Genomic DNA, 57,671 nt, shown 5'->3' with positions numbered 1-57,671 from the left:
ATGATGGAACTGATTAACAACATCGCTAAAGCCCACTCGGGTCTTTCTGTATTCGCCGGTGTAGGTGAGCGTACTCGTGAAGGTAACGACTTCTACTACGAGATGAAAGATTCTGGCGTTCTCGACAAAGTGGCCATGGTTTATGGTCAGATGAACGAGCCTCCAGGTAACCGTTTGCGTGTTGCACTGTCTGGTCTGACTATGGCAGAGAAGTTCCGTGACGAAGGTCGTGACGTACTGTTGTTCGTTGACAACATCTACCGTTATACCTTAGCCGGTACTGAAGTATCTGCACTGTTAGGTCGTATGCCTTCTGCGGTAGGTTATCAACCAACATTGGCTGAAGAGATGGGCGTTCTGCAAGAGCGTATCACTTCAACTAAGACGGGTTCTATTACTTCTGTACAAGCGGTATACGTACCTGCGGATGACTTGACCGATCCGTCACCAGCAACAACCTTCGCTCACTTAGATGCGACTGTTGTACTGTCACGTCAAATTGCTTCTCTGGGTATTTACCCAGCGGTTGACCCATTGGATTCGACTTCACGTCAATTAGATCCATTGGTTGTTGGCCAAGAGCATTATGACGTTGCTAACGGCGTGCAAACTGTACTGCAACGTTACAAAGAGCTGAAAGACATTATTGCGATTCTGGGTATGGATGAATTGTCTGATGAAGACAAGACTGTCGTATTCCGTGCTCGTAAGATTGAGCGTTTCTTATCTCAGCCTTTCTTCGTAGCAGAAGTCTTTACTGGATCTCCTGGTAAGTACGTTTCTCTGAAAGACACTATCCGTGGCTTTAAGGGTATTTTGAACGGTGAGTTTGATCACCTGCCAGAACAAGCGTTCTACATGGTTGGCTCAATCGATGAAGTCATCGAGAAAGCGAACAAAAAGAAATAACTAAGTATTCATACTTAGTTTTTTAAGGAGAACGGGATGGCAGCCATGACAGTACATCTTGATATTGTAAGCGCAGAGAGCAAAATCTTCTCTGGTCGTGTAGCTTCGCTGCAAGTGACTGGTTCTGAAGGTGAGTTGGGCATAATGCATGGTCACGCTCCTTTGCTTAGTTATATCAAACCTGGCATGGCGCGCATCGTCAAGCAAGACGGCAGTGAAGAAGTGTTTTACCTTTCAGGTGGTATTCTGGAAGTGCAGCCTTCTTCTGTCTCCGTATTGGCTGATGTGGTTATGCGTGCCAAAGATATTGATGAGCAAGCGGCATTAGAAGCTAAGCGTCGTGCAGAAGCCCATATGGCAACTGCTGGCGCTGACTTCAATTATGACGCGGCTATGGTTGAGTTAGCTAAGGCTATGGCTCAATTACGTGTTGTTGAAACCATCAAGAAAAACATTGCCAGATAAGGTTATTGTTTGTGAAAAAAGGCGACCCTATGGTCGCCTTTTTTGTGTCTAAAAATGGGATAGATTGGCATTCTTGCATGTCTTTGATTGACTAGCATCGCTATCTACTTCGCTTTTCGATGTGCTTTCCGTTAAAATTGCGCCACTAATACCAATCGTATTAAATATCTGTTCATTCAGCGGGAGTTCAACGCGCTTTAGACAAGGCGAAGGCTTGAAGGCATAGTGGTGCTCTGTCGAAAGCCTTGAACGCAGTATGAAGCGCGTTGAAACCCGCCCTTTGGGAGCCTCACAGGCATCCCACTCCCGTGTTGCATTGACTTAAAAGGGAATAACCATTTCTGCGTCAATGCGCCTTGGATTGAGATGCCTGTGAGGCTCTGAACTGATTAGATATTTAATGTGATTGGTATACGACCGTAATTTTTCACCCTCTTGGGTATTTGTTCAAGGATATGGTAATGGCATTAAATGTAGTGATCTTAGCGGCTGGCAAGGGAACACGGATGCGCTCTGATCTTCCTAAGGTATTACATCCCATCGCCCATAAGAGCATGGTGCAACATGTCATCGATACCGCTAATAAAGTTGGCAGTGACTCTATTCAGTTAGTCTATGGTTATGGCGCCGACAAGCTACAAGCCTGTTTGGGTGAGCAGCAACTTAACTGGGTATTGCAAGCCGAGCAATTAGGCACAGGCCATGCGGTTGCACAGGCTAGCCCACATATCGCCGACAGCGATACAGTGCTTATTCTTTATGGCGATGTGCCGTTGATCCAAACATCGACTCTCGAAGCATTACTCGCCGCCCGTCCTGAAAATGGCGTTGCTATTTTAACAGTGAATTTAGCGAATCCTATGGGTTATGGCCGTATTGTCCGTGAGCAAGGAAAAGTCATTGGAATTATTGAGCAAAAAGATGCGACAGCAGAACAGTTGCTGATCAACGAAATTAACACTGGCATCATGGCGGCTCCGGGTAAACAACTTAAAACTTGGTTGAGCCGTTTATCGAACAATAATGCTCAAGGCGAATATTATCTAACGGATATTATTGCTATGGCGCACGCTGATGGCGTTGCTATTGATACTGCTCAGCCACAATCGGCCATTGAAGTGGAAGGCGCCAATAATCGCGTGCAATTAGCGCAACTTGAACGTGCTTACCAAGCTCGTGAAGCCGAAAAGCTCATGTTGACGGGGGCGAACCTTCGCGACCCAAGCCGTATCGATATCCGTGGTGAAGTCACTGTTGGTATGGATGTGATGATCGATATTAATGTGATATTCGAAGGCAAAGTGACCTTGGGTAATAATGTGACTATTGGCGCAGGCGCGATTTTAATTGATTGTGAGATTGCTGATAATGCTGAGATCAAGCCTTACTCTATTATCGAAGGTGCTACGCTTGGCGTTGCTGCCAGTGCCGGCCCATTTGCCCGTTTACGTCCCGGCGCAGAGCTTAAGCAAGATGCACATATAGGCAACTTTGTTGAAGTGAAAAAAGCGGTGATTGGCGTGGGATCAAAAGCAGGGCACTTAGCCTATTTAGGCGATGCCATCATTGGTGATGGCGTCAACATTGGTGCTGGTACTATTACCTGCAACTATGATGGCGCGAATAAGCATCTTACTGTTATCGAAGATAACGTCTTTGTCGGCTCTGACACTCAGTTGGTGGCTCCAGTGACCATAGGTAAAGGGGCAACTTTAGGGGCCGGTTCAACGATTACCCGTGATGTAGGTGAGAATGAGTTAGTGATCACTCGTGTTAAACAAAAACACCTCACTGGTTGGCAACGTCCAGTGAAAATTAAAAAGTAAGTTTTAAAACTCAACTTAATGTCAAAAAAGCGGCCATGTGCCGCTTTTATCTTTATTGTGTTCAATGTTTTGCACTAAAAAGCCTTTTTATTAAGTAATGCTTAATAATTAAGATTTTCTTCATGTTTTTGTGGTATGTGCAAATTGTTGGTTTTTAAGTTAATTTGATCACTATCACACTCAATTGTAAATTTTTGTAAAGAAGGGAAAATAAAAACACTTCTCATTTATATTGCCTGCAATTCTAAGACGAAAGGTCTATTTGGGGTGTTGGCAATGGTATTTAAATATTCAGTTATAGGTTTAGCTGTAGGCTCGGCATTAATGGCTATGCCGGTTATTGCAGAAGTGGCGAGCGATAAAAATATTGAGCGCATCAATGTGACTGGCCGTACTTTTAACGACTATAAAGTCGGTAGTGCATCGGGTGCCATGCGTGGCGATATCGACTTAATGGATACTCCACAGTCAGTTAATGTTATCCCTGATTTTGTGACTGATGAACAGTTGGCCACTAACCTTGCCGAGGTTTTAGTTAACGACTCCAGTGTGACGGCGGGAACCACGCGCTGGAACCGTCAAGTCTTCAGTATCCGCGGCTTCGAGCTCGATTCGGGTAACGGTTATCTTATCAATGGCCATCAACAATGGTCTCACTACGTACAACCAATTGAAACTTTACAGCAAGTCGAAGTATTGAAAGGTCCTTCGAGCATGTTGTACGGCCAATCTGGCCCTGGTGGTTTAGTGAATATGGTCACTAAGAAACCGACCTATGATTCAATGCTCGATTTAGGTTTTGATACTGATGGTTTGGGTTCGACCCGTGCTCAGCTAGATGCGGGCGGCAGTTTAAATGATGCTCAGAGTCTTCGTTACCGCGGCGTGTTAGTGAAGCAAGACACAAAATACTGGCGTGAGTATTCCGCTAACGATGAGAACCAAGAGCGTGACCGTTGGTTGGGCTACTTAAACTTAGAATTTGATGTCAGTGATGATGTTCTGTTATCGGTTAAGTACGATCATACCCAAGATAAAGCAGGCATTGATGCGGGTGGGTGGTTAGATAAACAAGGTAATGTTATCGGTGAACGTAAAACCGTATGGGATGCACCTTGGGCCTTTACCGATAACACAGTCTCTAACTTAGGTGCCGATCTAACTTGGCAGATGAGTGATGATTGGAAAGTCAAAGTTGGTTATAACGATCAGCAGTTTAATCGCCAACGTTTAGACTCTGCGCCAAGTTTGATTGAAGGCTCTGAAGATCCATTCAAAGATGGTTATAACATCAAACCATTCGACCGTTACGACGATTGGCAGCATAAAACGGCCTATGTCGATTTCACGGGTGAATTTTCTTTGGCAGGAATGGAGCATCAATTCCTTATTGGAGCTAACTATTTAGACTATTTCTATCAGCAGCAAATTCAGAAAGGCAAAAGTCAGCCCGTAATTCCTGGGCAACCAATTATTCAGCAAGATCTTGATTATCACCAAGGTAAGCTAAGCAACCCAAGTGAATACAAGTATTACGGTTTCTATTTACAGGATTTGATGACGCTTAATGAGCAATGGAAATTGCTTGCTGGTGTGCGTTACGACGAACAGAAGAAAGATGGTGAAGGTGAAAACAGCTATGCAGTGTCGCCTAAGTTTGGAGTGATCTACTCACCTATGAGTAATGGCAGTATTTATGTTAACTATTCAAAGAGTTTCACACCACAAGGCTCGGTAACCAGTTCTGAAGATGTCAATCATGGAGATAACCTGAAACCTGAGTACGGTACTCAATATGAACTAGGGACTAAGTGGGAGTTGTTTGATGACAGCCTACTGTTAACAGCAGCCCTGTTTGATATTACGGTTTCTAATGTCACCATAGAGCAAGATATTCCCGAAACGAGTGATGGCAATAAAACTATTACTACTCAAGGTGGTGAGCAGCATCACCGCGGCTTTGAAGTTGGTGCCCAAGGTCAGTTAGGTGATAGCTGGTTTGTGACTTCTTCTATGATGTATTTAGATGCGGAATATAAAACGGGTGCTGGCAAGATCGATGGGAAAATCTTAGATGGTAAAACACCCATCGATGCGCCTGAGTGGTCGGCGAATATCTGGACTCGTTATGAAGTAACTGACAACTTTGCGATGAACTTTGGTGCTATTTATGTGGGTGAACGCTTCGCCGATAAAGATAACAGCATTACCAAAGACGGTTATGTGCGTTTTGATATAGGTGCAGCCTATACTATGGATATCATGGGTAAAGATGTCAGTATTCGTGCCAACGTCAGAAACCTCTTTGATACTGAATATTTAGATGGTGGCAGTGATAAGATGGTGACGATTGGCCAAGATCGTAACTTCAGTGTTGCAGTTGAAGCTAAGTTCTAATATTTATTAGGATTTTTAATCCATTTAAAGCAGTTTAGCCCTAAAGGATAAACTGCTTTTTTATGGGCTAATTTCCAAGTTTACTAGGGTCTGTTGATCTTTGCTGTGCAAATGTTGCTCAGCAATACATCGGCAGCCACATTAACATAAACGCCAGTGACACCATACTGGCGTAATTTCTTGCTAGCTTGTCATATCTTGTTGATATTGCTCGATAGTATTTAATTCTTCCAAAAGCATTCTCCACTAAATGTCGATACCGATATAAGCACCAATCGACTTTTTCTTGAGGTGTATTCTTATAGCGGCGCTTTGGAATAACGGATTTCCCGCCTTTATTTACGATAAGTTCACGAAAAGCATCGCTGTCATAACCTTTATCTGCAATGACGGTATCAACCTGTTTCAGGTGCTCAATTAAGCTGGTGGCGTGTGTAATATCGTGTTTTTGGCCTTCTGATAATTCGAAATAAATCGGTAATCCTCCGCTGTCGACGGCTAAGTGAATTTTGGTTGAATTACCGCCTCGACTTTTACCAATACTCTCATTACTTAGCGTCGCTGCACTGTGCTGGTTAGCCCGCACTATCGAGCCATCAATAAAGACCCATTCCATATCAGCAAGGTTGGCTAAGGCCTTGAATAAATGTACCAGAATGCCTTTCTTAGACCATAAATGAAACCGTCTAAAGACCGTACTCCAATGACCGAACTCTTTAGGTAAATCTCGCCAAGGGATACCTGTTCGAAGGCGGTAAAGAATACCTTCGAATGTTTGTCTATGTTCAGGTTTGTCATAAACACGGCCTGTGCTTTTCATTAAATGAAATAGCTTTTCCCAGCGTGCATCGGTTAGCATAAGTCTTGGCATGGCTTGAGGTTATGGTTACTTTTGGCGAAGCAAATTATAACGTCTTGCCATGCTGTCTAAAAATTACTCTCGAAAGATCAACAGACCCTAGCTAGACAGATAAAAAAATTGCTTGGATCATGCAAAAGTGTGTTTCGTATGACTAGCAAAAAAGTTTCGTTTCACTATAATGCACCTTTCGAATCGAAACTTAACTGAAAGGTTTTATGAATAAACGAAACACACAGCAGCGTCGCCACAGCATAATCACCATATTGAACGAACAGGGTGAAGTGAGCGTTGATGAACTGTCGTTACGTTTTGAAACCTCAGAAGTGACGATTCGTAAGGATCTCGCCGCGCTTGAGAAAACGGGTTTATTATTGCGCCGTTACGGTGGCGCCGTGGCGATTCCAGACGAAGTCACTCAACAGTTCTCTGCCAAGATAGCGCCTAATAAACTTTCTATTGCGAAAACCGCCGCGCAGCTGATTAAAGATCACAATCGCATCATTATCGATAGTGGCACTACGACGTCAGGCTTGATTGAACAGCTGAACGATAAGCGTGGGCTGGTGGTCATGACTAATGCGCTACACCTTGCAAATGCCATCCATGAACTCGAAAACGAGCCCACCTTATTGATGACTGGTGGCACTTGGGACCCGCATTCTGAATCCTTTCAAGGTCAAGTCGCCGAGCAAGTGTTGCGTTCATATAATTTCGACCAACTGTTTATCGGTGCTGATGGTATCGATCTTGAACGCGGGACCACCACCTTTAACGAGTTAACAGGTCTAAGCAAAGTGATGGCCGAAGTTTCCCGCGAAGTGATCGTTATGGTTGATTCAGACAAAATCGGCAAGCGGATCCCTAACTTAGAGTTACTGTGGGCCAAGGTCAGTGTGTTGGTCACCGACTCACGTATCGACGAGAGTGCGCTCAAACAAATTTCAGATCAGGGCGTGCGAGTTATGTTAGCGCCCTACGCTCAATAGACAAAATAGCTTAACAACTTCATTTTAATTTATAGGTAAAGACTATGTGTGGAATCGTAGGCGCCGTGGCGCAAAGGGATGTGGCTGAAATTCTGGTAGAAGGCTTACGCCGTTTAGAATATCGCGGATATGACTCTGCAGGCGTTGCCGTTATTCACAATGGTGAACTCAACCGTACGCGCCGCGTTGGCAAAGTACAAGAGTTGTCGGCTGCGCTTGAAACTGACCCATTAGCAGGCGGAACCGGTATCGCGCACACTCGTTGGGCGACCCACGGTGAGCCGAGTGAGCGTAATGCTCATCCGCATTTATCGGAAGGTGATATTGCCGTGGTGCACAACGGTATTATCGAAAACCACAATAAACTGCGCGAAATGCTTAAAGGTTTAGGTTACAGCTTTAGTTCAGATACCGATACCGAAGTGATTTGTCACTTAGTGCACCATGAGCTGAAAACCCATAACACTCTACTTGGTGCTGTACAAGCCACAGTTAAACAACTCGAAGGCGCCTATGGCACAGTCGTTATTGACCGTCGTGATAGTGAACGTATGGTTGTTGCTCGCTCTGGTAGTCCATTGGTGATTGGTTTTGGTCTAGGTGAAAACTTTGTCGCTTCAGATCAACTCGCCTTATTACCCGTGACTCGCTCATTTGCTTTCCTAGAAGAAGGTGATGTGGCCGAAGTGACCCGTCGCAGCGTGAGTATTTTCGACTTAAACGGTAATGCCGTTGAGCGTGAAGTAAAAGAATCTGAAATTACCCACGATGCCGGTGACAAAGGCGAATATCGCCACTATATGCTTAAAGAAATTTACGAGCAGCCATTGGCACTGACGCGCACAATTGAAGGTCGTATTACTAATAAGCAAGTGCTAGACACGGCTTTTGGTGACAACGCTGCTGAGTTTTTAAAAGATATCAAACATGTGCAAATCATCGCCTGTGGTACTAGTTACCATGCGGGCATGGCGGCACGTTACTGGTTAGAAGATTGGGCTGGCGTGTCTTGTAACGTCGAAATTGCCTCTGAATTCCGTTATCGCAAGTCGCACTTATTCCCAAATAGCCTGTTGGTGACGATTTCACAATCGGGTGAAACTGCCGATACCTTAGCGGCCATGCGCTTAGCGAAAGAAATGGGTTATAAAGCCACATTGACCATTTGTAATGCGCCAGGTTCATCATTGGTTCGCGAATCTGACATGGCTTACATGATGAAAGCGGGCGCCGAGATTGGCGTGGCATCGACTAAAGCTTTCACAGTACAACTTGCTGGATTATTAATGTTGACTGCGGTGATCGGTCGCCACAATGGTATGTCTGATCAAATGCAGGCTCAAATCACTCAAAGCCTACAATCTATGCCAGCAAAAGTGGAACAAGCTTTAGGTTTAGATGCTGCGATTGCTGAACTGGCTGAAGATTTTGCCGATAAACACCATGCGTTATTCCTTGGCCGTGGCGATCAATATCCGATTGCGATGGAAGGCGCGTTAAAGCTGAAAGAGATTTCTTATATTCATGCTGAAGCTTATGCCTCTGGCGAATTAAAACACGGCCCACTGGCGCTTATCGATGCTGATATGCCAGTGATTGTCGTTGCGCCAAACAATGAATTGCTCGAAAAACTGAAATCGAATGTTGAAGAAGTGCGTGCCCGTGGCGGCTTAATGTATGTGTTTGCCGATGTAGATGCCGAGTTTGAGTCGGATGACACGATGAAAGTGATCCCTGTGCCACACTGTGACATCTTTATGGCGCCACTGATCTACACTATTCCTTTACAGCTATTGTCGTACCATGTTGCATTAATCAAAGGTACTGACGTGGATCAACCACGTAACTTGGCAAAATCTGTAACAGTAGAATAAATAGAGATATTTAAATGAAAACTGCCTTTATTGGCGGTTTTTTCATTTAGATTCACGACAAAATGACGATTAACTTACAGCAATAGCAAATGCTGGTGGCTTAACTTTCTATGCTGGAATGGCATCTAGTTCGTGCTGCTTTTTTGCCTCAATGCGTTTCCACACTTTGTCATGGAAGTAAAACACTACAGTGTTAATCGCGGGTTCTACTAAGGCTACTGCGCCACCGACGACCACACTGCCAGTTAATAAATAGGTTACGGTAAAAGCGACGCTAAAATGTAGTACAGCAAAAGTGAGTGTCTTAGTCATGATCTTGTCCTCTAAATAGGCTCCCAGCGGGAATATTTAGATGATAACAATTCTCATTAAAATTAAAAGCCGTGTTTTCAGATTAGTTTAAACGGTTTTATCTATTTATCCGTTGTAAAAAACATAAAGCCCTCACGATGGAGGGCTTTGAGCATTTAAACGTAAATTAATACGATTCTAAAATTAGTAGTGCCAAGGGAAGGCTGAAAAATCTTGATCGCGTTTTTCGAGGAAGGCATCGCGTCCTTCCTGTGCTTCGGCGCTCGCATAGGCTAAACGCGTCGCTTCACCGGCAAATAATTGCTGACCGACCATACCATCATCAGTCATGTTGAAACCGTATTTAAGCATACGCATAGCCGTAGGTGATTTAGAGTTAATCTCTTTCGCCCACATTAATGCTTCGGTTTCTAGCTCTGCATGGGGAACAGATTTATTAACCATACCCATGTCGAAGGCTTCATCAGCACTGTAGTTAAATCCGCAGAAGAAGATTTCGCGGGCACGTTTTTGACCTATCATCTTTGCGAGATAAGCACTGCCATAACCTGAGTCGAAGCTCGCCACATCGGGATCGGTTTGTTTAAATATTGCGTGTTCTTTCGAGGCTAAGGTTAAGTCGCACACTACGTGTAAACTATGGCCGCCACCCACCGCCCAGCCCGGCACAACGGCGATGACCACTTTAGGCATAAAGCGGATAAGGCGTTGTACTTCTAATATATGTAAGCGGCCCATTCTGGCTTGATCGGCCTTACCTTCTTCGGCGCCTTCATATTTATAGCCATCTTTGCCGCGAATACGTTGATCGCCACCTGAACAGAACGCCCAGCCACCATCTTTTGCCGAAGGACCGTTACCCGTAAGCAGTACGCAACCCACATCAGACCATTGGCGTGCATGGTCGAGTGCGATAAATAATTCATCAACGGTTTTAGGTCGGAAGGCGTTACGGCACTCTGGGCGATTAATGGCAATGCGTACTGTGCCGTGCGCTTTGGCTCTGTGGTAAGTAATATCGTCGAAATGAAATCCACTGATTTCATCCCATAGGGTGGGATCAAAAATGTCTGATACTTGTTGGGTCATGATTCATAGGCCTTTATGCTGTAATGCCTCAAAGGCTAGGCGGAATCATATATAAGGTCAATCACCTAAGTCTAAACCTTAGCGCTATATAGCAAAATCCCGTTTGCCTATGAGTCTGTAATGATTAAAGGTGATCACATAGATAAAGCTGATTATCTTTGCTAAACACTGGATGTTGAGGTGCCATAGTACCGCAATAGTTAGCCTTAAAGGCGGCAATAGACTCGGGTGTCATTGGAATTTGATTGAAGGCTTCGAGTTCTAATGTGGATAAACGTTCTATGATGTCGGTTCTTACCTTAGTCAGTTTATGGTCGATTTTAATAATTTTTGTTCCTGTCATAGAGTCAACTTTATTCTCTATTTCTTTGATCATCGCCTCAGTCTTTGCAATAGGAACATCTAATTTATCTGTTTCTGTGTATAAGTAATATAAAGCACCCGCGAGTAGCGCCAATATGATCCAACCTTTCATCTTTTAGTCCAACATAAGTGAATAACCATTAAGAATATGGGTATAATAAGCTAGTTTTCGTCCAATATTAAAGCAGTAAAAGGCTGTAACGATGAACTCAGAATCTAACAACAAGGACTATTCGAAAACCAATCGAATTAAGATTCACCAGCCAGATGCGAGTAAAGCCGATCGCTTTAATCCTCGTAATCGGATTTATGTCCGAGCCATAGACGGTTTGTGGAGTAGCGTACGTCGCCGCATGGGCTGGATTGCCATGTTATTTTTCCTGCTTTTACCTTGGATCCCTTGGGGCGACCGTCAAGCCGTATGGTTTAACTTGGGCGAACAAAAGTTTCACGTCTTCGGTTTAACGATTTGGCCGCAGGATCTCACCTTGCTTGCAGCGTTGTTTATGATCGCTGCCTTCGCTCTGTTTTTTGTGACCACCTATCTTGGCCGTGTTTGGTGTGGATACACTTGCCCCCAAACAGTATGGACCTTTATGTTCATCTGGTTCGAGGAAAAACTTGAAGGCGCACGCAATAAACGCATTAAGTTAGATCAAATGCCATGGAGCTTTGACAAACTCTGGCGTAAAACGGCAAAACATACGGCCTGGCTATTGCTCTCACTGATGACGGCGATGACCTTTGTGTCCTATTTTGTGCCAAGTCGTGAAGTCTATGTCGATGTATTTACGCTTAATGCTTCTGGCGGTATCTACTTCTGGGTTGTGTTCTTTACACTTGCCACATACGGCAATGCGGGTTGGATGCGTGAAATCATGTGTATCCACATGTGCCCTTATGCTCGTTTCCAAGCGGCCATGTTCGATAAGAATACCTTTATCGTAGGTTACGATACTAAACGTGGTGAGACCCGTGGTCCGCGTTCGCGTAAAGATGACCCAAAAGAGCTAGGCCTTGGTGACTGTATCGACTGTGACTTGTGTGTGCAGGTATGTCCTACGGGAATCGACATTCGTAACGGTCTGCAATATGAGTGCATTAACTGCGGTGCTTGTATCGATGCTTGTGACCAAACTATGGATCGTATGGGGTACGAGAAAGGGCTTATCAGCTATACCACAGAGAACAAGTTAGAAGGTATAAAGCAAAAAGTGCTGCGACCTAAGCTTGTCGGTTATGGCGTGGTATTGATGGCGATGATATTAGTCTTTATATACTCCAGTGCGACCATAGCACCTGTGCGTATGGACATCATTCGTGATCGTAACCAGCTCTATAGAGAGAACAACCAAGGTTTGATTGAAAACACCTTCACCTTGAAGATTCTTAATAAGACTGAGCAATCCCACGAATACACTATGAGTGTCGAAGGATTAGACAACTATAAATGGTACGGTCCAACTTCGGTCACTATTGCGGGTGGTGAAGTGTTAACTCTCCCTATTAGTGTGGGTATCGATCCGGTTGAGCTGTCTCGTTCAGTTACTAATATCGAGATAAAAGTGAAAACTCATATCGACGGTGAAGAAGTCGAAGTTGAGCAAGAATCTCGTTTCTTTAGTCCATAGATAACAGTATTTATGATGATCTAGCTGAGCGTGACTCATATAGATTGCCAGACTTAATCGAGATAAAGGGGCTTTTTAGCCCCTTTTTTATACGTATCGTTTGATAAGTAAACGTCTAAACCATTAATCGTTATTTTCCTACAAAAAGCCCTTGCACAAAATCTCCTGCTCCCTATAATGCGCATCCACTGACACGGCAGACAGCGAAAGCCAGCTGACGAGTTAGGTTGAATTGAGTCGCTTTTAAGCACTTAATTCAAGCGCAGCAAGAAGTTGTAAAAAATTCCTTGACGCGAAACGGAAAATGCGTAGAATGCACGACCCTGAGCTGATGAAGCATCAGCCCGACCCGCCGGCAACGGTATGTGGTCAACGCTCTTTAACAAGATAAAACAAGAAATCTGTGTGGACACTCACAGGTGTTGAGTTAATCGAAACTGCTTAACCTTCGGGTTGGCAGTCAAAAATTTAAATCAATGTAACAATGAGTGTTCATAGTAATATGTACAGTTTGTTTCTGCTTTTAAGTGGAAACAAAAAATCAGAATTCATTGAGCCGCTGAAGTCGCAAGACGGAAGCAACAAAACTTTAATTGAAGAGTTTGATCATGGCTCAGATTGAACGCTGGCGGCAGGCCTAACACATGCAAGTCGAGCGGCAGCACAAGGGAGTTTACTCCTGAGGTGGCGAGCGGCGGACGGGTGAGTAATGCCTAGGGATCTGCCCAGTCGAGGGGGATAACAGTTGGAAACGACTGCTAATACCGCATACGCCCTACGGGGGAAAGGAGGGGACCTTCGGGCCTTCCGCGATTGGATGAACCTAGGTGGGATTAGCTAGTTGGTGAGGTAATGGCTCACCAAGGCGACGATCCCTAGCTGTTCTGAGAGGATGATCAGCCACACTGGGACTGAGACACGGCCCAGACTCCTACGGGAGGCAGCAGTGGGGAATATTGCACAATGGGGGAAACCCTGATGCAGCCATGCCGCGTGTGTGAAGAAGGCCTTCGGGTTGTAAAGCACTTTCAGTAGGGAGGAAAGGGTGTAGTTTAATACGCTATATCTGTGACGTTACCTACAGAAGAAGGACCGGCTAACTCCGTGCCAGCAGCCGCGGTAATACGGAGGGTCCGAGCGTTAATCGGAATTACTGGGCGTAAAGCGTGCGCAGGCGGTTTGTTAAGCGAGATGTGAAAGCCCTGGGCTCAACCTAGGAATAGCATTTCGAACTGGCGAACTAGAGTCTTGTAGAGGGGGTAGAATTCCAGGTGTAGCGGTGAAATGCGTAGAGATCTGGAGGAATACCGGTGGCGAAGGCGGCCCCCTGGACAAAGACTGACGCTCATGCACGAAAGCGTGGGGAGCAAACAGGATTAGATACCCTGGTAGTCCACGCCGTAAACGATGTCTACTCGGAGTTTGGTGTCTTGAACACTGGGCTCTCAAGCTAACGCATTAAGTAGACCGCCTGGGGAGTACGGCCGCAAGGTTAAAACTCAAATGAATTGACGGGGGCCCGCACAAGCGGTGGAGCATGTGGTTTAATTCGATGCAACGCGAAGAACCTTACCTACTCTTGACATCCACGGAATTCGCTAGAGATAGCTTAGTGCCTTCGGGAACCGTGAGACAGGTGCTGCATGGCTGTCGTCAGCTCGTGTTGTGAAATGTTGGGTTAAGTCCCGCAACGAGCGCAACCCCTATCCTTATTTGCCAGCACGTAATGGTGGGAACTCTAGGGAGACTGCCGGTGATAAACCGGAGGAAGGTGGGGACGACGTCAAGTCATCATGGCCCTTACGAGTAGGGCTACACACGTGCTACAATGGCGAGTACAGAGGGTTGCAAAGCCGCGAGGTGGAGCTAATCTCACAAAGCTCGTCGTAGTCCGGATTGGAGTCTGCAACTCGACTCCATGAAGTCGGAATCGCTAGTAATCGTGGATCAGAATGCCACGGTGAATACGTTCCCGGGCCTTGTACACACCGCCCGTCACACCATGGGAGTGGGCTGCAAAAGAAGTGGGTAGCTTAACCTTCGGGGGGGCGCTCACCACTTTGTGGTTCATGACTGGGGTGAAGTCGTAACAAGGTAGCCCTAGGGGAACCTGGGGCTGGATCACCTCCTTACCTATACGACTAACTTAATGTTTGTTGAGTGTTCACACAGATTGCTTGTTTAGCTTCTCTTAGGAGAAGTCAGAGCTAAATGCGCCGCTAGCCGGTACGCATTGTTCTTTAACAATTTGGAAAGCTGATAGTATTTAATTGCATGAGTCTGTCATGTGATTAATTACAAAACGTTTAATGCGCAAGCATTGAACATGAGTTCTCAAACACTTTATTAAGTGTCTTGAATATTCAAAAGTAAATTATTCTTTATTGAATAGTTTACGTCTAAGGCGCGTCCACTTCTTTGGTCAGAAGTGAGACAAGTAAAACCAAGCTGGTCGCAATGCGGCGCAGATGAGTGAAACTCATTTGGGTTGTATGGTTAAGCGACTAAGCGTATACGGTGGATGCCTTGGCAGTCAGAGGCGATGAAGGACGTAGTAACTTGCGAAAAGCGTTGGCGAGCTAGTAACAAGCATTTGAGCTAACGATGTCCGAATGGGGGAACCCAGCAGCATAAGCTGTTATCGCAACATGAATACATAGTGTTGCGAGGCGAACGAGGGGAACTGAAACATCTAAGTACCCTTAGGAAAAGAAATCAACCGAGATTCCCCTAGTAGCGGCGAGCGAACGGGGATTAGCCCTTAAGTCAGTGGGGTGTTAGTGGAATGCGTTGGAAAGCGCAGCGGCACAGGGTGATAGCCCCGTACATGAAAACTAACCATTGATGAAAACGAGTAAGGCGGGACACGTGACATCCTGTTTGAATATGGGGGGACCATCCTCCAAGGCTAAATACTCCTGACTGACCGATAGTGAACCAGTACCGTGAGGGAAAGGCGAAAAGAACCCCTGTGAGGGGAGTGAAATAGAACCTGAAACCGTATACGTACAAGCAGTGGGAGCGGTTCTTGAGACCGTGACTGCGTACCTTTTGTATAATGGGTCAGCGACTTACATTTTGTAGCGAGGTTAAGCGAATAGCGGAGCCGTAGGGAAACCGAGTGTTAACTGCGCGTTTAGTTGCAAGGTGTAGACCCGAAACCCGGTGATCTAGCCATGGGCAGGTTGAAGGTTGAGTAACATCAACTGGAGGACCGAACCGACTAATGTTGAAAAATTAGCGGATGACTTGTGGCTGGGGGTGAAAGGCCAATCAAACCGGGAGATATCTGGTTCTCCTCGAAAGCTATTTAGGTAGCGCCTCGAGCGAATACCATTGGGGGTAGAGCACTGTTAAGGCTAGGGGGTCATCCCGACTTACCAACCCTTTGCAAACTCCGAATACCAATGAGTACTACTCGGGAGACAGACGGCGGGTGCTAACGTCCGTCGTCAAAAGGGAAACAACCCAGACCGTCAGCTAAGGTCCCAAAGTACTAGCTAAGTGGGAAACGATGTGGGAAGGCTTAGACAGCTAGGATGTTGGCTTAGAAGCAGCCATCATTTAAAGAAAGCGTAATAGCTCACTAGTCGAGTCGGCCTGCGCGGAAGATGTAACGGGGCTAAGCTAGTCACCGAAGCTACGGGTGCACAGTTTACTGTGCGCGGTAGAGGAGCGTTCTGTAAGCCGTTGAAGGTGAAGGGGTAACCCACGCTGGAGGTATCAGAAGTGCGAATGCTGACATGAGTAACGATAAAGGGGGTGAAAAACCCCCTCGCCGAAAGACCAAGGGTTCCTGTCCAACGTTAATCGGGGCAGGGTGAGTCGACCCCTAAGGTGAGGCCGAAAGGCGTAATCGATGGGAAACAGATTAATATTTCTGTACTTCCGCTAACTGCGATGGAGAGACGGAGAAGGCTAGGCTAGCGCGGCGTTGGTAGTCCGCGTTTAAGGTGGTAGGTGGTGTTCTTAGGCAAATCCGGGGACACGTACTTTAATGTACACACTGAGAGCTGATGACGAGGTCCTAAGGGACTGAAGTAGTTGATGCCATGCTTCCAGGAAAATCTTCTAAGCTTCAGGTTAGCGGGAATCGTACCCCAAACCGACACAGGTGGTCGGGTAGAGAATACCAAGGCGCTTGAGAGAACTCGGCTGAAGGAACTAGGCAAAATGGTACCGTAACTTCGGGAGAAGGTACGCTCCTGTTGGTGATGAGACTTGCTCTCTAAGCTGACGGGAGTCGCAGATACCAGGTGGCTGCAACTGTTTATCAAAAACACAGCACTGTGCAAACTCGCAAGAGGAAGTATACGGTGTGACGCCTGCCCGGTGCCGGAAGGTTAATTGATTGGGTTATCGCAAGAGAAGCTCATGATCGAAGCCCCGGTAAACGGCGGCCGTAACTATAACGGTCCTAAGGTAGCGAAATTCCTTGTCGGGTAAGTTCCGACCTGCACGAATGGCGTAATGATGGCCACGCTGTCTCCAGCCGAGACTCAGTGAAGTTGAAATTGCGGTGAAGATGCCGTATACCCGCGGCTAGACGGAAAGACCCCGTGAACCTTTACTATAGCTTGGCACTGAACATTGAACCTACATGTGTAGGATAGGTGGGAGACTATGAAGTTGTGACGCTAGTCATGATGGAGTCGTCCTTGAAATACCACCCTTGTAGTTTTGATGTTCTAACCTAGGTCCCTTATCGGGATTAGGGACAGTGCCTGGTGGGTAGTTTGACTGGGGCGGTCTCCTCCCAAAGAGTAACGGAGGAGCACGAAGGTTGGCTAAGTACGGTCGGACATCGTACGGTTAGTGCAATGGCATAAGCCAGCTTAACTGCGAGACATACACGTCGAGCAGGTACGAAAGTAGGTCATAGTGATCCGGTGGTTCTGAATGGAAGGGCCATCGCTCAACGGATAAAAGGTACTCCGGGGATAACAGGCTGATACCGCCCAAGAGTTCATATCGACGGCGGTGTTTGGCACCTCGATGTCGGCTCATCACATCCTGGGGCTGAAGTCGGTCCCAAGGGTATGGCTGTTCGCCATTTAAAGTGGTACGCGAGCTGGGTTCAGAACGTCGTGAGACAGTTCGGTCCCTATCTGCCGTGGGCGTTGGATGATTGAAGGGAGCTGCTCCTAGTACGAGAGGACCGGAGTGGACGAACCGCTGGTGTTCGGGTTGTCATGCCAATGGCATTGCCCGGTAGCTACGTTCGGAATCGATAACCGCTGAAAGCATCTAAGCGGGAAGCGAGCCCTAAGATGAGTCATCCCTAGGAATTTAATTCCTCTAAAGAGCCGTTCGAGACTAGGACGTTGATAGGCATGGTGTGTAAGCGTTGTGAGGCGTTGAGCTAACATGTACTAATGACTCGAGAGGCTTAACCATACAACCCAGATGGGTTTTGCTAAGCGAACTTAGACAGAATATCGACACTTGATAAAGTTTGAACTCAAACAAAGAAAATCAGCTTTCCGAATTATTATTAACGTGGTCCAGAGATGGACACGGTAATAAACAGAATTTGCTTGGTGACAATAGCCTTGTGGAACCACCTGATCCCATCCCGAACTCAGAAGTGAAACGCAAACGCGCCGATGGTAGTGTGGGGTCTCCCCATGTGAGAGTAGGTCATCGCCAAGCGCCTAATTATCTCATTGAGATGTAACCAAGCCAGCTGAACAAGCTGGCTTTTTTGCGTCTGCAATTTGTAAAATCGTCATTTAAAGACCAATGCTATCTAGCATTGTTCTATTCATTTTAGTTTTGGTTCTTCTGCTAGTTCTTTACATTTTTTCCTTCCTTTATTTCAGACTTTTATACTCTAAGTTGATTATTTACATGAAGATCTCGCTTAGTTTGATAAGTCCTTTTGCTTAGTGGTTAGTTTCCCGTTAGCATACAAAAATATTAATTTTTTTGTTAACGGCCATCTGTTGCCTATGCTTCGTAAGCTTTCGCTCGCGGTACTGCTTCCTCTTTGTATGCTGACCCTATATTTAGTGTTGGTCATAGGCGAGTACCTGTTCGAAAGTGACCAAGTTAGGGCTGAACTTGCGCAGCGACAATCGGCTTTGATAAAGCAACAGTTGTTCCGCATGCAGAATGTGGTTCAATCGGCGCAAGCTTTACAGGATGTAGAGCGGATTGAGCAGGAAGTTTCCTTAGCTGCGCTGGATATGGGCACTATGGTGTATATCTTGGTTGATGCTGAAAGCCGTATTCGTTTTGCTAATCATACTGTGTGGCGTGATAGCAATGCGACTCAAGTCATCGATGGTTATGATGTAGACCTTCATCGCTCTGTGGTTCAAGCTTTTCTTCCGCAGATCCTCGTTAATCTCGACCGTTTAACTATTCAAGCATATTATCCCGTTCTTCCCCAGTATGGTGGGGCTGTTGATTTGATTTATCTTGAAGCCGATTTAGCCCCTTTAGTGGCCGAAGCTTCTGCTAAGTTGCAGCAACGTTTTATACGGGTTTGGGGCCTTGGCGGATTATTGCTGATTGGCTTTACCTTTATTTTATATTTCCTGCTGATCCGCCCATTCCAAATGTTGAGCGAGGCAGCTAAGCAGGTAGGCACTTCTTCCTTTTCGACATCGATACCTTGGAGTTCATCTGAAGTTTTATCTTTGCAAGCCAGTTTGCAGCAGGCACATGAGCGTTTAAGTCGGGCAGTTAAACAGCTGAATGACAGTGAATTGCGTTGGTTATTTGCTGTGGAAGGTTCGCGTAACGGTATTTGGGATTGGGACATCAGTACGGGGGAGGTTTTTCTTTCTGATCGCTGGAAAGAGATGATTGGTTATGCACCTGATGAATTGGCTGGAGTATTCCAGACCTGGGAGACGCGGCTACATCCCGATGATAAGCAGATTGTGTTAGATGCTTTGCAGGAATACGTTAGCGGAAAGAGTAAAGAATTTGAAAGTGTTCACCGCTTACGGCATAGAGATGGCCATTATGTGTGGGTGTTAGACCGCGGAATGTTAGTTGATTGGGATCCCCAAGGGCGCCCGACTCGCATGATAGGCATTCATATGGATGTGTCAGAAAGCGCGAAGAACCATGCTGCAATTACTGAGCTTGTGGATCAATCTGTTGTCGGTCGCAAGATGTTGCCCGATGTCTTTATGGGGCGTTTATCGCAATTTTTAACCCAAGGTAATAGTTCGGGGCAATGGGGAGCATTGCTGCTCGTTGAGGTGGATCGCTTAGGATTGGTCGCCACTTTACATTCCCATGAATTAGAGCGCTTGTTAACGCAAATCGCGGCCCGTTTATCGAGTTATTTCACTGAAAATATAACGGTCGGTCGATTAGAGTCTGGTAATTTCGTTTTGCTTGCTAAAGATTTAGCGGCAGATGCGTCAGCCGCTGCTCGTCGTGCTTTAGCCCTTGCGAGTGAGTTAAGGCAAGTGATTGCTCGACCATTCCATTACGGTCATCATCACTTTGAGCTGAGCGCGTGTGTGGGAATCTGTTTACTCGATAGTATAGAAACCTTAGATCCAGCTTTAGTGATGCGTCGTGCCGAGTTAGCAACGTTAAGCGCTAAGCAAGCAGGTCAAGCTGGGTGCGCTTTTTACCATGCTGAAATGGACTTTCGCCAGAGCCGTGATGAGCTGTTGCAACAGGAATTACAAACCGCATTACAACAAGATAGCTTAACGTTAATGTTCCAGCCTGTGATCAATGCGACCAGTGAACTTGTCTCGGCTGAAGTGCTCACGCGTTGGTATCGTGCTGATGGAGAGTTTATTCCGCCATCTGAATTTGTGGCGTTAGCAGAACAAGGGGGAATTATTGCTGAGCTTGATCTTTGGGTGGCTAAGCGGGTGTGTCTGTTTATTCAGAAATCGCGGGCTCAAGGAAGGAGTTTGCCTCCTTTGACTCTCAATATCAGTGCATTTTCATTTGGTCAGGCAGATTTTGTTGATGCATTCGTTGGGTTGGTTAAGGAGCATGGTATTGCGGCTCATCAACTGGGTATTGAGCTCAATGAGGCCGCATTGTTAATGCAACCACAGTTTGTCGATGAGCGTGTCTCTAAGTTAGTTGAAGCAGGTGTAGGTATCATCCTCGATCATTTCGGTTCGGGCTTGAGTGCCTTGAGCTGCTTAGCGAATCAGCCATTAGTTGCGGTTAAATTGGATATGAGTTGTATTGATTCATTAACCACAATGCCAACAAAAGTGAATGTACTTATTACCTCTGCGCGGCAATTCAATTTGAGCGTTGTCGCCAAAGGTGTCGAATCATCCCAACAATATCAAGCTTTTTTTGAACTTGGCTGTGATGGCTATCAGGGCTATTTATTCAGTCGAGCCTTAAACCAAGCGGACTTTATCCAGCTTGTTTGTCCTCGTCCTTTATTGCGTAGCGTTTAAAGAAGTCGAGAGCATAGTTTAAGGCTTGGTTTCGGCAGGCGTCTTTTTCCATAAAAATCTCATGGGCAGCCCCAGCGATTACTTTCAATTGGCAATGGGTACTCACGGCGAGATTCTGGGCCGCATTATCAACAATCTTATCTTCACTCGCTTGCAGTATCAGTATCGGAGTGCGAATTTGTGCCGTTGCCAGTACGCAAGTATCTGCCGCATCTAAAGATTCAGTCAACCAACGGTTAGTGGGTGAACCGAGTTGTAACTTAGGGGCAGCATCATACAATTCTCGGTAGGCTTGGTATCGGGTCTGGCTGTGAGTTAGCTCATTCCCTTTGAATGGAACAGGTTTATAGTTTTGTCCTGCAAGTACATAATTAGGCTCGCCGCCATTGAGTGTGGTATCGAGTTTACTGGCTAACCAGCGTACGAACGCTTTTGGCATAGGTAATTTAATGCCATACATGGGTGCGGAAAATGCCGCGGCGGTAAAAATATCGGGATGCTGTTTGAGATACAAAGTGCCAATCGCGCCACCCATTGAATGGCCAAGTAGCATGAGTTGTTTGTCGTTTTGTGGTAACACTATCTTCTGCATAAATAGTGCAAAATCATCAATATAATCATTGAATCTTCGCACATGGCCCATGTGTGGATTGATTGTCATACGATCCGATAGCCCTTGGCCACGGTGATCTATGGCATAAACAGAGTAACCTTGTTGGTATAAGTCGAAGACCAATTCTTGATACTTTAAATAGGACTCGACTCGGCCACTGCTGAGAACGATTGCGGTATGCGCTTGGGGATGTTTGACCATCATATAGGCCAGCGTGACGCCGTCGGCAGAGGCTAGCGTGTCTTGAACAACGCTTTGCCAGAAGGCTTGCTGCTCTGAGGTATTTAAATCGTGTTCAGTCGAAAATGTCGCTTTGGCTTGGCTCATACTCAGTCGCAAATCATTTGGCTTGAATGGTTTGTTAGAGTGTAACAGACAACCATGGGAGTCTGAAAATACCGACTCCCATGAATTTCATTAACTTAGCGTGTCGCCTTTTTCGCTTCAATAAAATCATTGATTTGCTGTTCGAGGATCGACATAGGTACAGAGCCATTTTCGAGCACAGCATCGTGGAAGGCACGAATATCAAATTTGTCGCCGAGTTCCTGTTCTGCCTTGGCACGTAATCGTTTGATTGTTAACTCACCAATTTTGTAGGACAAGGCTTGTCCTGGCCACGAAATATAGCGGTCAATTTCGGTCGTGACATTATGCAGTGATAGTGCGGTATTGCTGGCCATAAAGTCGATGGCTTGTTGACGACTCCATCCTTGGGCGTGCATGCCAGTATCTACGACTAAACGCGCCGCGCGCCACATTTCATAGGTTAAGCGCCCAAAGTTACTGTATGGATCTTGGTAGAAACCAGCTTCTAAACCTAAATATTCGCAATATAGCCCCCATCCTTCACCAAAGGCAGATATATAGCCATAACGACGGAAATCTGGGAGTGAGGTTAGCTCAGAGTTGAGTGAAATTTGCAGATGATGACCGGGTACGGCTTCGTGCAAGGTTAAGGCTTCTAGCTCGTAGAGTGGGCGCTTATCCAATGCATAAGTGTTGACCCAGTAGTAACCGGGTTCATCATCGCTGTTCGATCCTGAATATCGCCCTGTGGTGTATTTCGGTGCAATTTCGGCGGGCACTGGTGCTATACCATAGGGCTGGCGTGGGAGTTTGCCGAAGTACTTAGGCAGCATGGCATCGGCTTTTTTGGCAATAAATGCCGCTTCTTTGAGTAACTGATCGGCACTGGTGGTGTAGAACTGAGGATCGGTCCGCAGGAAATGTAAGAAGTCGGCAAAGCTGCCTTTAAAACCTACTGACGCGATGATTTGTTCCATTTCTTGGCGGATACGTTGTACTTCTTTTACGCCCAGTTCATGCACTTGCGTCGACGTCATATTCAAGGTCGTGTAGTAACGTACCCTATTCTCATAAAATTCTGCGCCGTTAGGTAAGCTACTGGCCGCGATATTTTCCCGGGCATTGGGAATGTACTCTTTAGTCATGAAATCATAAAAGTTTTGGTACAGAGGTAGAACTTTTTGCTCAACTAAAGTGCGGCCTTCTTGGGTCAGCTGAGTTTTTTGTGCCTCAGTGAAATAGTTGGGATATTGAGTAAAAGGTTTGAAATAACTGCTCTTTTCAACAGGGACGATATAAGCACTGATACTGTCTTCAAAGCCATTGAGTGTCACTTTTGGCGGCGTTATTCCCTCGGCTAATCCTTGTTTTAGCCAGTGGGTTTGCTGGGCGAAATAGGTCGGGAGTGCATTGAGTTTGGCAATATAGTTGCGGTAATCCTCAAGGGTGTTGAATCTTCCCTGTGCGATTGACGTGATATAAGCGTGGAAGCCGCTTTCCGCCGTAATGGGCAGGTAATAATCCTTGAAACGATATAGGTCGACATCGTTTTGGATCTGATCTTCCAGTATTTGGGCGTTAATCTTATCTTCTTTACTCAAGCTGCCGCGGTCGAGTGCTTTGAGCTGCGCTAGTACTGCGATTTGACCTTGATTAAGCTTAGCGAGCGCGGCTGGCGAGAGATCCGTTAATTTTCCTGCGGCACTGGCATCGCCCATGCTGTAAGCCATTTCAGGACTCGCACTGAGCTGTAATTGCCAGCTTTGGTCGATAATCGCTTGCAGCGCTGGGGCGATTGGCTCAACTTGCGATTGTGCTGCTGATATTGCCTGTGACGATGGGGTTTGAATATTTTTTGTGGTTTGAGTGGCACTGCAGGCGCCTAATGCGCATATCAATAAACTGGGGGTTAAGAGTTTATGCATGTTAGATCTCTGATATTTTCGTTGTTATTGAAGTCATTATGCCTGATGAATGCGGCCGTTCCTTGTATGGATATTAAGCAGAATTGTGACTGAATGTGAATTTAAATGCGTTTAGCGCATAAATGCCCCCGAAAATGCGTGTTAAACTTAGTGTCCGCCCGCGACCAAATAACAAAAGCATTGGCTGGGTAGTTCAAATAGGGGTTAAATATGATTGATACATCCATTCCATTGGTGGATCTGCATCGTCACCTAGACGGTAATGTGCGGGTAAATACCATTTGGGAACTAGGACACCAACACGGCATTGCGCTACCTGCCGATTCTTTAGAGACGCTCGCACCTTTTGTGCAAATTCAGGGGAAAGAAACTAGCTTAGTCGCCTTCTTAAAGAAGCTCGATTGGATGGTTGCCGTACTCGCAGATTTGGATGCGGTTAAACGCGTCGCCTATGAAAACGTTGCCGATGCGGCGTTATCTGGCTTAGATTACGCTGAGTTACGTTTTAGTCCTTACTATATGGCGATGAACCATAAGTTACCGATTGAAGGCGTAGTTGAGGCGGTAGTTGACGGCGTTAAAGCGGGCTTAAAAGACTATAACGTGAAGATCAATTTGATTGGCATTATGTCACGTTCATTTGGTCAAGCTGCTTGTACTCAAGAACTTGAAGGCTTACTCGCCCATAAACAACATCTCGTGGCTATGGACTTAGCCGGTGATGAATTAGGCTTCCCTGGCGAGTTATTTAACGATCACTTTAAACGTGTTCGTGATGCTGGCCTTGCGATTACGGCTCACGCCGGTGAAGCTGCGGGTTCACAAAGTATGTGGCAAGCGATTCAAGAACTTGGCGCAACTCGAATTGGTCATGGGGTGAATGCGATTCACGATCCTAAGCTGATGGAATATCTTGCTAAGCACCGTATTGGCATCGAATCTTGCCCAACCAGTAACTTGCATACTTCTACTGTGGCTTCTTACGCTGAGCATCCATTCAGAACCTTTATGGATGCAGGCGTGTTGATAAGCCTAAATACCGATGATCCCGGTGTGAGCGCTATCGATATTAAGCATGAGTATCGTATCGCCAAATCTGAACTCAAGTTAACCGATGCTGAGTTAGCGCAGGTGCAACGTAACGGCGTTGAAATGGCATTTTTATCGGACAGTGAGCGCAAAGCACTCTATGCCGCTAAGGTATAAGTCGATTCTGAGTCGTTAATAAAAATAGCCATAAATAAAAATCCGACTCTAGAGTCGGATTTTTTGTGAGCGTTTGCGAGTGCAGCAATAAGCGTTTTAGATCACGCGTGAGAACTGTTGCTGACGCGCTTTTTGACGATAGTAAAGATCGAAGCACATACAGATATTGCGGATCAATAAACGGCCAGTAGGGCTGATAGTGATCTGTCTGTCGACGATTTCAACTAACTTGTCATCGATAAATGTCTGCATTAACTTAAGATCTTCCGCGAAATAGGTTTCGAAGTTAATCCCTAGCTTCTCATCAATTTTCGCCATATCTAATTCGAAGTGGCAAATCAGCTGTTTAATCACTACGCGGCGGATTTCATCGTCGCGGTTCAGGCTACAACCTTTCCACAAAGCATGGCCTTCCTTATCTATGGCTTCATAGTAAGGGCGGATATCTTTCTGGTTTTGCGCATAGCAGTCGCCAATCTGACTGATGGACGATACGCCAAGACCTAACAAATCGCATTCTTCTTGGGTGGTATAACCTTGGAAGTTGCGGTGCAGTCTGCCTTCACGCTGTAACTTGGCTAACTCGTCATCGGGTTTAGCAAAGTGGTCCATACCGATATATTGGTAGCCAGCGCCAGTTAAGGTCTCGATAGTTTGGTGCAGCATTTCGAGTTTTTGTTTTGGCGAAGGTAAATGCTCATCTTTGATCTTACGTTGTGCAGCAAAGCGCGCAGGTAAGTGAGCATAGTTAAATACCGACAGACGGTCAGGCGATAAATCTAAAACGCGCTGCATAGTGACGGCAAAGGTTTCTGGCGTTTGGTGTGGCAAACCATAGATTAAATCTATGTTGGTTGACACAAAACCCATGGCTTTTGCTTTGGCCATTAAGTCGAAGATAAATTGCTCATCTTGTTCGCGATTAACGGCAATTTGCACTTCTTTATTGAAATCTTGTACACCGATGGAGATCCGGTTAAAGCCCGCTTCTTTCAACGTGTCGAGCATTGACAGCTCTATCTCGCGAGGATCGACTTCAATCGAGTACTCGCCTTCTTCCGCAAAGTTAAAGTTGGCTTTAATCAATGACGTAAGTTTAAGAATCTGCTCAGGATTTAAGAACGTGGGTGTACCGCCGCCCCAATGCATTTGGGTCACACTGTAATGTTTGAACAGGGGCGCACGTTTGATAATTTCTTGGCTTAAATATTCAATGTACTGATCGGCTTTGTGTTGGTGGCGGGTGATGACTTTATTACAGCCGCAGTAATAACAAAGCTTGGCGCAGAACGGGATATGAATATACAGCGACAGTTTATCGCTTTTGCTATTTTCAATGGCCGTCAGCAGGTTTTGTTCGGTGAATGTGTCATCGAACTCTAATGCCGTTGGGTAAGAGGTATAACGGGGACCGCTGTAGTTATACTTTTCGATCATCGACTGATCCCAGCTAATCTGAGTGGGCTGCTTCAAGGCGTGTCCTCCGTGGGTAAATTAGCAACAAGCGAAGTATGCAAGGTTCTTAAGTAAATAACCTTGATCTAGGTTGTAAAAATGACGTCTGTTATTTTAGAAGTTACGCAATATCTATCAAAAAAGTACGCTTGTCTGTCGATATTTGGCGGTTTTGTGCGCAGGCTCACGGGAGTAAGGAGGGTAAGATTGGTGCGGGTTTTATCGAGATGACCTCAAAACCACAATATAAGTGGTCTTGAGGTATAGCAATGGGCTGGTTTAATGCATCGCTTTGGCTTGGTAATCCGACAGTTTTTTCGCATCATCACTGATGCCTTGCTCTAATGCCGCTTCGGACTTCATTCTGATCAAGTCTAACTTCATTCTTTCTTGCTTAGGCAAGGCTTGACGAGCATCCATGATGGGATGATTTTTAATTAACTCAAAGTGTTTGAATAATGAAGGGTAATCGGGAGCCACACGCTCACTTAATGACAGGATTTCAAATAATCGCCCAATCCTGACCACGCCTTCAGAGATCTCACAGCGGTCTTCAATCATAGCGGTGGCGATATAGCGGATATCATCTAAAACTTGGGCGCGTTTTGCGTTCGCCGTGGCTTCACGCTCGGCTTGTTCGGCCTGCTGACGCTTTTTTTGCTGCTTGAGTTTTAGGATTAAGAAGGTGGCGTAGCTACTAAGCGCTACTATGATGATAAAACCGAGAATAATGATAGCCGTAGACACAGAGACTCCTTATATGAATGGCATAAGGAGCACAGCTAAAAACTGAGTTCCCTATGCCTTAGCACTGAGAGGTTTAGAACTTGTCTTGATAATCTTTCAGTAAGTCAGCGCCTGATTCGAACTTGTCGAACAACTCATCGTCAGACAAAGACTTAGCTGGTGATGAAGGTGCATCATCATCCATATCGTCGCTAATGCCTAGTTTAACCATCAGAGCTTCAATCTTATTTAGCTGTTGATCTAACCACTTTTGGTCAACCTCGTTGAGATCACGGCCTTCTTCCAGCATATCTAACAGCTGATTTAGTCTTGGATCTTCTTCCAGTTTCAGCAGTTTTTGCTCGTCAGTCAGCTTAGCTTGTTTTACTTTTGGCTGAGCGGCTTTATCTGTTACCACTGCTGCAGGAATTGCTAAAGCCACAGGCTTTTTACTGCCATGACGCGGGTCTTTTTTCTTAGCGGCCTGCTGTTGCGGCGCTTGCGCTAAAATTAAGCTTTCGTTATGACGACTACCTGATTTATTGCCAGAATCTTTACGTTTGCCAGTCGCTACAGCGCGATCTTGCTTCTTCACTCTTGGCTGTAACTTAGGGCTGTTCTCGCCGCCCTTGCGTGTTTTCTTGCTACGAGACATGGTCTTCTCAATTATTTACAACGTATGGCCTTGCAGACTAAGGGTGAGCTTGTCTACAAGGTGCGAAATTAGGCCGAGTGTTATACCAGATTATGATGTTTTTTGCATCAAAACGAGGTCCTTTGCGGCAAATAATAGTTCAAAATCGCTATTGTTTGCGAGGTACTCGAAGGTTTGTCGCTGATAAAAGCTCACATGGGTGAGGTTGTTCTTATAATGCCACTTAGCAAAACCATCTAATTCAGTCAGTAATGGTGTGCTTATCGCTAACCAACCACCAGAATGCAGTAGCCGAGAGAGCAAAGTCCACTCTTTTATAGGGTTTTGAAAATGCTCAAATACCCGATAACAGCAGATAAAATCATACTCTAGCTTTAACACGTCATGATTAGGGGCAAAAAAGGGATCATATTGATTTAACTTGTGGCCCGCATTTTCTATGGTCGTCAGGCTCTCATCATCGAGTATGCGGCCAAAATTCAATCCTAATAAACTGCCCGCTTGTTGCTGCTCTAATTGCGCTAACAGCGGCAAAATAAATTGCGATAACTGTTTTTGCTTCGACGCTATGCGTGAACGACCGTATCTTTGCTTCTCTGCCGCGGGGGGTAAATGGCTATTCGCATCCGCAAAGGTTAACTCACATGTCTTGCAAACATAAAAACTCCGCTTTTTATCTTGATGAAGGAGTCGTGTCTGACTGTTATGACAAAGAGGGCATCTGGGCATTGAGTCTGCTGAAGTGGTTATTAAGGCTTTGATTGTACCAATTATATTGGTTGAGTGCACATTTTAGACACTAATGGGGTGTTATAAAAGAAAAAAGGCGGCAGTTAAACTGCCGCCTTACAAAGGGTGCTTTAGCACCTTATCCTGATTCCAAGTATCCATACTTGCTATGCGACTTTCCCGGTCGGTATCCTTCTTTTTTTTACTGCTTTCCCTGCATTATTTTTGTTAATGGTCTTCCAGACACTTTATTTTTTCTGTCGCCATCCTGACTACAGTTTCCGTAGATGGTCTCGCGACACATCTTTTAAAGCATCGTCATCATTGACGTCGAGTTAACCATCCATGTTACTTAAGTACCTTCCTGTGATAACAAGCATCCAGCCAGTGCATCCTAAGCTTATCGCTTCCTTTGCTACAGTTTACATCATGTAAACTATGTCCTGATGGGGCAAGTTACCCTGAGTGTAAGGTGTTTTGCTAGAAGCAAATTGGCGTTATCGGCCATCCCTTACAAAATTGTGCTGACCTGGATTTCAAGTGGAAATCACGACTCTTGTTATTATTAGAGAGTGGTCTTAAGTATATTATTGTTATTGAGTATCTTTATTCTTATATCTTGAACGTTAATTATACCGAAACCTGTAAGTTATTATTAATCTTTTTGTACAAACAGATGGGTTTATCTCGGTACGGGGCTTATTAAACCGAAATCTGTGATCTATGTCAAGCACGAATCTTAGCAGTTTACGTCCACGTCAACTTTGTGGTGTAAAAAAAGGGTGACAATACACCCTTCTTTTCACTCGCGAAGATTACTTCAGGCTAGAAAGATACTTTGATAGCGCGTCGATATCGCTATCATTTAGTTTTTTAGCCACATCTTGCATCATGCCATTCAAGTCATTATGGCGGCCCGCTTCACGGAATTTTGTCAGCTGGATCTTGATATAGTTGGCGTGTTGGCCTGCCAGCGTTGGAAAACCTGCAAGCTCAGCGCCTTTACCATCTGGGCCATGACATGCCATACAAGCGGTAATGCCACGAGAAACATCACCACCTTTGTAAAGTTTAGCACCTAACTCAGGAACATCTTTTGCTTCAGCCACTTGGATTGCTTGGCTAGAAAAATATGCGCTAATGTCGAGAATATCCTGATCGCTTAGAGGCATTGCCATGCCACTCATGATAGGATCCATACGACCATCTTTACCGCCAGTTTGTGCTGCGCTACGGAAATCATGTAGTTGCTTTTGGAGGTAAGTGGCGTGTTGGCCCGCAATTTTGGGGTACATATCGATCATACTGTTACCGTCCATACCGTGACAGGCCGAACAGACAATGATTTTCGTTTTTCCCGCTTCAGCATTACCTTCAGCAATCGCAGGTGAAGATATGGCGGCAATTACAACAGACAGCGCAAGAGCTAGCTTTTTCATGGCGTTCCAACTTCTGGTTAAATTATTATCCTGAGCTTACTAGGGTGACCCGCAAGCGTGGTAAAATATGATTAATGTGATCGGAGTAATATTTTACACGAAAACGTGGGAAAGTAAGTAATTCTTCATAAATTATGGTATTGCGTAGAAAAATTTCGGAGTAAATAGTGACTGAATCTCGTATAGATTTTCGTAGGGCAAAGTTTTTAATCAGTGCACCTGACATTGCACATTTGGATCAATATCTGCCCGGCGATGTTGGAGTTGAGATTGCATTTGCTGGCCGCTCTAATGCTGGAAAGTCTAGTGCACTCAATGCATTAACTGAGCAAAAAAGTTTAGCAAGAACCAGTAAAACACCGGGCCGTACTCAACTAATTAACGTATTTGAGTTAGATGCTCAGCGTCGTTTAGTTGACTTGCCTGGTTATGGCTTTGCGCAAGTCCCACTTGCGTTGAAAAATAAATGGCAGCAAGCATTGGGTGAATATTTGCAAAAACGCGCTTGTTTAAGTGGCGTGGTTGTCTTGATGGATATTCGTCATCCATTAAAAGATCTCGATATGCAGATGATTGAATGGGCAGTTGCTAGTGAAATTCCTGTATTAGCTTTGCTAACGAAATCAGACAAATTAGCCCAAAGTGCTAAGATGAAAACCGTAAATGAAGTGCGTCTCGCACTAAGTGAGTTTGGCGACTGGGTGCAAGTTGAACCCTTCTCATCACTTAAAGGAACCGGTAAGCCTAAAGTGTTGGCAATTCTTAATGAATGGTGTCATCCACAGTGGTTGACTGATGAGTTAGATGCAGCGAATAACGCTGAATAATATCGCCTGTTTTGGTGTACATGGTAGAATTTGACTGTGTATACCTCCTCTTTGTTTTTACTGCAATTTTTTCTCTTTTTTTCAGTCTCATTCCCATCGGTTATTCGTTAATCTCAGGCAAAAAAATAGCCGATGATATTATCATCGGCCAAAAATATTAGCTCTTTTGGGGAGAAGCTAAATTCAACAAGACTCAAGCACCATCAAATTAGCTTCAATGGTTCTCAATGAAACTAGCATACAGCCAATTCATTCCTTATTAAAGTAAATACTCTAAAATTTACTTAAAGTCTGAAAAAAGAGCAAAAAAAAGCCTCAGCAAACAAGTTGCTGAGGCGCCAGAATTTGGCTCATCACTATAAGTGAAATAAAGGTCTGAAAGATAGAACATCTTAACCTCTGTACCCTACGCAGAGAATATTACTCTATTTATCTTTAAATGGAAAACAGTTTTTTCAAAAAAGAGGTAATTATGTGCGCTTGATCTCAGGTTGTGAGTGAAAAAGCATCTCAAATTGATCCTAAAATTTCATTGAAAATGATTAATTGGCTGATTTATAGATGAAACTCGAAATTTATATACAAAAGTGATCAATATTTGAGATTTGATTTTTTACTCTAATCCTGACCTAAGATTTTGGTGTACGCGAGAGAGAACAACCGTTATGGCACTCTTGAGCATATATGGCTGACTTGAATGCAGTTTCAATTAGAGTAAATCACACCCTTTAATATCCATCTGCTGTGGCAGTGTATCGATGAACTCTACTGCCAAATGTATCAGATAAAGATTGTTTGACTGTGAGTGAATCATTTCTGCCGATGAAGTTTGTCTAACTTAACGAGCTAATTTGTATTGTGAAAGGGTTATTTATGCTGAGTGATGAAAAGGACTCTGTATTGATGTTCTTAGAGGTGATTAAGACGGGAGAGAGCTAATCTGAGCTCAAAATATTGAAGTCAGATTAGCTTTATTTTCAGTTAAATCATATTGATAGTGTTCTTCTGGATATTACTGAGATTAGTGGGCTTCATCCCAGTTATCACCAATGCCTGCTTCGGCAAGCAGTTCAACATCGAGATTAGCTGCTTGCGCCATCAAGGTGCAGATTGTCTTTTTAAGTGCCTCTGCTTTATCCGCATCGACTTCAAACACTAATTCATCGTGAACCTGCATGATCATAGTGATTTCGCCTTGGGTTTCTGTTTTGATCCACTGGGCAATATTGATCATGGCCTTTTTGATGATGTCAGCAGCCGTACCTTGCATTGGCGCGTTAATCGCAGCACGTTCAGCACCTTGGCGGCGCATCGCATTACGATCACGGATTTCGGGCAAGTAGAGGCGACGACCAAACAGAGTCGACACATAACCTAAGTCAGCAGCACCCGCGCGCGTTTCTTCCATATAACGTAATACGCCAGGATAACGGGCAAAGTAGGTATCGATATAGGTTTGTGCTTCATGGCGTGGGATATCAAGCTGACGCGCCAAACCAAAGGCTGACATGCCATAAATTAAGCCGAAGTTAACCGCTTTGGCACGGCGGCGTTGTTCTGTGGTGACTTCATCAAAGTCGGTACCAAATACTTCTGCAGCAGTGGCTCTATGAATGTCTTTGCCCTCGGCGAAGGCTTTGAGTAAGCCAGCATCTTGGGATAAATGGGCCATGATCCGTAGTTCGATTTGCGAGTAGTCGGCGGCCAAAATTTTACGGCCTGCTGGGGCGATAAAGGCTTGGCGAATACGGCGACCTTCTTCGGTGCGAATCGGAATATTCTGCAGGTTAGGTTCGCTTGACGATAAGCGACCTGTTGCCGCATTAGCTTGATGATAGCTAGTGTGTACGCGACCCGTTTTAGCGTTGACCATCAGTGGCAGCTTATCGGTGTAAGTACTCTTTAACTTAGATAGACTTCGATGTTCGAGGATCACCTTTGGCAGTGGGAAATCTAATGCTAATTCGACCAACACTTCTTCCGCGGTCGATGGCGCACCCTTTGGGGTCTTTTTGGTGATCGGATAACCTAGCTTTTCATAAAACAATACTTGCAGCTGCTTAGGTGAACCAAGATTGAATTTTTCACCAGCAATGTCGTAGGCTTTTTCTTCTAAGGTATCGATTTTACGCGCCAGTTCATCGCTCTGTTGGCCGAGTAACATACTGTCGATTAATACCCCTTGACGTTCAATGTCCGACAACACTTGGATTAGCGGCAATTCGACTTCAGTAAACATGGCGGCAAGTTCGGCTTCTTTTTCGAGTCTTGGCCATAAATGTTGGTGTAAACGCAGTGTGATGTCGGCATCTTCGGCCGCATAAGGCGCAGCCGTCTCTAGTGGAATTTGGTTGAAGGTCAGCTGTTTTGCACCTTTACCGGCGATTTCTTCAAAGCTGATATTCTTATGGCCTAAATACTTGAGTGCTAAACCATCCATATCATGGCGCGAAGCCACTGAGTTGAAAACATAGGATTCGAGCATAGTGTCGAAAGCGACGCCCTGTAGTTTGATCCCTGCATTGGCTAAGATACTGATGTCGTACTTAAGATTTTGACCGACTTTCTTGAGCTTTGGATCTTCAAGCAGTGGACGCAGTTTTTCTAACGCGACCGTTTTATCGATTTGGGTCGGTGCACCAACGTAATCGTGGGTCAAAGGAAGATAAGCGGCTTTTCCTGTCTCAACGGCGAAGGAGATCCCGACTAATTCGGCCACCATGTAATCTAAGCTGGTGGTCTCAGTATCGATTGCCATTAAGTCGGCTTGTTTAAGCTTAGCAATCCAAGTGTCTAATTCGGCTTCGGTGAGAATGCAGTCGTACTGTGTTTCAATCGCTTCGACTGGAGATGAGTCTTCTTGCGTTTCTGTGGATGCCGCATCAATTGAGGTATTTGCCGTCATTTTATTATCTAAGACTTCAGCTAACCAACGTTTAAACTCCATCTCGCCGTAGCATTTTATCAGTTCATCTTTGTCTGCAGGCATGATGGTAAGTTCGTGCCAGTCTTGCTCAAGTTCGACATCGGTTTTAATGGTGGCGAGTTCGTAAGAAAGCTTGAGCATATCGGCATTTTCAATGATCTTCGCCGCCATGGTTTTAGAACCCCTAAAGCCGAGCTCGGCGACTTTTTCGGGTTCCGCTAATAAATTACTCACGCTGCCGGCTCCTGTGAGCATAGCGAGCGCCGTCTTTTCACCTACGCCGGGTAAGCCGGGAATGTTATCGGCCTTGTCGCCCATCAGCGCGAGCAAATCTATGATACGGTCTGGACCAACACCAAATTTAATAGCGACTTCTTCTGGGCCCATTATGGTGTCTGTCATGGTGTTGATGAGCGTGACGTTCTCATCCACTAACTGGGCCATGTCTTTATCGCCTGTGCTGATAAGCACGGCACGGTTTTCTAAGCTGGCTTGGCGGGCAATAGTTCCAATCACGTCATCGGCTTCGACGCCGGAAATCGAAATCAGTGGTAAACCCAGTGCACGAATAATGCGATGTAGAGGTTCGATTTGCGAACGTAGGTCATCAGGCATAGGTGGGCGCTGTGCTTTGTATTCGCTGTACATGTCATTGCGGAAGGTTTTGCCCTTGGCATCGAACACGACTGCGATATGGCTTGGCTGATAGCGAGTCAGCAAGCTGCGTAACATATTCACTACGCCATAAACGGCACCGGTTGCTTCGCCCTTTGAGTTTGTCAGGTGAGGAGGCGCATAATAAGCGCGATATAAATAAGAAGATCCATCCACAAGCACAAGTGGGTTTTTAGCGACGGTTGGCATAAGTATTTTTCGTTTATCGATGACTTAGATGGCGCTAAGCATGCCACATAAGCGCTATTTCAGCCACGGCAAAATGACTCCCAGCCTGTGGATAAGTCTGTGAGTGAAAAAGTCAACTGAGAATAATGGCGATGATTACGGCTTAGTGCGATATTTTTAAGTTGTTGTTTTTTATATTTATAAAAGATTTGTGTGAGTTCAATACTGTTTCTTAAAAAATCTTCCCAATTTGTGGATTTTTTATTGACTCCGTAAAATACATCTAAGGATTGGCTTAATTTTCGGCACCCGTCAGATTCGACGAATTAAGTTAGCACGATTTTTAATCAGATCAACTAGTTTGTTTGTAGTTTGTTAAAACTTAATGACATAAGAAGGATATTTTTAATGAAAAAAGTCGCAGTGTTACTGAGTGGATGCGGTGTTTTCGATGGAACAGAGATCCATGAATCGGTTTTAACGCTTTTATGCTTATCCAAAGGGGGGGCTCACTACCAATGTTTTGCACCTGATATCAAACAGATGCATGTGGTCGATCACCTCACTGGCGAGGTCGATGCGACAGCAAGTCGTAATGTGCTGGTGGAGTCGGCGCGCATTGCCCGTGGCGAAGTTAAAGCGACCACAGAATTAGCTATCGCCGAATTTGATGCCTTGATCATTCCCGGTGGTTTTGGTGCGGCGAAAAATCTGTGTAATTTTGCGACGAACGGCAGCGAGTGTGAAGTAGATCCGCTGGTGACTGATTTTATCAATGAGTTCATTCTGGCGAAAAAGCCCGTTGGCTTTATCTGTATCGCACCTATGATGATCCCGCGATTATATCCCCATGGCGTAAAAGGCACTATTGGTAATGATAGCGATACTGTTGCGGCGTTCAATTTGATGGGGGGAGAGCATCAAGTCGCCACTGTGCATGAGATCGTCGTAGATGAAGCGAATCGAATAGTCAGCACTCCCGCTTATATGTTGGCTGGAAGTATTGCTGAAGCGCATTCAGGCATCGAGAAGCTGGTTGCTAAGGTACTGGAGATGACTGACGCGCGTTAGGTTTGTAGAAGTGTAAGAGCGCGTCATTGAACCAAGATAAATCCCTATGCGTTCTTCAGGATTTATCTTGGTATAACGGGATTAGATTGAGCTTGAGGACTTGCGGCTATCGAATAAACCTTGGGCTAACCCTATGAGTAAGCCACCAATGTGGGCACCGTTCGCAACGGCAACCCCTAGAATATCCGTGAATCCCAATGCCAACCAAATCATCATAAAGGCCATATATGATGGTGGAAAGTCTATTCCAGCAGCAGGTTTACGTATCCCCATGACCCAAGTGTAACCCACCACGGCATACACAACGCCGGATAGCCCGCCGAAGTTAGGTCCACCGACATAATATTGGATGACGTTTGGCAGTGTTCCCGCCACAAACAGCAGGATGAGCAATGGTGCTGTGCCGATTCGGGTTTCGATTTTACCGCCTAAATACCACCACCAGAGCAAGTTAAAGATGACGTGCATGGCTGAAAAATGCAGCAGGCTTGGGGTAAAAACACGCCAGAACTGGCTGAACTCTGAACTTGGTACCGCGCCAAAATAGGACAGTGCTGCGTAGGTTTGGTTGGCGAACCCTAAGTTCATCGCCGCAAAAATGAGTACGCAAACCGCAAAAACGATCAACGTGACTGGGCCTGCGCCGGTAATGAATTGGGTAAACAACTGTAGCGAAGGGGCGCCGTAATCTATCTTAGTTTGGGTATCGCCGTGTTCCCACGAGGCTTGCAGATATTTACTGTCGTAGGGATGAGCCATGAAATGGGCAAACTCTTTGCGCGCTTGCTCCAGATCTTTGTCATGGATGACGAGAATGGCGACACCTTGCTCCAGCGGCTCAATTTGGCAGTCAATGTGTTTACCCTTGAGGTAATCGACAAATGCCTGCGCGGCTCTACTGTTGGGGAGTCTGCCAATTTCTATCATGCATTTGCCTCATGCCAGGCGCTATAGCCGCCGTCTAGACTGTAAACGTCATCAAATCCTTGCTCGCATAAATACTGCGCCGCATTTTGGCTGCTCATACCGTGGTAACAAACCACTACCAGTGGGCTGTCCATATCGGCTTGGCTAATAAATTGCGCTAGGTTTTCGTTATTCAGGTTAGTTGCACCTGCAATATGGCCGTTGGTGAAGCTATTGCCATCGCGGATATCGACGATTTGCACTGGCTGTGCTTCGGTCATTTGCAGCAATTGATTAACGCTTAAGTGTTTAAAGGAAGACATAATAAAACCTGACAAAGCTAAGAGATGAAAATCAAGATGGGATAAGTGTGCAACAAGGGGCTGCGAGTGTACAGCCCCTATCGAGGTTATGCTCTGGTGGATTAATCCCAGCTGAGGATCACTTTACCCGATTGGCCCGAGCCCATGGCGTCGAAACCTTGTTGGAAATCATCAATCTTGAAGTGGTGAGTGATGATAGGCGAAATATCTAAGCCAGATTGGATAAGGCTCGCCATCTTGTACCAAGTTTCGAACATTTCACGGCCGTAGATGCCTTTAATGACCAAACCTTTGAAGATCACTTTGCTCCAATCAATCGCCATTTCGCCACCAGGAATACCGAGCATAGCGACTTTGCCGCCGTGGTTCATGGTATCTAACATGGCGTGGAAGGCTGAGGGTACGCCAGACATTTCTAATCCAACGTCGAAACCTTCGGTCATGCCCAGTTCTTTCATCACGTCTTTTAGGTTTTCTTTTGACACGTTCACAGCGCGCGTGGCGCCCATTTTACGGGCCAGCTCTAAGCGGTATTCGTTGACGTCAGTGATCACCACATGGCGAGCACCTACGTGACGACATACTGCAGCCGCCATTATGCCGATGGGACCTGCGCCGGTGATCAACACGTCTTCACCGACTAAATCGAAGGATAATGCTGTGTGCACAGCGTTACCAAAGGGGTCAAAGATTGAGGCTAAATCATCGCTGATGTCATCAGGGATTTTAAAGGCGTTAAAGGCGGGGATAACTAAGTATTCCGCAAATGAACCTTCACGATTGACACCCACGCCAGAGGTGTTACGGCATAAATGGGTGCGGCCTGCGCGGCAGTTACGGCAGTGGCCGCAGGTGATATGGCCTTCGCCAGACACGCGGTCGCCTATCTTAAAACCACGAACTTCTTGACCGATATCAACCACTTCGCCTACATATTCATGACCAACAACCATGGGGACTGGAATGGTTTTTTGTGACCATTCGTCCCAGTTGTAGATGTGCATGTCGGTGCCACAAATCGCAGTTTTTTTAATTTTGATCAGCAGATCGTTGTGGCCCATCACTGGCTTAGGCGCATCGACTAACCAAATACCTTTTTCGGCTTTTAACTTGCTTAGTGCTTTCATTGTCTTAAGTCCTAAATAATGCCCATTTCTTTGGCAATACGAGTAAAGGCGGTGATCGCTTTGTCGAGTTGCTCACGGGTATGTGCCGCTGACATTTGCGTACGGATACGGGCTTGTCCCTTAGGAACGACTGGGAACGAGAAGCCAATAACATAAATATGTTCTGCTAATAAGCGGTTAGCAAAGTCGCCCGCCAGTTTCGCATCACCAATCATCACAGGGATAATCGCGTGGTCGGCGCCGCCCAAAGTAAAGCCTGCTGCTGACATTTGCTCACGGAAATAACGGCTGTTTTCCCATACGGCTTCGCGCAGGGCTTGGCCTGATTTGAGCATTTCTAACACATGGATAGATGCAGTCACGATTGATGGCGCTAATGAGTTAGAGAACAGGTAAGGACGTGAACGCTGACGTAACCAGTCTATGACTTCTTTTTTACCCGAAGTGAAACCGCCCGATGCGCCGCCTAAGGCTTTGCCTAAGGTGCCAGTGATGATGTCGACTCTGTCCATCACATTGCAATATTCGTGCGTGCCACGGCCGTTTGCGCCGATAAAGCCCACAGCGTGAGAGTCATCGACCATCACTAGTGCGCCGTATTTATCGGCTAAATCACATACGCCTTGCAGGTTAGCAATCACGCCGTCCATCGAGAATACGCCATCGGTGGCGATCAAGATGTTACGGGCGCCTGCTTCTTTCGCGGCGATCAGCTGAGTTTCTAAATCGGCCATGTCGTTGTTGGCATAGCGGAAACGCTTTGCTTTACATAAACGTACACCGTCGATGATAGAAGCATGGTTTAACGCATCAGAAATGATGGCGTCTTCTGCATCTAATAAGGTTTCGAATAGACCTGCGTTCGCATCAAAACATGAAGAGTAAAGAATAGTGTCTTCAGTGCCGAGGAATTCGCTCAGGCTAGCTTCTAGCTTTTTATGTATGTCTTGGGTACCGCAAATAAAACGTACTGATGCCATACCAAAGCCGTGGCTGTCTAAACCCTGTTGGGCGGCTTTGATTAGCTCGGGGTGATTCGCTAGGCCTAGGTAATTATTCGCGCAAAAGTTAACAACTTCTTGGTGATTAACTTGAATGGCAGTCTGTTGTGGTGAGGCAATAACACGCTCGCTTTTATATAAGCCTTCGGCTTTGATGTCTGCAAGCTGTTGATTAATCTGTGCGTAGAATGAGGTAGAGGCCACCTGATATCTCCTTAGTTAACTTTATTCTGATTTTGGGAGTGGCGGCATTCTAACTCTAAACCTAATCGGCCTACAGCCTTTTTTTCATGCAGGTTCGCAAGATAAACTAGTTTAGGGCTAAAGTGGTTTTTACATTATAAAAACTAATGTGCAACATAAGTTTGCCACTGTTTGACTGAGTATTCTTTTAAGCGTTGTAGAGCGAAAACGGGTTCGCACTCAGTACTATAATTGCTTTGAGTTTAGTTCCGAATGCGAGTTCCCAACATAGGTGTTTGGGATGACGTTATAGAGATTCTTGACTCGCTAGCGCGTGGTAATGTTGCTCTAGGCGAGTAAAAGTCGCAACGGAAGTCGGGGTTGCATAGGCTTTGAAAATCATCAGCACCCTTAAAACGCCTTCATAAAGTGTCGCTTTAGTAATGGTGGACGTGCTGGATTGTGTGAGTTGATAACCAATCCAAAAGCTGACGATCATCTTAATGGTATCCGCCAGTGGCGTGATTTTGTCAGCATCGACACACAGAAATCCATCTTGTGTGAGTTTATGCAGCACATGGCTTGAACGCGTTAAGACTTGCTGCTGTGCGTGCAAATAGCGTTTTTTTAGTTCTTCATCGCGGGCGAGAATATCCGCAAGATTGGCGTACATAAAACGGAATTGCCACAAGGTATAGAACATAGCATCGAAGTAGCCGATTAACAGTTCTACATCCACTTGCTTATCTTCATAGGGTTGGAAACCCGATTCGAGATGATTCTCATATAGACTGAAAATACAGCGGATAATGTCTTCTTTATTGCGAAAATGGTAATAAAGATTCCCGGGACTCATATTTAAGTGAGCAGCAATGTGATTGGTGGTGATGTTTCTTTCGCCATGCTCGTTGAACAGTTCAAGACTGGCATAGATTATTTTGTCGCGGGTTTTCATAAGTTATCCAAATTGCTAGTGAACGCCACATAATTGATCAAAGAAAGCTAACCAACGACCGCCGAACTGCTGGTAAATTATCCCTAATTTGGTGCATATGCTAACATTGCCGCTATTCATCAGGCAAAACTCATAAGCACGTTTTTAATGAATCGTTTTTTCTATTCCACGATCTTATATTTATTATCCCCTTTGCTAGTCGTCTATTTAGCATTTCGTGCTATTAAAAGCCCTGATTACCGCGGTCGTTGGGGGGAGCGTTTTGGATTAACTCGACTTAAATCGACGGATTTACTGGTCCATTCTGTGTCTATGGGTGAAACGCTTGCGGCAATCCCATTGATCCGTTTGATTATGCAATCACACCCTGAATTAAGCATTACGGTTACCACAACCAGCCCAACAGGGTCTGCCGAAGTGCGTAAAGCCTTTGGTGACTCAGTGCAACATTGTTATTTACCCTTTGACTTACCTTGGTGTGTGGGGCGTTTCTTGCGCCAAGTCTCACCTAAATCTTGCATCATTATGGAAACCGAACTGTGGCCTAATTTGGTTGCCTTAGCGGCCAAGCGAGGTGTGCGCTTGATGTTGGCCAATGCACGTCTGTCGGCCAAGTCGGCGGCGCAATATGCTAAGCGCCCTAAACTCAGTCGACCTATGTTGCAACGACTCGATATTATTGCGGTGCAGACTCAAGTAGAAGCGCAGCGTTTTATCGAGTTAGGTGTATCGCCAGATAGAGTGACAGTATGCGGTAGCTTGAAGTTTGATCTCAGTATTACGCCTGAGCGTTTAGCCAATGCCAAGCTGTTGCGTCAGACTTGGGGGCGTGAAACCTCGCCGATTTGGGTCGCAGGCAGTGTGCATCCTGGAGAATTTGACGCCATGCTTACAGCCCATAGGCAATTATTGGCTCAGTGGCCAGATGCTTTGCTGATTATTGCACCGCGTCATCCTGAGCAGTTTTCTGCCGTTGCTGAGTTTGTTGCCAGCCAAGGTTTTGAATCTGTTCGCCGCAGCGGTAATTTTCCTGTGGCGGCCACGACTCAAGTGCTAGTGGGCGATACCATGGGTGAACTTCTGACCTTTTATGGCGCGGCGGATCAAGCCTTTGTCGGTGGTACGCTGATCACTAACGGTGGTCATAATCCCTTGGAGCCTGTTGCTATGGGCGTGCCTGTTATGGTGGGACCGAACCATTGGGATTTTGCTCAAATTACGCAGATGTTGGCGGATGCTGGTGGGTTAAAGGTTGTCGCATCGGCGGATGAACTTGCCGCTAACTTGATTGAGTATTTTGCTAAACCTGAGTTACGCCTGCAGGCGGTGAACGCGGGATTGGCTGTGGTTGAGGCAAATCGCGGTGCCTTGCAACGACAATTTACTTTAGTGCAATATTTAATAAAGTCTTAATTCAACGGGATAATTTTTTAAGTGGATCAGGCGCTTTGCATCGCCGCTTGGTAGCCCATCATCAGTGATGACCAGTTATCAGCGGTGAAGGCAAGGTTTGGTAGCTTGGCTTGTTCTTTATTAAAGGAACGTAACAGTCTGTCTAGATTCGATTGCTGCCATTGCGGGCTCGGTGTTTTTAACTCACCACGGTCGAAATCGATAAGATAAAACCGCTCTGGCGTTAAGGGTTCAGTTTGTGCGGGCTGGAACAGAATATTCTTGGCATTGAGGTCGGCGTGGTACACACCACGCTGATGGAATTGGGCTATGCAAGCCCCTAATGCCTGCCATTGCTCTGTGCTCATGACCCCTTTGCCGAGTTTAGCGACTAAATCTTCGGCGCCTTCGACCCGTTCGATAATGATATCGGCGCGGTAAAATAATCCATCGCGCACTATGTTGGCGGCAATCGGTTTAGGTACAGCAAAATCTTCGCGATACAAAATGTCTAATAAGCGTAACTCACCCATGGCGCGGGTATTTTCGAGGCCAGTATAAACGTAAGCATCTTTGCTGAATTTTTCCATTAAGCCGCCACGCCAATAATGACGCAATACCCAATGACTATGCTCAAATGCCACAAACCAAGTGGTGTAGCGGCCTTTGGATGAACCGACGACAGCATTTTTAGCCCGCCAAAAATCCACCGTGAACCACGCGGGATCGATATCTGTTGGCGTATCTTGGCAAACTGCAATGTTACCTTGAGCGGTTTTTATGAGCTGTATCTGAGCATTCATCGGAGATTTGTTGACTTAAGCGTGGCACCTAGGGCCATTCTACATTAAGATCCTTAGCTTGCGCCAAATAACCTTAAGAGCTTTTAGCTTCAATCCCAATGAGTTTAAATCCCAATACCATGAATTCTCTTTGTTTGCTTCGCTTATCCGCTATCGGTGACGTCTGTCATGCCGTGGCTATGGTGCAGGCGATTCAGCGGCAATACCCCGAGCTCAAAATCACATGGGTGATCGGTAAACTCGAATATCAATTGTTGAAGCATTTACCCGGCATTGAGTTTGTTATTTTCGATAAATCTCAAGGATGGCGCAGCTATTTTAATTTGCGTAAGGCCTTAAAAGGCCGACGTTTTGACGTGCTGCTGCATATGCAGGTTGCGCTACGTGCTACCTTGGCTTCATTAGCCATTTCGGCAAAGGTGCGCATAGGCTTCGATCGTGCCCGCGCCAAAGAAGGTCAGTGGCTAGTGACAAATCACAGGGTGGAGCCCTTGGCCAAGCCCCATGTGCTCGAAGGATTTATGGGATTCGCTAAGGCGATTGGCGTTAACGATCTCACTCCTCAATGGCATATGCCTGTGCCAATTGCGGATACTGAATTTGCCCAGACGCAGATTAAAGACAATGAAAAAGTCTTTATCATTTGCGCTGCAGCCAGTAAGGCAGAACGTAACTGGTTACCAGAGCGCTATGCCGCCGTTGCGAGCCATGCGATTGCGAAAGGATTTAGAGTCATGCTTTGCGGTGGCCCAACTCAACTTGAGAAGGATTTAGCAGAGCAAATTTTGCAGGCTTGTCCCTCTAAAATCGATAATTTAGTGGGCAAAACCAGTCTGACTCAATTATTGGCCCTGCTAAAACGCGCAAGATTAGTGTTAGCTCCGGATACTGGCCCTGCGCATATGGCGGTTACCCAAGGTATCCCAGTCATTGGTTTATATGCCCATTCCAATCCTGGGCGCACAGGTCCGTATTTATCGCAGCAATATGTGGTGAGTGCCTATGATGAGGCCATGAGATCGCAACATGGTGGACAAATTACGTGGGGAACTCGCGCCAAAGGCGAGCATTTGATGTCATTGATTAGTGTTGAAGCTGTGATTGAGAAGTTTGAGCTGGTGGTTCAGTAGACACTCAGTTAAGGCTTGTTAGTATCGAGCATTCTTGTTCAGCACTCTTGATGTATCGCTGCATTAGCGGTTGGTATTCAGAATATCGTTTAGGAGATAAATCATGCGGATAGCCATTGCCATTGACAGTTTAGCGGGTGGCGGAGCCGAAAAGGTCATGATTACCTTAGCCAAGCAATTTATTCGCTTAGGGCATGAGCCGCATTTTTTAGTCATGGAAGATAATCGCTATTATGAAATCCCAGAGGACTTACCCATTCATCAATGTTTTGCCCCTAAGGATAAAGATTTCGACCATTTTGGGCGATTGAATGCTTCGGTTAACAAACTCAGCGCAAAAATCGCGGAAATTGAATCTCAAGTGGGCAAGTTTGATTTGTTTTTATCAAACTTAGATAAAACCAATTTGATGATGACCAAAACCGGTGTTTCACCGCTTTATGTCATAGTCCATTCTTCTGTAGAAGAAGAGTTGAGCCGCCAATTTAAACTGGGACCGTTTGCTTATTTCAAGAAGCTAAAATCCAAAAAAGCGCTCAATGGCCAGCATTTGATTACCGTCTCAAATGGCATAGCACAGGAGATTAAAGATAAAGGTCGTTTGCATCCAGCATCTATGCAAACTATCTATAATCCATTTGAATTTAACGAAATTACATCTCAATCACAGCAAGATAATCCGCAAATCCCTCAGGGAGATTATCTTATTCATGTCGGTCGCTTTGCTAAGCAAAAGCGTCATGATGTGTTGTTTGAAGCCCTCAAGCTCACGCAAAATCAACTTCCTGTCGTGCTCTTGTGTCATAACCACAAAAAAGCGATAAAAGCAGCGAAAAAGTTTGGTATTGAAAAGCGATTAATTATTCCCGGTTTTCAAAGTAATCCTTTTCCATGGATTAAGCAGGCTAAGGCATTAGTGCTCAGCTCTGATTTTGAAGGTTTACCGACAGTCTTGATTGAATCTTTAGCTTGTGGGACTCCTGTTGTGAGCACTGATTGCCCACATGGACCCAGTGAAATTTTAACAGGGAATTTAGTGCCTTATCTCGTGCCGCGTCGTGATCCCAAAGCGTTAGCTAAAATGATAGACGAGGTTGTTAGCTTGCCGCCATCCCTCGAGCAGGTTGAGATTTTGGCCAAAGTCGATGCGACCTTAATTGCCGAACAATATTTAGCGTTGGCAAAATAATTTATTCGTTTGTGTTTTAGGAGCATGCTTGTGGAAGAAGCCAAACAAGCCAAAAGACGTTATTTATTTTACATAGCGCAAAACTATTCCTATGCGATGTTAAGGCCACTTCAACAAGTCATTTTGGAAAGAGGTGATGAGGTTAGCTGGTTCTTAGAGGGAAATGAGGTCGATCCTAAGTTTTTAAAAACCGATGAACTGCGCTTGCAGAGCATCGATGCTGTGAAAGCGTGGAAACCAGATGCGGTATTCGTCCCAGGGAACGTTGTCCCTCGTTTTATTCCTGGGGTTAAAGTGGGCGTATTCCATGGATTTAATGCGGGGAAAATGAATCATAAGGGCCGAGAAGATCACTTCGAAATCAGAGATTGTTTTGATTTGTATTGTACCCAAGGCCCTGCGACGACTCTGCCCTTTCTGAAACTAGAGAAAAAGTTTGGTACTTTTACTGTAGTTGAAACGGGATGGCCTGCGCTCGACCCCCTATTTCTTGAGAATAAAGATAATCCCTATATCAAAGCTGATGACCCAAGGCCAGTAGTACTCTTTTGCTCAACATTTTCCCCAAGTTTGACCTGCGCACCTGTGGTATTTGAGCAGATTAAAGCCCTGTCGCAAAAGAGCCAATGGCGCTGGTTAGTGCAATTTCATCCAAAGATGAACCCTAAAATTGTTGAGCAGTACAAGGCTTTAGAAAACGAGAATTTACAGTTTGTTGAAACTGATAATGTGATCCCTTTGCTGCAGGCGGGGGATGTGATGTTGTGTGACACTTCATCGATTCTGTTGATGTTTTTAATGCAGCGAAAACCAGTGGTGACCTTTAAAAATCAGTCACCGAAAGATCATTTAATCGATATCAGTCGGGTTGAGGATATTGAATCTGCATTAACGCGAGCACTGAGTCGTCCTGATGATTTGATGGTGCACATCCATGATTATTGCAATCAAATTCACCCTACGGGCGATGGTCAATCTAGCCAGCGAGTTTTAGCCGCAACAGATGCTTTGATTGATAAAGGCACAGATTGGCTAAAACCTAAACCATTGAACTTGTTGCGCCATTTTAAGATGCGGCGCAAGCTAGGTTATTGGAAGTTGTTTTAGCTAGTTGTCGTTACTTATGGGCCGATATTGAAATATCGGCCCATTTTGTTAGCCTTGCAGTTTCGTTTCTTCAACCAGTTTAAAGATGATTTCTTGCATATTTTTCTGGAAATCTTCAATACTGTGGTTTGCTTTGATGTAGTCAACTGCCTTAACCGCGAGTTCTTGTCTTAGTTGTTCGTTTTCGATCAGATGGCGTATACCATCGACAAATAAATCGACTTTATCAAAACCATCTCCGAGCACTGTACCTGTAAATACGCCAAATTGACTCGTCAGCTCGTCGGGGTCACGGCAACTGACGAGAAGGGTGCCATAAGATAACGCTTCTAAGAAAGAAATTGGTAGAGCTTCGTGAATTGAAGTGTTGACTAAAATTTTAGCATCTTTGATTAGCTGGTTTTTTCGATCGCCTTCTACATGCCCTACAAAATGTAGGTTGGGAATATTTAGGTAGTCATTCATGATGGACTGATTTTTCTTTGACTGCCTAAATGACTGACCTAGCATGAAAAATTCATATTCAGGCATCAGTTTAGCTATCTCGCAAAATAACCAACCACGTTTGACTGACTCAATTCGTCCCAGAAAGATAATGTGATTTTTCTTCGGGTGTGCTTCTACATCGAAATTATGATCGATCTCAATAGGATTGGGTAAATATTTGATTTCTGTTTTATCATCGAGATTGTAGAGATCTCTGGCTTTACGATCTAAAAAGCGTGCCTGAGAAATAAATGAGACTTTCCCTGCCGCCCAAAGGTCATGAACAAACTGATAAATATTACTGTCCCAATAACTTTTCTCAGGGAAAAGTTTTACGGTATTAATTTCATCCCATTCATAATCAGGTCTTGGATCTTGAACCCAAAATAGGAGTTTTTTATCAATATTGGGAATAGTTTTTAGAATGCGATATGAGTGGGTTGTCATTTCTATTGACAGAAATATATCGTAATTCTTCTTTTTCAGAAACCTAATATTAAGGAAATCCATAAACTTAGCAGCTAAGCGATAAACTTTAATGCCATCGATCATATAGCGACGAGGTATTAATCTTTGCTTGCTGCAGTCTTTTTTTATCAGCACTTCTACTTCAATATTTTCGTTGGGTAAGTGTTTGGCGATTAAGTGGCGTGCTAGAAAACCGTATCCACCATACACTGTGCCTGTACCACCAAAGTACTCATCAACTAATAAAGCCACTTTAAGCTTACTCATTACTACCCCAAAAAATCATTTATTGCTAATTCTACTTAGGCAGAATTATTTGATGGGAAGTATTTTGATATTTTTCAAATAGACTATCAATGAATTTATTTATTCATAAATACAGAATGGTTGACCTTATAATAAACTGTTTTATCGATGTTCAATAAAAGTAATTATACAGGCTAAATGTATTGTATTTCTGTGTGTTATTACTCTTTGTTTGATGCATTTGTTAACGTCTTGTGTTTTTTAATCCAATTAAAACGAGCTTTCATACTGTATCAGAGTGTAACTGGTGTTGGAGGTTAAGTAGAAACTCTACTTATATTCAATAGAGTTTCTACTTTTTACCGTATAAAGATATTTATTCGGCTAAGTTCAAATATTGCTTTGCAATATTTTGACTATCTACGGCTTTAAGAATAGCAAGGTCTTCAAGCGATGGAGGCGATGCCAGACATTCCAGAGCCTTTTGTGCCAACAATGCAGGTTGGCGAACGGGAACCAAATATTTAGCTAAATGTCCGGTAAGGATTTCATTCGGGCCGTGAGGGCAGTCAGTGCTTACGACGGGGGTGCCACAGGCCAATGACTCAATGACTACCGTTGGCAAGCCTTCAAAATCTGAGCTCAGTAGCATTAATTCTGCGTTGGCAATCCAAGCATAGGGATTATGTTGAAAACCGGGTGTGATAATTCGGTGCTCAACACCGTATTTTTGGGCTAATTTACGCGCTTTATTTGGTCGATTACAGAGAAGCACGAGTTTAGGTGCTGTCGGCATATCCCTCAATGCTTTGAAGAGAATGTCATGGCGCTTTTGACGAGTGACTCTACCCACATGGATCATATAAGGCTCATTGGGAATTTCGGCGATGACTTCTTGAGTCTTAATTTTTATTTCTTCTAAGCGAAAAGGGTTGTAGATGGTTTGCACGCTCTGGGGTTTTAACCAAGAAGTGGCTCTGAGTTCGTCGGCAATACCATTTGAGACGGTGATGATTTTTTTGCCGATCAGGGCCTTGGCTTTTTTCCATCTGCGCCAGAAGTGTACTGGACCGCGTTTTAACTCCATCAATAACTCTTGTTTTAACGCACAATGACAGAAGTAGTAGCAAGGATCGAAATGACAGCCGGAAACAACAACATCGCAGTCAGTTGAATTACTGAGAAAGAGTGAAAACTTGCCCGTTTTTTCGGCGGCGCTCACTTTAGCTTTGAGTTGTTGTATCTGCTCCTGTAGCGAAGGTTTTTGACCCGCTTCAAACAGATAATGAATGGTCACATTTTGCGGAGGTATAAAATCGCCTTCCCTGTGAAACACAAACAAATGTACATCTTGTCCTGCTTCCTGTAACACTTCTGCCTGCGACAAGGCGACTTTCACTGTGCCGTTGGAGAAAAAGTTATGGCAAAAAATCGCGATTTTCTTCATATATGCTCTTCTACGTGTCTTCAAACGTCGTTTTTTAAACCTAACACTGCTCAGTGTATATCGTTAAACAGGGGAGCAACATTGTATGTGGTCGGTTTTAATTTCGTGCAACATTATACCTGTTCGTGCCTTTACATGGGCTTAATCAATAGCGTTCTTGCTTATTTTTAAGCTTTTTATCGGTATTTAAAGCCGTTTTTGCTGCGATTATTCACTCGCTTGGCTAAAACGAGTAGACTTGCGAGCAATGATTTTTGGCATCCATGTGAGTTGAGTCAGCAAAGTGCATACAAGAGCAATTTACCCAGGAACTTTTGATCCTATCACCAATGGTCATGCCGACTTGATTGAGCGTGCGGCTAAACTGTTTAAACATGTGGTGATTGGCATTGCGGCTAATCCTTCCAAGCAGCCTAGATTCACCCTTGAAGAGCGAGTTGAATTGGTCAATCGGGTAACTGCTCATTTGGATAATGTCGAGGTGGTGGGGTTTTCGGGGTTGCTAGTGGATTTTGCCAAGGAGCAAAAGGCCAGTGTACTTGTGCGTGGGTTACGCGCGGTATCCGACTTTGAATATGAATTCCAATTAGCAAATATGAATCGCAGATTGAGCCCTGATCTGGAAAGCGTGTTTTTAACGCCTGCCGAGGAAAACTCATTTATCTCTTCAACCTTAGTAAAGGAAGTCGCTTTGCATGGTGGCGATGTGAGCCAGTTTGTTCACCCTGAAGTAACTGCTGCATTGGCGGCAAAGCTTAAGTTGGTTAAACCTTAGATTTTACCTGCGAACTAGATAGTTTTTACGTAGGAGTTTTGTGTTAACTTTGAGGCATTGTTGCCTTGTGATGATACTTAAAAGGATGTTATGAAGGCTTTTTTTTCCCCCACGATCCTTGCTACTAGCATTGCCTCTGGCCTATTTTTTTCTTCAATGCTTGCTGCTGCACCTTGGGTCGATGCCTCTGATATATATCTTAGAGCTGACATTCAAGCACTTGCTGATGCGGGTGTGATCACTGTGCCAGTGAATACTTATCCATTGATGTGGTCAGGTATTGGTGGTGATTTAGCGAAAATTGAGCCTGAGCTGCTTTCTCCCTCTTTAGTACAAGCCTTTGCACGGGTTAATTTTTATTATCAAAATGCTGTCGATAATCGTGGTAATGCACGGATAAAAGTATCGGCAGCATCTGATCCTGCTCGCTTTCAACATTATGGTTCTGACTATCGCGAGAAAGGTGAAGTGCTGGGCTCCTACGAGTATTTAGGATCGCGTGTTGCTTATAAGGCGACTGTGGCAGAAACCTATGATCCGCAAGATAATAAAAACTTCCGCCTTGATGAGTCTTATTTTGCCATCATTTTTGGCAATTGGATCGCAACCTTAGGCGCGGTTGAGCAGTGGTGGGGACCGGGGTTTGACTCGGCTCTACATCGTTCTAATAACGCCCGCCCTATGTCATCGTTAACCTTGAGCCGTAACAATGCCGCAGCTTTTGAAACACCTTGGTTATCTTGGATTGGCCCTTGGACCTTTAAAACCGGATTTAGCTTAACTGAAGTGGATCGTGCTGTGCCTAAGACGGCTGAGTGGGATATGCGCTTAAGTGCAAGACCGATTAAACAGTTAGAAGTGGGATTGTCTTGGTCGACCTTATTTTGTGGTGAGGGCCAAGATTGTAACTTTGACTCTTGGTGGGATTCGGTTGCGAGTAATGCTGTTTGTATCGATGGTACAAATGATTGTGCGCCAAATGAGCGCCGCGATGCAGGCCATAGAACTCAAAGTATTGATATGCGTTATGCCGATACTTTGCAGGATATCCCCGTTGGATTATATCTCGAACATAGTTGTGAAAATGGTAGTGACTGCGGCTCACTTTGGGGTATTGATACCCATTTTGGCACATCGGGTAAGCAGTTTAAGTTGTTCATGGAATATTCGGACACCTATGTAAAATGCGATGGTGATAGTGCCAATTGTTTCTATGAGGATCCTGTCTATCTGAGTGGTGCTCGCTACTATGGTCGTGCTTTGGGTTCTACCTATGATAGCGATGCACAAGTGTTCGTGGTTGGATTAGTTGGCCAGTTTAATAACAGCCGTGGTTTTACCTCGTTGCTGCGTTATGCAAAGCTGAATAAAGATGGCTCCAATGTAGTTAACACTTGGGCACCACAACCGCCAAAAGAAGATTTATTAATGCTGGAGCTTTCTTACCGTATGCCTGTGTGGAAAGGCATGTGGAGCTTAGGTGGAACAGTATCGAGATCGGAGTTTGAAGTTCAAGAAAATGATACCAATGCCACGCTATTTAGCAGTTTTGAGTATCGTTTTTGACAGCTGTAATTGATTAAATAACGAAAAATGCCAAGCACTTGCTTGGCATTTTGGCTTATAAATAACGCAATATTAGCGTGTTTGGCAAATGCCACAAAATACTGTGGTGCGTTGGCCTAAACGGATTTCACTCAGCAAGTTACCGCAGCTTGTGCAGGTTTCACCGCCGCGCCCATAGACATGCAGTTTTTGGGCGAAGTAGCCCGGCTTGCCATCGGCATTGGTGAAGTCTTTCAGCGTGGTGCCACCCTGTTTAATGGCGTGGGCTAAGATTTGCTTCACTTCGGCAACTAAAACGGTCAAACGCTCGATATCGATTTTACCTGCTTCGGCCTCTGGATGAATACCCGCCGCAAACAAGGCTTCATTGGCGTAAATATTGCCTACACCCACTACGATATGATTATCCATCAGGCAGAGCTTGATCGCTTTTTTCTTGCCCGCTAAAGCTGCCGCTAATTGTGCGACATTAAAGGCATGGGTCAGTGGCTCCGGCCCCAGTTTGGCGAGTAATGGATGGGCTTCTTCTGGGAGTTCACACCATAGCCAAGCACCGAATCGTCTTGGATCGTTAAAACGTAAAATGCGGCCGTTGGCGAGCACTAAGTCGATATGGTCATGCTTTTCCACTGGGGTATCGTGGGGCAAAATCCGTAAACTCCCCGACATGCCTAAATGCACTATGCTAGTGCCCGCATCAGTGTCGATTAACAGATACTTAGCACGGCGTCGCACTTGGCGTATAACTTGGCCGATAATCTGTTTGGCTATGTCAGGCACAGGCCAGCGCAACGAGCCATTGCGGATCACAAGATCTATTACGGTTTGCTCGACAAGGTAGGGGGCAATACCCTGACGGGTGACTTCAACTTCTGGTAATTCCGGCATGGATTCTTTCTTATCTTAAGTAAAATTGGGTGACATTAAGTTGCGGGTTTCGCATCGAGGATCGGTTGCAGTTTAGCTCTTAAACTCGGTGGTACTAAATACCAATTACCTGCGGGAGACTTTAAGGCGCCTTCATTGGGAAAATAGATCCACAGTTGAGCATCGCGGATATCTGCAATCTGGATGACTAACTCTTGCGGATTATCTGTGGTTTCTGGCGCGGCGGTTAAGGGGGATACCCGTATGGTTTGCCACGCCTTTGCCCATTCATCACAGTTGAGGACTTTAGTGTCGCACTCCCATTGTGATGCTTGCTTGTGCAGCCATAACCCGTCGAGTTGCAGCTGTGAAAGCGGCGCATTATCGTCAAATAGTCGCTGAGCATCACTCGGAACATTATTGGTTTTGTTATCCATAAAAGTCAGCACGGCGACCATAAAGGCGCAGGCGACTATGATGACGTTATTCCATTGCTTACGAGTTAAGGCCATAGAAATGTGTGACGCTAAGTATGGGGTGATGCTTCGAGTTTATCACGGCCAAATTGAGATGCTAGCCCTTAAGCGATGGAGTGGTGATGCTTAACCGCCAGTGGCATTCATAAAGCGTAGGATTTGTACCTGATTATTGCCAAAGTCGTGCTGCTTAGGCTTGAGATTAATTCCCGCGAGAATAGCGACTTTTAATCTTTCAATATCAGCCGGAAATTCCCGGACTATGCTTTTGAGATCAACGGCATGTTCATTGCCTAAACACAGCAGTAATTGGCCTTCGACTGTGACGCGCACGCGATTACATTCGTGGCAGAAGTTGTGGCTGTGGGGCGAGATAAAGCCGATATGGATTGGGCTGTCGGCCATAGTGTAATAACGTGCTGGGCCACCGGTACGTTTGTTGGAAAGCTGTAGCGGATAGTGACTATTGATGATGGCTTTTACTTCATCGCTGCTGCAATGACGGGCGCGTTTCCGCTCATCCATTTCGCCAAGTGGCATTTCTTCGATAAAGGCGATGTCTAAGTTACGGCCACGGCAGAAATCAACTAAATCAATAACTTCATTATCGTTCTGCTGTTTTAAAATCACCGCATTAATCTTGATACGTTCAAATCCCGCCGCAATAGCCGCATCAATACCATCGATGACTCTGTCTAATTTGCCGTTACGCGTTAGCTGAGTAAACAGTGTGGGGTTTAAGGTATCTAGGCTGATATTGAGGCGCTTTAATCCTGCATCAAACATGGGTTTAGCGAATTTTGTCAGCCTTGAACCATTAGTTGTCATGGATAAATCCGTCAGCCCAGGCAGTTTGCCAAGCAGACCCACTAGCTGGTCGCAATCGGTGCGAACTAAGGGCTCACCGCCGGTCAGGCGAATTTTAGTCACACCAAGCTCGGTAAAGGCTTGGGCAATCCAAGCTAATTCTTCGAGGTGGAGTACGTGATCCTTTGGCAGAAAACAGGGATCTTCCGTCATGCAATAAACACAGCGAAAGTCGCAGCGGTCGGTGACCGAGAGCCGTAAATATTCGACCTTACGGCCAAAGGAATCCACAATTAGACTCATAAAAACTCACTGGATCCTAAAGCAGATCCGCAAAGGGTTGAATAAATACAGTTTCACCTGCATTCACGGCTTCTGCATCATCCCCTATGATGATGAGGCAATTCCCTTTAACCATTGAACTTAACATCCCAGAACCTTGGTTGCCCGTGCTACTCACGTGCAGGCGTCCATCTTTACCAAGCTGATAAATCCCGCGAATAAATTCGGTGCGGCCCTGGCGGCTTCTTAGTGTTTCATCACTTATTGCAGGGAATAGCTGCGCTTGCCAGTTCACTTCACCTGCTAATTTTCGTAAAGCGGGCTGCACAAATTGCAGGAAAGACACCATGACTGCGACTGGGTTGCCAGGTAGCCCGAAGAATAAGCTGTCATTCACTTTACCAAAGGCGAGTGGCCGACCCGGACGCATGTTAATGCGCCAGAAATCAATTTTGCCGAGGCGGGCCAGTACGGTTTTAATGTAGTCCGCATCGCCGACAGACACGCCACCCGAGCTAATGACGATATCGGCAAGGTTGGCGGCTTTAGCGAGAGTTGCTTCAAGGGCGGCTTCAGAATCTTCGATAATGCCTAAATCGATAACGTCACAACCGAGACGTTTTGCCATCGCTTTGATGGTAAAGCGGTTTGAGTCATAAATGCAGTTAGCTTTGAGTACTTCGCCAGGCTGGCTCACTTCATCGCCGGTGGAGAATACTGCAACAGTTGGGCGGCGATATACACTCACGTGATTGAGCCCGAGTGAGGCCAGTAAACCTTGTTCTGCGGCGCTTAGGCGAGTGGCTTTTGCAAGTGCGACTTGGCCTTGAGCAATATCTTCTCCAGCGAGGCGAACGTGTTGGCCAGAAAGAATACGGCCTTCAAAGCTAACAATGCCATCGACTTCCTTAGCAAGCTCTCGGGGCTGCACTGTATCGGCACCCGCAGGCACTGTTGCGCCCGTCATGATACGCACGGTTTCGCCGACCTTAAGCGTGGCTGAATATTGATGACCGGCAAGAACCTCTCCCACCAATTTTAATGTGGTAGGCATGGGGTCTTGATAGACAAAGGCGTAGCCATCCATCGCCGAATTGGTTTGTTGTGGCACGTCGACGGGAGAAATGCTGTCGCTGGCCAGTACGCGGTTATCTAAGGCATCTAACTCAATGTCTTCAATCTCTGCCACAGGTGAAACATGGGATAAAATTTGCGCTAAACCTTGGCTGACGCTGAGGTTTTTGTTGTCGCCTATGGCGCAGGTATCCACTGCCGAAATGGGGTATTGGAGTGGCGCTTCCCAGTTTTGGGCGTACTCCATCACAAAATCGGCAATCTGGCTGACATTGTTGAGATCGAGACGGCGCAGCTCACTCGGGAGTGCGTCGCTGGGCAACTGAGTGTCATCGCAACAGGCGATGGCGAGGATATTCTCATCTTGGGTGTAGATAAAAGGTTTGCCGTGGGCGGCGCGGTGCAATTCAATCTTAGGTAAGGCAAGTTTTTTAAAGCCTTCGACGAGGACGATATCGACTTTGTCGGCTTCGATTTGCTTGAGTAAATGGACTAACTCAGGATCGCCATCGCGCGCATCTTCTGTCATCAGCGCCCAGCGTACATGGGAGGCGACCAGCATTTGTCGCGCGCCAGCCTTGCGCATTTCGTAACTGTCTTTGCCGGGAATATCTACGTCGAAATTATGGTGGGCATGTTTGATTACGGCTAAGCGCAGGCCACGTTGATTTAATTCGGGGATCAATTGCTTGAGTAAGGTGGTTTTCCCCGTGCCACTGTAGGCACAAAATCCGAGAACGGGAATAGCGAGCGGATTGACGAAGGGGTTACTCATTTGCACCTCTAATTTGGGTTATTGGAGCCTTTTTAGCTATTGGGTGATTTCTATCGCTAGTCGTTGTTTTTGTTCTGGCGTATTCACATTCACAAAAGCATTGGGCTGGTCGGCGAATGACGCTACGACGAAGTGATGTTTGATATACCAAAAGTCCACTTTACGCTCACCCGCCTCAAGAAACGCTTTCATCGAGTCACGTAAGCTAGGTTTTAAGAGTAAAACAACGGGTTGTTCATACTCACCGTCACTGGCGACAGCAATCTCGGCTTTTTCTGCCTCAATTGCTGCCAACATACGCGGAACAAGGTCGAGTGGCAGGAGTGGGCAGTCGCAGGGCACTACTAATAAGTAGTCTGCATCTGTTTGGCCCATAGCGGTGATCATACCCGCTAAAGGTCCGAGGAAACCACTATGCTCGTCACTTATTACCTTAAAACCGAACTCAGCATAACGTGTTTGGTTACGATTTGCGTTGATCAGGATCTCCTTAACCTGAGGTTTTATTCTATCTATTGTGTGCTTAATCATGGCTTCACCGTTTAATTCGACGAGACCTTTATCGTCGCCACCCATGCGACGGGCCATACCACCGGCGAGAATAACGGCATCAATTTGCGATGACATACAAAGGCTCCTGTGCTGGCAAAGATTCAGGCTGTTGATAAGAGGTCATCACGCGCTCACCTTCTATGTGCCACTGTTGTTCGCAGATGGCGGTTAACGCGCAATTCTGATGGCTACTCAGTAACATTCCTGTGCCTTCGTGTTTGAGTTGTTGGATCATTTTTAATACTAGCTCTTGGGAATCCTTGTCCATATTGGAGGTGGGTTCATCGAGCATTAATAGTTTAGGTTGTAGGATCCAAGCGCGCGCAATCGCGAGGCGCTGTCTTTCGCCACCAGAGAGATTACTGGCCCTTTCGTGCAGCAGCGATCCTAGCTGCGCCATCTCAATTGCTTGAGTAATCCGCTGTTTAGCCTTGGCTTTTGTTTCTGAGCTGAAATTCAGCCCATAGGTGAGATTATATTCTACTGTGCCGTCGAACAAATAAGGATGTTGGTGCAGATAAACGGCCTTACCTAACAATGGATTGCGTCGCCACCAAGCATTTTTGGCAAAACCGACAGCCTCAATATGGCCTTTGGTTGGTGGCATTAAGCCCGCCAGAATTTTCATCAAGGTTGATTTGCCTGTGCCATTGTCGCCTTGCAGATAAATCACATCTCCTTGGCAGAGCGATAATACGTCGGCTTTGAATAACAGGCGCGCGCCAAAGGACATTTCTACGTCACGGGCGATCAGTTTGACCTTAGTCATTGCTTAATGGCTCCTTGGCATGGCTTTGCCGCGTAAACTACCTAAGGCAAAGTTGAGGATCAAGGCCAAGATTAGCAGCACTAGCCCGAGGGCGATAGCTTGGGCGAAGTCACCTTTGCTGGTTTCAAGTGCGATTGCAGTAGGAATATTACGGGTTACGTTTAAAATATTGCCGCCGACCATCATAGAGCAGCCGACTTCGGTCAGAATGCGACTAAAGGCCGCGACAATCGCCAGCAGTAAGGGCATGCGCAGTTCTCGGCAGACTGTCCACACTGCACGGCACCAAGAGGCGCCTAAGGTGCGTGAGGTTTCCCAAGCTCTGCGATCAACGCTAGTGAATGCGGCTTGGCTCATTGCAATTAGTACGGGGGCACAGATGAACATTTGCCCGAGAATCATTCCTTCTTGGGTAAATAACCATTTTAGATCGCCCAGAGGACCGTTGCGTGTTAGCAGTAAATACACGAGTAGACCGATAACCACTGTGGGGATTGATTGCAGAGTTTGAACTAAGTTAGTGACTATCCATTTGCCGCGAAATGGCGCAAACGCCAATACAAAGCCGAGCACCATGGAAGGAACAAGCGTGATCAGCAGTGCCGCGAAAGAAACCGAAAACGAGATCGAAATGATGGACCAAACGTCAGGGTCTAAAGAAAACAGCAGGCTTAACGCCTGCTGTAATAGTGCTAGCCAGCCGTCGTTCATTCGCTATAAGTTGCCTTGAACAATTGCTCGCCTTCGACTTTGAAGTTGTTGATCATGCTTTGACCTTCTTTGCTGATCAACCAGTCGCTGAATGCTTTAGCGCCTTTGTGGTTCAGATCTGGGTATTTAGCAGGGTTGATGAGAATGACTTGGTATGGGTTGGCTAAGGTTTTGCCACCATCGAAATCAACGGCAAGATCGAGTTTAGTTTTATAAGCCACGAAAGTACCACGGTCAGACAGAGTGTAACCTTGCATTTCGTTTGCCATCAGCAGGGTTTTACCCATGCCTTGACCGACTGAAGTATAACCTTTGAAGTTAGGAGTAACATTTGCCGCTTTCCATACTTCTAACTCTTTGATGTGAGTGCCTGAATTGTCACCACGAGAGATAAAAGGCACGCCTGATTTTGCC

At 45.5% G+C, this 57,671-nt stretch carries 46 protein-coding genes and 3 rRNA genes (2 of these 49 running past the window's edge); 20 read left to right on the top strand and 29 right to left on the bottom strand.

Annotation, left to right across the window (positions count from 1 at the left end):
- Together atpD and RA178_RS22030 are read left to right on the top strand one after the other, a co-directional pair.
- Positions 1-909, top strand: partial view of a F0F1 ATP synthase subunit beta gene (atpD, locus tag RA178_RS22035; protein WP_105250791.1) — the 3' portion only. 483 nt of this gene lie to the left of the window's left edge; only the last 909 of its 1,392 coding nucleotides appear in the window; its start codon lies off the left edge, out of view; it ends in the stop codon at positions 907-909.
- 36 nt (positions 910-945) lie between these two features.
- Positions 946-1,374, top strand: a complete 429-nt coding sequence (locus RA178_RS22030) for a F0F1 ATP synthase subunit epsilon (protein WP_105250790.1) — start codon at positions 946-948, stop codon at positions 1,372-1,374.
- 48 nt (positions 1,375-1,422) lie between these two features.
- Here the strand turns inward: RA178_RS22030 and RA178_RS22025 are convergent, their stop codons facing one another.
- The gene (locus RA178_RS22025) at positions 1,423-1,632 is read right to left on the bottom strand and encodes a hypothetical protein (protein WP_263237477.1); all 210 of its coding nucleotides are present in this window, start codon (positions 1,630-1,632) and stop codon (positions 1,423-1,425) included.
- Positions 1,633-1,835: 203 nt separating this feature from the next.
- Between RA178_RS22025 and glmU the strand changes: the two genes are divergently transcribed.
- A complete protein-coding gene (glmU, locus tag RA178_RS22020) occupies positions 1,836-3,200 on the top strand; it encodes a bifunctional UDP-N-acetylglucosamine diphosphorylase/glucosamine-1-phosphate N-acetyltransferase GlmU (protein WP_306683948.1) in 1,365 nt (454 codons plus the stop codon).
- Between the two features lie 276 nt (positions 3,201-3,476).
- On the top strand, positions 3,477-5,597 hold the full coding sequence (locus RA178_RS22015; protein ID WP_306683947.1) for a TonB-dependent receptor: 2,121 nt from the start codon (positions 3,477-3,479) through the stop codon (positions 5,595-5,597).
- Positions 5,598-5,715: 118 nt separating this feature from the next.
- On the opposite strand, the gene RA178_RS22010 is transcribed toward RA178_RS22015, so the two are convergent.
- On the bottom strand, positions 5,716-6,468 hold the full coding sequence (locus tag RA178_RS22010; protein ID WP_306683945.1) for an IS5 family transposase: 753 nt from the start codon (positions 6,466-6,468) through the stop codon (positions 5,716-5,718).
- 206 nt (positions 6,469-6,674) lie between these two features.
- On the opposite strand from RA178_RS22010, the gene RA178_RS22005 reads away from it, so the two are divergent.
- A complete protein-coding gene (locus tag RA178_RS22005) occupies positions 6,675-7,445 on the top strand; it encodes a DeoR/GlpR family DNA-binding transcription regulator (protein WP_306683943.1) in 771 nt (256 codons plus the stop codon).
- A 44-nt stretch (positions 7,446-7,489) separates the two neighbouring features.
- Positions 7,490-9,319, top strand: a complete 1,830-nt coding sequence (glmS, locus tag RA178_RS22000) for a glutamine--fructose-6-phosphate transaminase (isomerizing) (RefSeq protein ID WP_306683941.1) — start codon at positions 7,490-7,492, stop codon at positions 9,317-9,319.
- A gap of 108 nt (positions 9,320-9,427) precedes the next feature.
- Here glmS and RA178_RS21995 read toward each other — a convergent pair whose 3' ends face one another.
- From RA178_RS21995 to RA178_RS21985, 3 genes are all read right to left on the bottom strand, one after another.
- Positions 9,428-9,631, bottom strand: coding sequence for a DUF2061 domain-containing protein (locus tag RA178_RS21995; protein ID WP_105250772.1), 204 nt, complete (start codon positions 9,629-9,631; stop codon positions 9,428-9,430).
- Positions 9,632-9,814: 183 nt separating this feature from the next.
- Entirely contained in the window at positions 9,815-10,720 is a 906-nt protein-coding gene (locus tag RA178_RS21990; RefSeq protein WP_263169523.1) for a 1,4-dihydroxy-2-naphthoyl-CoA synthase, read from the bottom strand.
- 124 nt (positions 10,721-10,844) lie between these two features.
- Positions 10,845-11,195 (bottom strand): hypothetical protein, encoded by a 351-nt coding sequence (locus RA178_RS21985; protein WP_263149087.1) that lies wholly within the window; start codon positions 11,193-11,195, stop codon positions 10,845-10,847.
- Between the two features lie 91 nt (positions 11,196-11,286).
- Between RA178_RS21985 and ccoG the strand changes: the two genes are divergently transcribed.
- From ccoG to RA178_RS21960, 5 genes are all read left to right on the top strand, one after another.
- Positions 11,287-12,714 (top strand): cytochrome c oxidase accessory protein CcoG, encoded by a 1,428-nt coding sequence (ccoG, locus tag RA178_RS21980; RefSeq protein WP_306683938.1) that lies wholly within the window; start codon positions 11,287-11,289, stop codon positions 12,712-12,714.
- A 590-nt stretch (positions 12,715-13,304) separates the two neighbouring features.
- Positions 13,305-14,846, top strand: a 16S ribosomal RNA gene (locus RA178_RS21975).
- A gap of 362 nt (positions 14,847-15,208) precedes the next feature.
- A 23S ribosomal RNA gene (locus RA178_RS21970) occupies positions 15,209-18,111 on the top strand.
- Between the two features lie 139 nt (positions 18,112-18,250).
- Positions 18,251-18,366, top strand: a 5S ribosomal RNA gene (rrf, locus tag RA178_RS21965).
- The 16S, 23S and 5S rRNA genes sit together here, the layout of an rRNA operon.
- 299 nt (positions 18,367-18,665) lie before the next feature.
- The gene (locus tag RA178_RS21960) at positions 18,666-21,116 is read left to right on the top strand and encodes a GGDEF domain-containing phosphodiesterase (protein ID WP_306683936.1); all 2,451 of its coding nucleotides are present in this window, start codon (positions 18,666-18,668) and stop codon (positions 21,114-21,116) included.
- On the opposite strand, the gene RA178_RS21955 is transcribed toward RA178_RS21960, so the two are convergent.
- Together RA178_RS21955 and RA178_RS21950 are read right to left on the bottom strand one after the other, a co-directional pair.
- Positions 21,073-22,056: an alpha/beta fold hydrolase gene (locus tag RA178_RS21955; protein WP_105250768.1), complete on the bottom strand. Its 984-nt coding sequence runs from the start codon at positions 22,054-22,056 to the stop codon at positions 21,073-21,075. The genes RA178_RS21960 and RA178_RS21955 overlap by 44 nt on opposite strands.
- Positions 22,057-22,151: 95 nt before the next feature.
- Entirely contained in the window at positions 22,152-23,963 is a 1,812-nt protein-coding gene (locus RA178_RS21950) for a DUF885 domain-containing protein (protein WP_198573809.1), read from the bottom strand.
- Positions 23,964-24,173: 210 nt separating this feature from the next.
- On the opposite strand from RA178_RS21950, the gene add reads away from it, so the two are divergent.
- The gene (gene add, locus RA178_RS21945) at positions 24,174-25,169 is read left to right on the top strand and encodes an adenosine deaminase (RefSeq protein WP_263167891.1); all 996 of its coding nucleotides are present in this window, start codon (positions 24,174-24,176) and stop codon (positions 25,167-25,169) included.
- A gap of 96 nt (positions 25,170-25,265) precedes the next feature.
- Here the strand turns inward: add and hemN are convergent, their stop codons facing one another.
- From hemN to RA178_RS21920, 5 genes are all read right to left on the bottom strand, one after another.
- On the bottom strand, positions 25,266-26,642 hold the full coding sequence (gene hemN, locus RA178_RS21940) for an oxygen-independent coproporphyrinogen III oxidase (protein WP_006084752.1): 1,377 nt from the start codon (positions 26,640-26,642) through the stop codon (positions 25,266-25,268).
- 261 nt (positions 26,643-26,903) lie between these two features.
- Entirely contained in the window at positions 26,904-27,371 is a 468-nt protein-coding gene (locus RA178_RS21935) for a DUF2489 domain-containing protein (RefSeq protein ID WP_306683928.1), read from the bottom strand.
- 73 nt (positions 27,372-27,444) lie between these two features.
- Positions 27,445-28,005, bottom strand: a complete 561-nt coding sequence (yihI, locus tag RA178_RS21930; RefSeq protein ID WP_173248456.1) for a Der GTPase-activating protein YihI — start codon at positions 28,003-28,005, stop codon at positions 27,445-27,447.
- 90 nt (positions 28,006-28,095) lie between these two features.
- Positions 28,096-28,734: a class I SAM-dependent methyltransferase gene (locus tag RA178_RS21925; protein WP_105250762.1), complete on the bottom strand. Its 639-nt coding sequence runs from the start codon at positions 28,732-28,734 to the stop codon at positions 28,096-28,098.
- An 815-nt stretch (positions 28,735-29,549) separates the two neighbouring features.
- Positions 29,550-30,173: a c-type cytochrome gene (locus RA178_RS21920; RefSeq protein WP_105250761.1), complete on the bottom strand. Its 624-nt coding sequence runs from the start codon at positions 30,171-30,173 to the stop codon at positions 29,550-29,552.
- A gap of 167 nt (positions 30,174-30,340) precedes the next feature.
- Here RA178_RS21920 and yihA point away from each other — a divergent pair, with 167 nt between their 5' ends.
- Entirely contained in the window at positions 30,341-31,000 is a 660-nt protein-coding gene (gene yihA / locus RA178_RS21915; protein WP_006079362.1) for a ribosome biogenesis GTP-binding protein YihA/YsxC, read from the top strand.
- A 1,021-nt stretch (positions 31,001-32,021) separates the two neighbouring features.
- On the opposite strand, the gene polA is transcribed toward yihA, so the two are convergent.
- Positions 32,022-34,790 carry a DNA polymerase I gene (gene polA / locus RA178_RS21910; protein WP_306683924.1) on the bottom strand — a complete coding sequence of 923 codons (2,769 nt, stop codon included), beginning with the start codon at positions 34,788-34,790 and terminating at the stop codon, positions 32,022-32,024.
- 387 nt (positions 34,791-35,177) lie between these two features.
- On the opposite strand from polA, the gene elbB reads away from it, so the two are divergent.
- Positions 35,178-35,840: an isoprenoid biosynthesis glyoxalase ElbB gene (elbB, locus tag RA178_RS21905; RefSeq protein WP_306683922.1), complete on the top strand. Its 663-nt coding sequence runs from the start codon at positions 35,178-35,180 to the stop codon at positions 35,838-35,840.
- 81 nt (positions 35,841-35,921) lie between these two features.
- Here elbB and glpG read toward each other — a convergent pair whose 3' ends face one another.
- The 5 genes from glpG to RA178_RS21880 all read right to left on the bottom strand — a co-directional run bounded on the left by glpG (position 35,922) and on the right by RA178_RS21880 (position 40,335).
- Positions 35,922-36,767 carry a rhomboid family intramembrane serine protease GlpG gene (gene glpG, locus RA178_RS21900; RefSeq protein WP_306683921.1) on the bottom strand — a complete coding sequence of 282 codons (846 nt, stop codon included), beginning with the start codon at positions 36,765-36,767 and terminating at the stop codon, positions 35,922-35,924.
- The gene (gene glpE, locus RA178_RS21895) at positions 36,764-37,069 is read right to left on the bottom strand and encodes a thiosulfate sulfurtransferase GlpE (protein ID WP_006084745.1); all 306 of its coding nucleotides are present in this window, start codon (positions 37,067-37,069) and stop codon (positions 36,764-36,766) included. The genes glpG and glpE overlap by 4 nt, the downstream gene beginning before the upstream one ends.
- 101 nt (positions 37,070-37,170) lie before the next feature.
- The gene (gene tdh / locus RA178_RS21890) at positions 37,171-38,196 is read right to left on the bottom strand and encodes an L-threonine 3-dehydrogenase (RefSeq protein WP_220591547.1); all 1,026 of its coding nucleotides are present in this window, start codon (positions 38,194-38,196) and stop codon (positions 37,171-37,173) included.
- Between the two features lie 11 nt (positions 38,197-38,207).
- Entirely contained in the window at positions 38,208-39,401 is a 1,194-nt protein-coding gene (locus RA178_RS21885; RefSeq protein WP_105250756.1) for a glycine C-acetyltransferase, read from the bottom strand.
- Positions 39,402-39,687: 286 nt separating this feature from the next.
- The gene (locus tag RA178_RS21880) at positions 39,688-40,335 is read right to left on the bottom strand and encodes a TetR/AcrR family transcriptional regulator (protein WP_113940155.1); all 648 of its coding nucleotides are present in this window, start codon (positions 40,333-40,335) and stop codon (positions 39,688-39,690) included.
- Positions 40,336-40,482: 147 nt separating this feature from the next.
- On the opposite strand from RA178_RS21880, the gene waaA reads away from it, so the two are divergent.
- Complete coding sequence (gene waaA, locus RA178_RS21875) at positions 40,483-41,748, top strand: lipid IV(A) 3-deoxy-D-manno-octulosonic acid transferase (protein ID WP_306683918.1); 1,266 nt, start codon at positions 40,483-40,485, stop codon at positions 41,746-41,748.
- 26 nt (positions 41,749-41,774) lie between these two features.
- Here waaA and RA178_RS21870 read toward each other — a convergent pair whose 3' ends face one another.
- Positions 41,775-42,530 carry a 3-deoxy-D-manno-octulosonic acid kinase gene (locus RA178_RS21870; RefSeq protein ID WP_306683916.1) on the bottom strand — a complete coding sequence of 252 codons (756 nt, stop codon included), beginning with the start codon at positions 42,528-42,530 and terminating at the stop codon, positions 41,775-41,777.
- A gap of 98 nt (positions 42,531-42,628) precedes the next feature.
- Between RA178_RS21870 and RA178_RS21865 the strand changes: the two genes are divergently transcribed.
- The 3 genes from RA178_RS21865 to RA178_RS21855 all read left to right on the top strand — a co-directional run bounded on the left by RA178_RS21865 (position 42,629) and on the right by RA178_RS21855 (position 45,956).
- Positions 42,629-43,660: a glycosyltransferase family 9 protein gene (locus tag RA178_RS21865; RefSeq protein ID WP_306683915.1), complete on the top strand. Its 1,032-nt coding sequence runs from the start codon at positions 42,629-42,631 to the stop codon at positions 43,658-43,660.
- A gap of 103 nt (positions 43,661-43,763) precedes the next feature.
- Positions 43,764-44,849, top strand: a complete 1,086-nt coding sequence (locus tag RA178_RS21860) for a glycosyltransferase (protein WP_306683913.1) — start codon at positions 43,764-43,766, stop codon at positions 44,847-44,849.
- Between the two features lie 24 nt (positions 44,850-44,873).
- Positions 44,874-45,956 carry a CDP-glycerol glycerophosphotransferase family protein gene (locus RA178_RS21855; RefSeq protein WP_371134961.1) on the top strand — a complete coding sequence of 361 codons (1,083 nt, stop codon included), beginning with the start codon at positions 44,874-44,876 and terminating at the stop codon, positions 45,954-45,956.
- 48 nt (positions 45,957-46,004) lie between these two features.
- On the opposite strand, the gene RA178_RS21850 is transcribed toward RA178_RS21855, so the two are convergent.
- Complete coding sequence (locus RA178_RS21850; protein WP_306683909.1) at positions 46,005-47,177, bottom strand: glycosyltransferase family 4 protein; 1,173 nt, start codon at positions 47,175-47,177, stop codon at positions 46,005-46,007.
- Positions 47,178-47,532: 355 nt separating this feature from the next.
- A complete protein-coding gene (locus RA178_RS21845) occupies positions 47,533-48,603 on the bottom strand; it encodes a glycosyltransferase (protein WP_306683907.1) in 1,071 nt (356 codons plus the stop codon).
- Positions 48,604-48,886: 283 nt separating this feature from the next.
- Here RA178_RS21845 and coaD point away from each other — a divergent pair, with 283 nt between their 5' ends.
- Together coaD and RA178_RS21835 are read left to right on the top strand one after the other, a co-directional pair.
- A complete protein-coding gene (gene coaD / locus RA178_RS21840) occupies positions 48,887-49,378 on the top strand; it encodes a pantetheine-phosphate adenylyltransferase (RefSeq protein WP_105250747.1) in 492 nt (163 codons plus the stop codon).
- 90 nt (positions 49,379-49,468) lie between these two features.
- Positions 49,469-50,944 (top strand): capsule assembly Wzi family protein, encoded by a 1,476-nt coding sequence (locus tag RA178_RS21835; protein WP_263179255.1) that lies wholly within the window; start codon positions 49,469-49,471, stop codon positions 50,942-50,944.
- Between the two features lie 72 nt (positions 50,945-51,016).
- On the opposite strand, the gene mutM is transcribed toward RA178_RS21835, so the two are convergent.
- From mutM to RA178_RS21795, 8 genes are all read right to left on the bottom strand, one after another.
- The gene (mutM, locus tag RA178_RS21830; protein ID WP_113940164.1) at positions 51,017-51,832 is read right to left on the bottom strand and encodes a bifunctional DNA-formamidopyrimidine glycosylase/DNA-(apurinic or apyrimidinic site) lyase; all 816 of its coding nucleotides are present in this window, start codon (positions 51,830-51,832) and stop codon (positions 51,017-51,019) included.
- Between the two features lie 35 nt (positions 51,833-51,867).
- Positions 51,868-52,323 carry a hypothetical protein gene (locus tag RA178_RS21825; RefSeq protein ID WP_306683903.1) on the bottom strand — a complete coding sequence of 152 codons (456 nt, stop codon included), beginning with the start codon at positions 52,321-52,323 and terminating at the stop codon, positions 51,868-51,870.
- 90 nt (positions 52,324-52,413) lie between these two features.
- Positions 52,414-53,397 carry a GTP 3',8-cyclase MoaA gene (gene moaA, locus RA178_RS21820; protein ID WP_131524425.1) on the bottom strand — a complete coding sequence of 328 codons (984 nt, stop codon included), beginning with the start codon at positions 53,395-53,397 and terminating at the stop codon, positions 52,414-52,416.
- A gap of 16 nt (positions 53,398-53,413) precedes the next feature.
- Positions 53,414-55,225, bottom strand: coding sequence for a bifunctional molybdopterin-guanine dinucleotide biosynthesis adaptor protein MobB/molybdopterin molybdotransferase MoeA (locus tag RA178_RS21815; RefSeq protein ID WP_306683899.1), 1,812 nt, complete (start codon positions 55,223-55,225; stop codon positions 53,414-53,416).
- A gap of 36 nt (positions 55,226-55,261) precedes the next feature.
- Positions 55,262-55,852, bottom strand: a complete 591-nt coding sequence (gene mobA, locus RA178_RS21810; protein WP_113940167.1) for a molybdenum cofactor guanylyltransferase MobA — start codon at positions 55,850-55,852, stop codon at positions 55,262-55,264.
- Entirely contained in the window at positions 55,836-56,546 is a 711-nt protein-coding gene (locus tag RA178_RS21805) for an ABC transporter ATP-binding protein (RefSeq protein WP_173248426.1), read from the bottom strand. The genes mobA and RA178_RS21805 overlap by 17 nt, the downstream gene beginning before the upstream one ends.
- Before the next feature lie 3 nt (positions 56,547-56,549).
- Positions 56,550-57,257: an ABC transporter permease gene (locus tag RA178_RS21800; protein WP_105250740.1), complete on the bottom strand. Its 708-nt coding sequence runs from the start codon at positions 57,255-57,257 to the stop codon at positions 56,550-56,552.
- Positions 57,254-57,671 carry the 3' portion of an ABC transporter substrate-binding protein gene (locus tag RA178_RS21795; protein ID WP_105250739.1) on the bottom strand. Its footprint extends 407 nt past the window's final position, so 418 of the gene's 825 nt are visible here — the last part of the coding sequence; the start codon falls outside the window, past its right edge; its stop codon occupies positions 57,254-57,256. The genes RA178_RS21800 and RA178_RS21795 overlap by 4 nt, the downstream gene beginning before the upstream one ends.

The organism is Shewanella oncorhynchi, assembly GCF_030848765.1.
Taxonomy (GTDB): domain Bacteria; phylum Pseudomonadota; class Gammaproteobacteria; order Enterobacterales; family Shewanellaceae; genus Shewanella; species Shewanella oncorhynchi.
The sequence above is the reverse complement of the archived record's forward strand: the minus strand, read 5'-3'. Positions and strand labels throughout refer to the sequence as shown.

Coding starts and splice junctions, on each gene's coding strand:
- RA178_RS22030 (WP_105250790.1), top strand. CDS start 946: ATGGCAGCCATGACAGTACATCTTGATATTGTAAGCGCAGAGAGCAAA.
- glmU (WP_306683948.1), top strand. CDS start 1,836: ATGGCATTAAATGTAGTGATCTTAGCGGCTGGCAAGGGAACACGGATG.
- RA178_RS22015 (WP_306683947.1), top strand. CDS start 3,477: ATGGTATTTAAATATTCAGTTATAGGTTTAGCTGTAGGCTCGGCATTA.
- RA178_RS22010 (WP_306683945.1), bottom strand. CDS start 6,468: ATGCCAAGACTTATGCTAACCGATGCACGCTGGGAAAAGCTATTTCAT.
- RA178_RS22005 (WP_306683943.1), top strand. CDS start 6,675: ATGAATAAACGAAACACACAGCAGCGTCGCCACAGCATAATCACCATA.
- glmS (WP_306683941.1), top strand. CDS start 7,490: ATGTGTGGAATCGTAGGCGCCGTGGCGCAAAGGGATGTGGCTGAAATT.
- RA178_RS21995 (WP_105250772.1), bottom strand. CDS start 9,631: ATGACTAAGACACTCACTTTTGCTGTACTACATTTTAGCGTCGCTTTT.
- RA178_RS21990 (WP_263169523.1), bottom strand. CDS start 10,720: ATGACCCAACAAGTATCAGACATTTTTGATCCCACCCTATGGGATGAA.
- RA178_RS21985 (WP_263149087.1), bottom strand. CDS start 11,195: ATGAAAGGTTGGATCATATTGGCGCTACTCGCGGGTGCTTTATATTAC.
- ccoG (WP_306683938.1), top strand. CDS start 11,287: ATGAACTCAGAATCTAACAACAAGGACTATTCGAAAACCAATCGAATT.
- RA178_RS21960 (WP_306683936.1), top strand. CDS start 18,666: ATGCTTCGTAAGCTTTCGCTCGCGGTACTGCTTCCTCTTTGTATGCTG.
- RA178_RS21955 (WP_105250768.1), bottom strand. CDS start 22,056: ATGAGCCAAGCCAAAGCGACATTTTCGACTGAACACGATTTAAATACC.
- RA178_RS21950 (WP_198573809.1), bottom strand. CDS start 23,963: ATGCATAAACTCTTAACCCCCAGTTTATTGATATGCGCATTAGGCGCC.
- add (WP_263167891.1), top strand. CDS start 24,174: ATGATTGATACATCCATTCCATTGGTGGATCTGCATCGTCACCTAGAC.
- yihI (WP_173248456.1), bottom strand. CDS start 28,005: ATGTCTCGTAGCAAGAAAACACGCAAGGGCGGCGAGAACAGCCCTAAG.
- RA178_RS21925 (WP_105250762.1), bottom strand. CDS start 28,734: ATGCCCAGATGCCCTCTTTGTCATAACAGTCAGACACGACTCCTTCAT.
- RA178_RS21920 (WP_105250761.1), bottom strand. CDS start 30,173: ATGAAAAAGCTAGCTCTTGCGCTGTCTGTTGTAATTGCCGCCATATCT.
- polA (WP_306683924.1), bottom strand. CDS start 34,790: ATGCCAACCGTCGCTAAAAACCCACTTGTGCTTGTGGATGGATCTTCT.
- elbB (WP_306683922.1), top strand. CDS start 35,178: ATGAAAAAAGTCGCAGTGTTACTGAGTGGATGCGGTGTTTTCGATGGA.
- glpG (WP_306683921.1), bottom strand. CDS start 36,767: ATGATAGAAATTGGCAGACTCCCCAACAGTAGAGCCGCGCAGGCATTT.
- glpE (WP_006084745.1), bottom strand. CDS start 37,069: ATGTCTTCCTTTAAACACTTAAGCGTTAATCAATTGCTGCAAATGACC.
- tdh (WP_220591547.1), bottom strand. CDS start 38,196: ATGAAAGCACTAAGCAAGTTAAAAGCCGAAAAAGGTATTTGGTTAGTC.
- RA178_RS21880 (WP_113940155.1), bottom strand. CDS start 40,335: ATGAAAACCCGCGACAAAATAATCTATGCCAGTCTTGAACTGTTCAAC.
- waaA (WP_306683918.1), top strand. CDS start 40,483: ATGAATCGTTTTTTCTATTCCACGATCTTATATTTATTATCCCCTTTG.
- RA178_RS21870 (WP_306683916.1), bottom strand. CDS start 42,530: ATGAATGCTCAGATACAGCTCATAAAAACCGCTCAAGGTAACATTGCA.
- RA178_RS21865 (WP_306683915.1), top strand. CDS start 42,629: ATGAGTTTAAATCCCAATACCATGAATTCTCTTTGTTTGCTTCGCTTA.
- RA178_RS21860 (WP_306683913.1), top strand. CDS start 43,764: ATGCGGATAGCCATTGCCATTGACAGTTTAGCGGGTGGCGGAGCCGAA.
- RA178_RS21855 (WP_371134961.1), top strand. CDS start 44,874: ATGCTTGTGGAAGAAGCCAAACAAGCCAAAAGACGTTATTTATTTTAC.
- RA178_RS21850 (WP_306683909.1), bottom strand. CDS start 47,177: ATGAGTAAGCTTAAAGTGGCTTTATTAGTTGATGAGTACTTTGGTGGT.
- RA178_RS21845 (WP_306683907.1), bottom strand. CDS start 48,603: ATGAAGAAAATCGCGATTTTTTGCCATAACTTTTTCTCCAACGGCACA.
- RA178_RS21835 (WP_263179255.1), top strand. CDS start 49,469: ATGAAGGCTTTTTTTTCCCCCACGATCCTTGCTACTAGCATTGCCTCT.
- mutM (WP_113940164.1), bottom strand. CDS start 51,832: ATGCCGGAATTACCAGAAGTTGAAGTCACCCGTCAGGGTATTGCCCCC.
- RA178_RS21825 (WP_306683903.1), bottom strand. CDS start 52,323: ATGGCCTTAACTCGTAAGCAATGGAATAACGTCATCATAGTCGCCTGC.
- moaA (WP_131524425.1), bottom strand. CDS start 53,397: ATGAGTCTAATTGTGGATTCCTTTGGCCGTAAGGTCGAATATTTACGG.
- RA178_RS21815 (WP_306683899.1), bottom strand. CDS start 55,225: ATGAGTAACCCCTTCGTCAATCCGCTCGCTATTCCCGTTCTCGGATTT.
- mobA (WP_113940167.1), bottom strand. CDS start 55,852: ATGTCATCGCAAATTGATGCCGTTATTCTCGCCGGTGGTATGGCCCGT.
- RA178_RS21805 (WP_173248426.1), bottom strand. CDS start 56,546: ATGACTAAGGTCAAACTGATCGCCCGTGACGTAGAAATGTCCTTTGGC.
- RA178_RS21800 (WP_105250740.1), bottom strand. CDS start 57,257: ATGAACGACGGCTGGCTAGCACTATTACAGCAGGCGTTAAGCCTGCTG.